The sequence below is a fragment of the Pseudomonas sp. 8Z genome (assembly GCF_902506535.1).
Taxonomy (GTDB): domain Bacteria; phylum Pseudomonadota; class Gammaproteobacteria; order Pseudomonadales; family Pseudomonadaceae; genus Aquipseudomonas.
Map to the genome: position 1 here is coordinate 733,258 of NZ_LR733827.1, position 54,875 is coordinate 788,132.

55 protein-coding genes, 5 tRNA genes and 5 pseudogenes (2 of these 65 only partly in view) are annotated in these 54,875 nt (G+C 60.0%); 36 read left to right on the forward strand and 29 right to left on the reverse strand.

Going from position 1 to position 54,875, the window contains the following annotated elements; genetic code table 11:
• Positions 1-577, reverse strand: partial view of a VacJ family lipoprotein gene (locus tag AERO9A_RS16045; protein WP_159972930.1) — the 5' portion only. 128 nt of this gene lie to the left of the window's left edge; the window shows 577 of its 705 coding nt (coding positions 1-577); it begins with the start codon at positions 575-577; its stop codon lies off the left edge, out of view.
• Positions 578-829: 252 nt separating this feature from the next.
• Here AERO9A_RS16045 and AERO9A_RS16050 point away from each other — a divergent pair, with 252 nt between their 5' ends.
• Positions 830-1,534: an HAD family phosphatase gene (locus AERO9A_RS16050; protein ID WP_159972931.1), complete on the forward strand. Its 705-nt coding sequence runs from the start codon at positions 830-832 to the stop codon at positions 1,532-1,534.
• Between the two features lie 116 nt (positions 1,535-1,650).
• Positions 1,651-1,917 carry a DUF4404 family protein gene (locus AERO9A_RS16055; protein ID WP_159972932.1) on the forward strand — a complete coding sequence of 89 codons (267 nt, stop codon included), beginning with the start codon at positions 1,651-1,653 and terminating at the stop codon, positions 1,915-1,917.
• Positions 1,918-1,974: 57 nt separating this feature from the next.
• Here the strand turns inward: AERO9A_RS16055 and queF are convergent, their stop codons facing one another.
• The 3 genes from queF to AERO9A_RS16070 form a co-directional block, all read right to left on the reverse strand.
• Entirely contained in the window at positions 1,975-2,805 is an 831-nt protein-coding gene (queF, locus tag AERO9A_RS16060) for an NADPH-dependent 7-cyano-7-deazaguanine reductase QueF (protein ID WP_159972933.1), read from the reverse strand.
• Between the two features lie 151 nt (positions 2,806-2,956).
• Positions 2,957-3,751 (reverse strand): ABC transporter permease, encoded by a 795-nt coding sequence (locus AERO9A_RS16065; protein WP_159972934.1) that lies wholly within the window; start codon positions 3,749-3,751, stop codon positions 2,957-2,959.
• The gene (locus AERO9A_RS16070; RefSeq protein WP_159972935.1) at positions 3,748-4,680 is read right to left on the reverse strand and encodes an ABC transporter ATP-binding protein; all 933 of its coding nucleotides are present in this window, start codon (positions 4,678-4,680) and stop codon (positions 3,748-3,750) included. Before AERO9A_RS16070 ends, AERO9A_RS16065 begins: the two co-directional genes overlap by 4 nt.
• A 300-nt stretch (positions 4,681-4,980) precedes the next feature.
• Here AERO9A_RS16070 and AERO9A_RS16075 point away from each other — a divergent pair, with 300 nt between their 5' ends.
• The 7 genes from AERO9A_RS16075 to AERO9A_RS16100 all read left to right on the forward strand — a co-directional run bounded on the left by AERO9A_RS16075 (position 4,981) and on the right by AERO9A_RS16100 (position 11,570).
• Positions 4,981-7,428: an acyl-CoA dehydrogenase gene (locus tag AERO9A_RS16075; protein WP_159972936.1), complete on the forward strand. Its 2,448-nt coding sequence runs from the start codon at positions 4,981-4,983 to the stop codon at positions 7,426-7,428.
• Positions 7,429-7,570: 142 nt separating this feature from the next.
• Entirely contained in the window at positions 7,571-7,978 is a 408-nt protein-coding gene (locus tag AERO9A_RS16080) for a PA2817 family protein (protein WP_159972937.1), read from the forward strand.
• 256 nt (positions 7,979-8,234) lie between these two features.
• Positions 8,235-8,450: a cytochrome oxidase putative small subunit CydP gene (gene cydP, locus AERO9A_RS22920; RefSeq protein WP_159972938.1), complete on the forward strand. Its 216-nt coding sequence runs from the start codon at positions 8,235-8,237 to the stop codon at positions 8,448-8,450.
• Positions 8,447-10,012, forward strand: coding sequence for a cytochrome ubiquinol oxidase subunit I (locus AERO9A_RS16085; protein WP_159972939.1), 1,566 nt, complete (start codon positions 8,447-8,449; stop codon positions 10,010-10,012). The genes cydP and AERO9A_RS16085 overlap by 4 nt, the downstream gene beginning before the upstream one ends.
• 10 nt (positions 10,013-10,022) lie before the next feature.
• Positions 10,023-11,162 carry a cytochrome d ubiquinol oxidase subunit II gene (cydB, locus tag AERO9A_RS16090; RefSeq protein ID WP_159972940.1) on the forward strand — a complete coding sequence of 380 codons (1,140 nt, stop codon included), beginning with the start codon at positions 10,023-10,025 and terminating at the stop codon, positions 11,160-11,162.
• An 11-nt stretch (positions 11,163-11,173) separates the two neighbouring features.
• Complete coding sequence (gene cydX / locus AERO9A_RS16095; RefSeq protein ID WP_159972941.1) at positions 11,174-11,287, forward strand: cytochrome bd-I oxidase subunit CydX; 114 nt, start codon at positions 11,174-11,176, stop codon at positions 11,285-11,287.
• Positions 11,280-11,570, forward strand: a complete 291-nt coding sequence (locus tag AERO9A_RS16100; protein WP_159972942.1) for a cyd operon YbgE family protein — start codon at positions 11,280-11,282, stop codon at positions 11,568-11,570. The genes cydX and AERO9A_RS16100 overlap by 8 nt, the downstream gene beginning before the upstream one ends.
• Before the next feature lie 65 nt (positions 11,571-11,635).
• Here AERO9A_RS16100 and AERO9A_RS16105 read toward each other — a convergent pair.
• The 4 genes from AERO9A_RS16105 to AERO9A_RS16120 all read right to left on the reverse strand — a co-directional run bounded on the left by AERO9A_RS16105 (position 11,636) and on the right by AERO9A_RS16120 (position 12,012).
• Positions 11,636-11,711 (reverse strand) — tRNA-Gly (locus AERO9A_RS16105).
• A gap of 14 nt (positions 11,712-11,725) precedes the next feature.
• Positions 11,726-11,801, reverse strand: a tRNA-Glu gene (locus AERO9A_RS16110).
• A 44-nt stretch (positions 11,802-11,845) separates the two neighbouring features.
• Positions 11,846-11,921 (reverse strand) — tRNA-Gly (locus tag AERO9A_RS16115).
• A gap of 15 nt (positions 11,922-11,936) precedes the next feature.
• Positions 11,937-12,012: transfer RNA gene (locus AERO9A_RS16120), tRNA-Glu, on the reverse strand.
• A gap of 224 nt (positions 12,013-12,236) precedes the next feature.
• Between AERO9A_RS16120 and AERO9A_RS16125 the strand changes: the two genes are divergently transcribed.
• Positions 12,237-13,004: a hypothetical protein gene (locus tag AERO9A_RS16125; RefSeq protein WP_178111148.1), complete on the forward strand. Its 768-nt coding sequence runs from the start codon at positions 12,237-12,239 to the stop codon at positions 13,002-13,004.
• 6 nt (positions 13,005-13,010) lie between these two features.
• Here the strand turns inward: AERO9A_RS16125 and AERO9A_RS16130 are convergent, their stop codons facing one another.
• Together AERO9A_RS16130 and AERO9A_RS16135 are read right to left on the reverse strand one after the other, a co-directional pair.
• Positions 13,011-13,502, reverse strand: coding sequence for a GAF domain-containing protein (locus AERO9A_RS16130; protein WP_159972943.1), 492 nt, complete (start codon positions 13,500-13,502; stop codon positions 13,011-13,013).
• Positions 13,499-14,389: an ATP-binding protein gene (locus tag AERO9A_RS16135; RefSeq protein ID WP_159972944.1), complete on the reverse strand. Its 891-nt coding sequence runs from the start codon at positions 14,387-14,389 to the stop codon at positions 13,499-13,501. Before AERO9A_RS16135 ends, AERO9A_RS16130 begins: the two co-directional genes overlap by 4 nt.
• 104 nt (positions 14,390-14,493) lie before the next feature.
• On the opposite strand from AERO9A_RS16135, the gene AERO9A_RS16140 reads away from it, so the two are divergent.
• A complete protein-coding gene (locus AERO9A_RS16140; protein ID WP_159972945.1) occupies positions 14,494-16,806 on the forward strand; it encodes a response regulator in 2,313 nt (770 codons plus the stop codon).
• Positions 16,807-16,868: 62 nt separating this feature from the next.
• Here the strand turns inward: AERO9A_RS16140 and AERO9A_RS16145 are convergent, their stop codons facing one another.
• The 3 genes from AERO9A_RS16145 to pdxB form a co-directional block, all read right to left on the reverse strand.
• Positions 16,869-17,336, reverse strand: coding sequence for a MarR family winged helix-turn-helix transcriptional regulator (locus tag AERO9A_RS16145; protein ID WP_159972946.1), 468 nt, complete (start codon positions 17,334-17,336; stop codon positions 16,869-16,871).
• On the reverse strand, positions 17,333-17,818 hold the full coding sequence (locus AERO9A_RS16150) for a glutathione peroxidase (RefSeq protein WP_159972947.1): 486 nt from the start codon (positions 17,816-17,818) through the stop codon (positions 17,333-17,335). Before AERO9A_RS16150 ends, AERO9A_RS16145 begins: the two co-directional genes overlap by 4 nt.
• A 408-nt stretch (positions 17,819-18,226) precedes the next feature.
• Positions 18,227-19,357 (reverse strand): 4-phosphoerythronate dehydrogenase PdxB, encoded by a 1,131-nt coding sequence (gene pdxB / locus AERO9A_RS16155; RefSeq protein WP_159972948.1) that lies wholly within the window; start codon positions 19,355-19,357, stop codon positions 18,227-18,229.
• A gap of 124 nt (positions 19,358-19,481) precedes the next feature.
• Between pdxB and AERO9A_RS16160 the strand changes: the two genes are divergently transcribed.
• Entirely contained in the window at positions 19,482-20,855 is a 1,374-nt protein-coding gene (locus tag AERO9A_RS16160) for an MATE family efflux transporter (protein WP_159972949.1), read from the forward strand.
• 40 nt (positions 20,856-20,895) lie between these two features.
• Positions 20,896-21,954, forward strand: a complete 1,059-nt coding sequence (locus AERO9A_RS16165; protein WP_159972950.1) for a DUF3080 domain-containing protein — start codon at positions 20,896-20,898, stop codon at positions 21,952-21,954.
• Positions 21,955-22,053: 99 nt separating this feature from the next.
• On the opposite strand, the gene tusA is transcribed toward AERO9A_RS16165, so the two are convergent.
• The gene (tusA, locus tag AERO9A_RS16170) at positions 22,054-22,305 is read right to left on the reverse strand and encodes a sulfurtransferase TusA (protein ID WP_372239687.1); all 252 of its coding nucleotides are present in this window, start codon (positions 22,303-22,305) and stop codon (positions 22,054-22,056) included.
• Between the two features lie 71 nt (positions 22,306-22,376).
• Positions 22,377-23,432, reverse strand: coding sequence for a 23S rRNA (cytidine(2498)-2'-O)-methyltransferase RlmM (rlmM, locus tag AERO9A_RS16175; RefSeq protein WP_159972951.1), 1,056 nt, complete (start codon positions 23,430-23,432; stop codon positions 22,377-22,379).
• A gap of 290 nt (positions 23,433-23,722) precedes the next feature.
• On the opposite strand from rlmM, the gene acnA reads away from it, so the two are divergent.
• Both acnA and AERO9A_RS16185 read left to right on the forward strand, forming a co-directional pair.
• Positions 23,723-26,464 carry an aconitate hydratase AcnA gene (gene acnA, locus AERO9A_RS16180; protein WP_159972952.1) on the forward strand — a complete coding sequence of 914 codons (2,742 nt, stop codon included), beginning with the start codon at positions 23,723-23,725 and terminating at the stop codon, positions 26,462-26,464.
• A 185-nt stretch (positions 26,465-26,649) separates the two neighbouring features.
• Positions 26,650-28,215 carry a PAS domain-containing methyl-accepting chemotaxis protein gene (locus AERO9A_RS16185; RefSeq protein ID WP_159972953.1) on the forward strand — a complete coding sequence of 522 codons (1,566 nt, stop codon included), beginning with the start codon at positions 26,650-26,652 and terminating at the stop codon, positions 28,213-28,215.
• A gap of 189 nt (positions 28,216-28,404) precedes the next feature.
• On the opposite strand, the pseudogene AERO9A_RS16190 reads toward AERO9A_RS16185, so the two are convergent.
• Both AERO9A_RS16190 and AERO9A_RS16195 read right to left on the reverse strand, forming a co-directional pair.
• A pseudogene (locus tag AERO9A_RS16190) lies at positions 28,405-28,802 on the reverse strand (type II TA system antitoxin MqsA family protein).
• A gap of 2 nt (positions 28,803-28,804) precedes the next feature.
• Positions 28,805-29,100: pseudogene (locus AERO9A_RS16195) on the reverse strand (type II toxin-antitoxin system MqsR family toxin).
• A gap of 335 nt (positions 29,101-29,435) precedes the next feature.
• Here AERO9A_RS16195 and AERO9A_RS16200 point away from each other — a divergent pair.
• Complete coding sequence (locus tag AERO9A_RS16200; RefSeq protein ID WP_159972955.1) at positions 29,436-29,930, forward strand: hypothetical protein; 495 nt, start codon at positions 29,436-29,438, stop codon at positions 29,928-29,930.
• Between the two features lie 156 nt (positions 29,931-30,086).
• Here AERO9A_RS16200 and AERO9A_RS16205 read toward each other — a convergent pair whose 3' ends face one another.
• From AERO9A_RS16205 to AERO9A_RS16220, 4 genes are all read right to left on the reverse strand, one after another.
• Complete coding sequence (locus tag AERO9A_RS16205; protein ID WP_159972956.1) at positions 30,087-30,797, reverse strand: hypothetical protein; 711 nt, start codon at positions 30,795-30,797, stop codon at positions 30,087-30,089.
• 61 nt (positions 30,798-30,858) lie between these two features.
• Positions 30,859-31,398 carry a hypothetical protein gene (locus AERO9A_RS16210; protein ID WP_159972957.1) on the reverse strand — a complete coding sequence of 180 codons (540 nt, stop codon included), beginning with the start codon at positions 31,396-31,398 and terminating at the stop codon, positions 30,859-30,861.
• A 12-nt stretch (positions 31,399-31,410) separates the two neighbouring features.
• A complete protein-coding gene (locus AERO9A_RS16215) occupies positions 31,411-32,085 on the reverse strand; it encodes a hypothetical protein (protein WP_159972958.1) in 675 nt (224 codons plus the stop codon).
• The gene (locus AERO9A_RS16220; RefSeq protein ID WP_159972959.1) at positions 32,082-32,309 is read right to left on the reverse strand and encodes a hypothetical protein; all 228 of its coding nucleotides are present in this window, start codon (positions 32,307-32,309) and stop codon (positions 32,082-32,084) included. Before AERO9A_RS16220 ends, AERO9A_RS16215 begins: the two co-directional genes overlap by 4 nt.
• Before the next feature lie 476 nt (positions 32,310-32,785).
• Between AERO9A_RS16220 and AERO9A_RS22515 the strand changes: the two are divergent.
• From AERO9A_RS22515 to AERO9A_RS16230, 3 genes and pseudogenes are all read left to right on the forward strand, one after another.
• Positions 32,786-32,959 (forward strand): annotated as a pseudogene (locus tag AERO9A_RS22515) (DNA-binding protein); the annotation flags it as partial.
• Between the two features lie 4 nt (positions 32,960-32,963).
• Positions 32,964-33,080 (forward strand): annotated as a pseudogene (locus tag AERO9A_RS16225) (type II toxin-antitoxin system Phd/YefM family antitoxin); the annotation flags it as partial.
• The gene (locus tag AERO9A_RS16230; protein ID WP_159972960.1) at positions 33,077-33,340 is read left to right on the forward strand and encodes a Txe/YoeB family addiction module toxin; all 264 of its coding nucleotides are present in this window, start codon (positions 33,077-33,079) and stop codon (positions 33,338-33,340) included. The pseudogene AERO9A_RS16225 and the gene AERO9A_RS16230, both read left to right, overlap by 4 nt.
• Positions 33,341-33,425: 85 nt before the next feature.
• On the opposite strand, the gene AERO9A_RS16235 is transcribed toward AERO9A_RS16230, so the two are convergent.
• A tRNA-Ser gene (locus AERO9A_RS16235) sits at positions 33,426-33,515 on the reverse strand.
• Positions 33,516-33,607: 92 nt separating this feature from the next.
• Complete coding sequence (locus tag AERO9A_RS16240) at positions 33,608-33,814, reverse strand: hypothetical protein (protein ID WP_159972961.1); 207 nt, start codon at positions 33,812-33,814, stop codon at positions 33,608-33,610.
• 184 nt (positions 33,815-33,998) lie between these two features.
• Here AERO9A_RS16240 and AERO9A_RS16245 point away from each other — a divergent pair, with 184 nt between their 5' ends.
• The 3 genes from AERO9A_RS16245 (at position 33,999) to AERO9A_RS16255 (ending at position 35,312) form a co-directional block, all read left to right on the forward strand.
• A complete protein-coding gene (locus AERO9A_RS16245) occupies positions 33,999-34,688 on the forward strand; it encodes a crotonase/enoyl-CoA hydratase family protein (RefSeq protein WP_159972962.1) in 690 nt (229 codons plus the stop codon).
• A 221-nt stretch (positions 34,689-34,909) separates the two neighbouring features.
• Complete coding sequence (locus tag AERO9A_RS16250) at positions 34,910-35,101, forward strand: hypothetical protein (RefSeq protein ID WP_159972963.1); 192 nt, start codon at positions 34,910-34,912, stop codon at positions 35,099-35,101.
• Positions 35,102-35,111: 10 nt separating this feature from the next.
• Positions 35,112-35,312 carry a hypothetical protein gene (locus AERO9A_RS16255; protein ID WP_159972964.1) on the forward strand — a complete coding sequence of 67 codons (201 nt, stop codon included), beginning with the start codon at positions 35,112-35,114 and terminating at the stop codon, positions 35,310-35,312.
• An 82-nt stretch (positions 35,313-35,394) separates the two neighbouring features.
• On the opposite strand, the gene AERO9A_RS16260 is transcribed toward AERO9A_RS16255, so the two are convergent.
• A complete protein-coding gene (locus tag AERO9A_RS16260) occupies positions 35,395-36,120 on the reverse strand; it encodes an amidotransferase (RefSeq protein ID WP_159972965.1) in 726 nt (241 codons plus the stop codon).
• Between the two features lie 314 nt (positions 36,121-36,434).
• Here AERO9A_RS16260 and ptrC point away from each other — a divergent pair, with 314 nt between their 5' ends.
• Positions 36,435-36,620 (forward strand): type III secretion system co-regulatory protein PtrC, encoded by a 186-nt coding sequence (ptrC, locus tag AERO9A_RS16265; protein ID WP_159972966.1) that lies wholly within the window; start codon positions 36,435-36,437, stop codon positions 36,618-36,620.
• Between the two features lie 460 nt (positions 36,621-37,080).
• Positions 37,081-37,397 (forward strand): annotated as a pseudogene (locus AERO9A_RS16270) (cytochrome c); the annotation flags it as partial.
• On the opposite strand, the gene AERO9A_RS16275 reads toward AERO9A_RS16270, so the two are convergent.
• Entirely contained in the window at positions 37,394-38,281 is an 888-nt protein-coding gene (locus AERO9A_RS16275; protein WP_159972967.1) for a LysR substrate-binding domain-containing protein, read from the reverse strand. The pseudogene AERO9A_RS16270 and the gene AERO9A_RS16275 sit on opposite strands and share 4 nt — an antisense overlap.
• Positions 38,282-38,406: 125 nt before the next feature.
• Between AERO9A_RS16275 and AERO9A_RS16280 the strand changes: the two genes are divergently transcribed.
• Positions 38,407-39,645, forward strand: a complete 1,239-nt coding sequence (locus tag AERO9A_RS16280) for an MFS transporter (RefSeq protein WP_159972968.1) — start codon at positions 38,407-38,409, stop codon at positions 39,643-39,645.
• A 6-nt stretch (positions 39,646-39,651) separates the two neighbouring features.
• Here AERO9A_RS16280 and AERO9A_RS16285 read toward each other — a convergent pair whose 3' ends face one another.
• The 4 genes from AERO9A_RS16285 to AERO9A_RS16300 form a co-directional block, all read right to left on the reverse strand.
• Complete coding sequence (locus tag AERO9A_RS16285; protein WP_159972969.1) at positions 39,652-40,449, reverse strand: transglutaminase family protein; 798 nt, start codon at positions 40,447-40,449, stop codon at positions 39,652-39,654.
• A complete protein-coding gene (locus AERO9A_RS16290) occupies positions 40,446-41,396 on the reverse strand; it encodes an alpha-E domain-containing protein (RefSeq protein WP_159972970.1) in 951 nt (316 codons plus the stop codon). Before AERO9A_RS16290 ends, AERO9A_RS16285 begins: the two co-directional genes overlap by 4 nt.
• A gap of 2 nt (positions 41,397-41,398) precedes the next feature.
• A complete protein-coding gene (locus tag AERO9A_RS16295) occupies positions 41,399-42,808 on the reverse strand; it encodes a circularly permuted type 2 ATP-grasp protein (RefSeq protein WP_159972971.1) in 1,410 nt (469 codons plus the stop codon).
• A 315-nt stretch (positions 42,809-43,123) separates the two neighbouring features.
• Positions 43,124-43,795 (reverse strand): alpha/beta family hydrolase, encoded by a 672-nt coding sequence (locus AERO9A_RS16300; RefSeq protein WP_178111149.1) that lies wholly within the window; start codon positions 43,793-43,795, stop codon positions 43,124-43,126.
• Between the two features lie 102 nt (positions 43,796-43,897).
• Here AERO9A_RS16300 and ccoN (AERO9A_RS16305) point away from each other — a divergent pair, with 102 nt between their 5' ends.
• The 11 genes from ccoN (AERO9A_RS16305) to AERO9A_RS16355 form a co-directional block, all read left to right on the forward strand.
• A complete protein-coding gene (ccoN, locus tag AERO9A_RS16305) occupies positions 43,898-45,337 on the forward strand; it encodes a cytochrome-c oxidase, cbb3-type subunit I (RefSeq protein WP_159972972.1) in 1,440 nt (479 codons plus the stop codon).
• Positions 45,337-45,945 carry a cytochrome-c oxidase, cbb3-type subunit II gene (gene ccoO / locus AERO9A_RS16310; protein WP_159972973.1) on the forward strand — a complete coding sequence of 203 codons (609 nt, stop codon included), beginning with the start codon at positions 45,337-45,339 and terminating at the stop codon, positions 45,943-45,945. Before ccoN (AERO9A_RS16305) ends, ccoO (AERO9A_RS16310) begins: the two co-directional genes overlap by 1 nt.
• Before the next feature lie 5 nt (positions 45,946-45,950).
• A complete protein-coding gene (locus tag AERO9A_RS16315) occupies positions 45,951-46,130 on the forward strand; it encodes a cbb3-type cytochrome c oxidase subunit 3 (protein ID WP_159972974.1) in 180 nt (59 codons plus the stop codon).
• Positions 46,127-47,053, forward strand: a complete 927-nt coding sequence (ccoP, locus tag AERO9A_RS16320) for a cytochrome-c oxidase, cbb3-type subunit III (protein ID WP_159972975.1) — start codon at positions 46,127-46,129, stop codon at positions 47,051-47,053. Before AERO9A_RS16315 ends, ccoP (AERO9A_RS16320) begins: the two co-directional genes overlap by 4 nt.
• A 344-nt stretch (positions 47,054-47,397) precedes the next feature.
• Positions 47,398-48,855: a cytochrome-c oxidase, cbb3-type subunit I gene (gene ccoN / locus AERO9A_RS16325; protein WP_159972976.1), complete on the forward strand. Its 1,458-nt coding sequence runs from the start codon at positions 47,398-47,400 to the stop codon at positions 48,853-48,855.
• Positions 48,855-49,463, forward strand: coding sequence for a cytochrome-c oxidase, cbb3-type subunit II (gene ccoO, locus AERO9A_RS16330; RefSeq protein WP_159972977.1), 609 nt, complete (start codon positions 48,855-48,857; stop codon positions 49,461-49,463). Before ccoN (AERO9A_RS16325) ends, ccoO (AERO9A_RS16330) begins: the two co-directional genes overlap by 1 nt.
• A 6-nt stretch (positions 49,464-49,469) precedes the next feature.
• Positions 49,470-49,652: a cbb3-type cytochrome c oxidase subunit 3 gene (locus AERO9A_RS16335; protein WP_159972978.1), complete on the forward strand. Its 183-nt coding sequence runs from the start codon at positions 49,470-49,472 to the stop codon at positions 49,650-49,652.
• A complete protein-coding gene (gene ccoP, locus AERO9A_RS16340) occupies positions 49,649-50,644 on the forward strand; it encodes a cytochrome-c oxidase, cbb3-type subunit III (protein ID WP_159972979.1) in 996 nt (331 codons plus the stop codon). The genes AERO9A_RS16335 and ccoP (AERO9A_RS16340) overlap by 4 nt, the downstream gene beginning before the upstream one ends.
• Before the next feature lie 161 nt (positions 50,645-50,805).
• Entirely contained in the window at positions 50,806-52,218 is a 1,413-nt protein-coding gene (ccoG, locus tag AERO9A_RS16345) for a cytochrome c oxidase accessory protein CcoG (RefSeq protein WP_159972980.1), read from the forward strand.
• A gap of 13 nt (positions 52,219-52,231) precedes the next feature.
• A complete protein-coding gene (locus AERO9A_RS16350; RefSeq protein ID WP_159972981.1) occupies positions 52,232-52,750 on the forward strand; it encodes a FixH family protein in 519 nt (172 codons plus the stop codon).
• Positions 52,751-52,758: 8 nt separating this feature from the next.
• On the forward strand, positions 52,759-54,875 hold the 5' portion of the coding sequence (locus AERO9A_RS16355) for a heavy metal translocating P-type ATPase (protein WP_159972982.1). Its footprint extends 280 nt past the window's final position; 2,117 of the gene's 2,397 nt are visible here — the first part of the coding sequence; the start codon lies at positions 52,759-52,761; its stop codon lies off the right edge, out of view.

The following is a 54,875-nucleotide window of genomic DNA, read 5'->3' on the forward strand; positions in this document are numbered from 1 at the left end:
CGATAACCTCAACCCCCATCGCCACATTGCGCGTCGGGACATGCTCCATATAGGGATACGGCATAAGGAAGGAATCCGGGATACGGCCAGCAGCATCACGCACAGAGCTCGGCCCCAAGAGCGGAATCACCAGATAAGGGCCACTATCAAGCCCCCAAGCCCCCAAAGTCTGGCCGAAATCCTCGTCACTCTTGTGTAGCCCCATGTGCTTGGCCACATCGAAGAAACCCAGCAGACCAAACGTGGTGTTGAAGATCAAACGACTGGTATCGACGCCTGCATCATGCAGCTTGCCCTGCAGCAGGTTGTTGGCCAGGTTGCCTACGTCACCGATATTGCCGAAAACATTGTGCACGCCATCTTCGAGAAACTGCGGAGTCACTGCTTGATAGCCCTGAGCAACCGGCTTCAGCGCATAAGTATCAAGGGTATCGTTGAAGCGGAAGATGGTCCGATTGAAGCCCTCCCAGGGATCTTCTTCGGTGGCGGCCTGACTCAGAGTTGGCAGCAGGCTCAGCCCCATCACAGCCATCAGGCCACTGAAGCGCGCAACCCAGCGAGCAGCGATCACATGCATTGATATCTCTCCATGAAGAAAGTGGCTTGGACAACCGCCAGCGGCCACAGAGGCCGCGAAGTATAAAGCCTGGAACCCTGATTGGGCAGCATAGCTACATTAGCGATGAGCGTCAGCACAGGCCCTGACGCCAAGAGCCGCATGGCATAGAGCGTGATTGAACACGCAGGCAACCAGGACACTGTCATCAGACAGTCATCTTTCGGTCATTCGCCGACAGTAGATTGAATCGCCCCCGCCATGGACATTGTCATGCCCCGCCCTCCAACCGCTCTGCTCTTCGAACTATCCGGCTGCCTGGTCGATTTCGGCGCGCGCACACTGCCCGTGGCACTGCAACGCCTTCACCCCGAGCTCAGCAGCGCAACCTCTTTGGATATGCCGCAGCCTGAATTAGAGGCCTTGCTTGAAAAAGTCACCAGAGCGGCCCTGCAACAAGCGCTAAGCGAAGCGGCAGACGAGCACGCCGAACTGGCGCCTGGCACTGAACACTTGCTCAATGATCTCGCAAACGCCGAAATACCATGTGCCTGGCTCGATAGACTGCCCCTTTCAGCTAGCCTACGCCTAGCACAAGCACTGCCAAAGCCGATCCCAGCGGTTGCGCCGAACCTAGCCAGAGCCTGGCCCGCGCCGGATGTCTGCTGGCAGGCTCTGAGCCAACTCGGTGTCGAAAGCCTGGACGGCTGCATACTGGTCAGTGGCAATCCATTGCTACTCCAGGCCGGGCTCAACGCCGGTTGTTGGACAATCGGCCTCGCCACCTGCGGCCCTTTATGCGGCCAAGCCCCTGCCGACTGGCAGGCGCTCAGCAACGCCGAGCAAGAGCACCTGCGCGCCGACGCCACACTGCAACTCTATCGCCTGGGCGTGCATTCGGTGGTCGATCATCTGGGGGAAATCGCCGCCAGCCTGGATGACATCGGCATACGTCGCAGCAAGGGCGAAAAACCCTGAGTCCTTGTCCCAGATCAGGCAGAACAGCCGTGCCTGGGTTACCCTTTGAAAGCAGGCTGAAACCTTCCGGCAGCGCCTGAGGTCAATGCCTATGCCGATTCGACAAGGAGAACTGTATGCCCGCAAGCGATCTGCAGCAGCAACTGGAAGCCCTCCAGCAACATCTGGCCCAGGACACGCCGCTCAGTGAGGAAGAACGCGCATCGCTTTACCTGCTGACGCAGGAAATCGAAGTGCAACTAGCACGAGAAGCCGCATCAGCGCCCGACGCTACGCTGGTCGACGGCGTCAACCTGGCCGTAGAGCGCTTCGAAGCGAGCCACCCAACCCTCGCTGGCACCCTGCGCAGCATCATGCAAAGCCTGGCCAACATGGGGATCTGAGTGCGTGCGCTGCAAGCACGGTGAATCTAGCGAGCCGCGCTTGCAGCCTGGTACTGCCTACTGCCGCACCAGGCGGGTGTTATCCGGCACGATAGGCGTCGTACTGCGATAGGGATTGATGTCCAACCCACCACGCCGCACATAGCGGGCGTAAACCGTCAGCGACTGCGGTTCAAGCAGACGCAGCAGATCGAGAAATATGCGTTCTACACACTGCTCATGGAAGTCGGCGTGCTGGCGGAAACTCACCAGATAAGCCAGCAAGCTGGCATGATCCAGCGCCGCGCCACGGTACTGCACCACAAGACTGCCCCAATCAGGCTGACCAGTCACCGGGCAATTCGACTTGAGCAAATGACTGTGCAGGCTCTCTTCAACCACATGGCTGGCGTCGCAACGCAGCAGTTCGGGCTGCGGGTGATCGTACTGGCTAACACCGATATCCAGCTCATCAATGCACTGCCCCGGCAACGCCGCCACCCCCTCACTTGCAACCTCAGCCAATGAACGCAAGCGTACCGACACCGACTTGCCAGCCACCTTGGACAAATCACGCGCCAGCGTCGCCTGCAGCTCACCCCAGGAAGAGAAGACCGTCTGGTTCAACGAATTGAGGTACAGCTTGAAGGACTTCGACTCGATGATATTCGGCGAGTCGGACGGGATCGCAAACTCGCCAATCGCCACCACCGGTTTGCCAGACGGCAGCAACCAGGACAACTCGTAGCAGTTCCAGTAATCCACGCCCTGATACGGCAAATTGGCGCCATCGAGGCCAAGCTCTGCCCATTTGGTGCTACGCGAAATGGGGAACAGCAGCTCGGGGCTGTACTCGGCGATGTACTGGCTGGACTTGCCCAGCGGGGAATGTTCGGCGGGGTGCTGCATGGCACGCAATCCAGGGTGGCGAAAAACCGTGCGAGTTTAACGGGTTGGCCGTGCCCCCGCACGCATGAAGCCAGCACCAGAATGTGGAAGAGGCTTTAGCCGCGACAAAAGCTCGCCACTAAAGCCCCTCCCGCCAGCAACAGCAAAAGCGTTACTGGCGCATACCGCGCCCACTGATCAGCAGGCGGATACACAGTACATAAAGCACGCCAGTTGCCAGCAACATGAAGCCGATGGCCACACTGATACGAATATCCGATACCCCGAGGATACCGTAGCGGAAGGCATTGACCATATGCAGGATCGGATTACCCAACGACACCGCCTGCCAGAATGGCGGCAACAGCGTGATGGAATAGAACACTCCGCCCAGGTAGGTCAAAGGCGTGAGCACGAAGGTGGGGATGATCGAAATATCATCGAAGTTGCGCGCGAATACCGCATTGATGAAGCCACCGAGAGAGAAGATGGTCGCGGTCAGCAGCACCACCAGTACGGTCACGCCCAGGTGATGCACCTGCAGATGGGTGAAGAACAGCGACAGGAAGGTCACGATCACCCCTACCGCTAGGCCTCGCAACACACCGCCAACGACATAACCGATCAGAATGGTGTGCGGCGATACCGGCGATACCAGCAGTTCTTCGACGTTGCGCTGGAACTTGCTACCGAAGAAGCTCGACACCACGTTGCCGTAACTGTTGGTAATCACCGACATCATGATCAGCCCCGGCACGATGTACTCCATGTAGGTGAAGCCACCCATGTCACCGATTTGCCGCCCGATCAGGTTACCGAAGATGACGAAATACAGGACCATGGTGATCGCCGGTGGCAGCAGTGTCTGCGGCCAGATGCGCAAAAAGCGGCGCACCTCGCGATAAACGATGGTGCGCAAAGCCACCAGATTGGCGGCAAATTCACTGTTGAGATGCTGGGTATTCATTGCGCCACCTTGGCCAGATTCTTTTCCACCAGAGAAACGAACAGCTCCTCCAGGCGATTGGTCTTATTGCGCAAGCTAAGTACCTGCACCTGCTGTTGCGCCAATTGCTGGAACAACGCATTGAGGCCTTGGCTCTTCTCCACCTGCACCTCCAGGGTGTGATGGTCGACCAGGCGCGCCGGATAGCCGTGCAGCGTCGGCGCCTCGCTGTAAGAATTCTGCAAATCAAGCAGGAAGGTTTCCAGATGCAACTTTTTCAGCAGGTTCTTCATGCTGCTCAGCTCAACGATACGACCATGATCGATGATGCCGATATTGCGGCACAGTTGCTCGGCCTCCTCCAGATAGTGAGTCGTCAGGATGATGGTGATGCCTTGCTTGTTCAGATCGCTGAGGAAGGCCCACATCGATCGGCGCAACTCGATATCCACACCGGCAGTGGGCTCGTCGAGAATCAGCAAACGCGGTTGGTGCACCAGCGCCCGGGCAATCATCAAGCGACGCTTCATCCCGCCGGACAACTCGCGCGAGGCGACATCGCGCTTCTCCCACAGCCCGAGCTGAGTCAGGTACTGCTCGGCGCGCTCCTTAGCGATCGAGCTGGGAATGCCGTAGTAGCCAGCCTGGGTAACAACGATATCGAACACCTTCTCGAACTGGTTGAAGTTGAACTCCTGCGGCACCACGCCCAGGCAGCGCTTGAGCGCGTAGGGCTCACGGTCGAGGTCATGGCCGAACACGTTGACCGTGCCGCCGCTCTTGTTCACCAGCGTGGAGAGAATGCCGATGGTGGTGGACTTGCCGGCGCCATTGGGGCCGAGCAAGGCGAAGAAGTCACCTTCGGCGACGTCCAGATCGATGCCATGCAGGGCCTGGAAGCCATTTCCGTAGGTCTTGGTCAACTGGCGAATGGTCAGGGCGGTGCTCATGAAAATGGGGTTTCCCGCGCGAAAGTTGAGGTCGTTATAAGTGTGGGCAGAAGCACTCGATTGCAACCGGGTGTTTCCCCCCTCTTGGCTGGCATGCACCCTACCGACCTGAAGACCAAGAGAAAAGGCCATCCTGACGATCTTGTTTATTAACTCCATCGATATCGCGCCGAACTCGACCACCGCTCGGCGGTCATCTTTCTTGAGCCTGGCGGGTTACGTCCTGACCAAGCACGGCTTGCGTCAACATTTGTAGCTATGCTCGAAAACGTCGACCGAGCCAATCATGGAGAAATGCACATGCTCGTCATCTGGTTACTGGTTCTGCTGCTTGGCGTCGTCTATCTGGCCCACAGCCGCACAGCCGCCCTGCCCGCCATAGGCATCACGGCGATCTACCTGCTGGCCATGACCCTGTTCAGCCCCGTGCCGGGCTGGTTGCAACTGCTGCTATGGGTCATCACCGGCGCCGTTGCCGCCTTCATCATGCTGCGCGATCTGCGCCAGCAACTGTTTACACAGCCACTGTTCGCCTGGTTCCAGCGCGTGCTACCGCCGATGTCCACCACCGAGCGCGACGCCATCGAAGCAGGCACCGTCTGGTGGGATGGCGAACTGTTCAGCGGTAAGCCGAACTGGGACAAACTACTGGCCTACCCCAAGGCCAAATTGAGCGAAGAAGAACAAGCCTTCCTTGACGGCCCCACTGAAGAACTCTGCGCCATGATCAGTGACTGGCAGATTGGCCAGCAGATGGATCTACCGGAAAAGGCATGGGCGCATATCAAACAGCACGGCTTCTTTGCCCTGATCATTCCCAAGGAATATGGCGGCAAAGGTTTTTCGGCCTACGCCCACTCGCAAGTGGCGATGAAACTGGCCACGCGCAGCGGTGACCTGGCCACCACCGTGATGGTGCCCAACTCCCTCGGCCCCGCCGAACTGCTGCTGCATTATGGCACCGACGAGCAGCGCCAGCACTACCTGCCGCGCCTGGCCAGCGGTGAAGATATTCCCTGCTTTGCCCTTACCGGCCCGCTGGCTGGCTCGGATGCTGGCGCCATGCCGGACACCGGAATCATCTGCAAGGGTCAGTGGAATGGCGAAGAAGTCATCGGCCTACGCCTGAACTGGGAGAAGCGCTATATCACCCTGAGCCCAGTCGCCACCCTGCTAGGCCTAGCCTTCAAGGCCTATGACCCGGAACACCTGCTGGGCGACAAGGAAGACCTCGGCATCAGCCTGGCGCTGATCCCCACCGACACCCCCGGCGTAGAAATCGGTCGCCGCCACATGCCGCTAGGCGCGGCATTCATGAACGGGCCGAACGCAGGCAAGGACGTATTCGTCCCACTCGACTATCTGATCGGCGGCCAGGCTTATCTCGGCAAAGGCTGGATGATGCTGATGAACTGCCTATCGGTAGGCCGCTCTATCTCGCTGCCCGCGGTCGGCACCGGCGCGGCCAAGTTCACCAGCCTCGCCACAGGCCAATACACTCAGCTACGCGAGCAGTTCAATGTTCCACTGGCCGCCTTCGAAGGGATTCAGGAAGCTCTGGCACGCATAGGCGGAAATGCCTGGCTGATGGACAGTGCACGTATCCTCACCGCAAATGCCGTCGATATGGGCGAGAAACCCTCGGTGCTCTCGGCAATTCTCAAGTACCACCTGACCGAGCGTGGCCGCGAGTGCATCGGCCACGCCATGGATGTACACGGTGGCAAGGGCATCATCATGGGGCCGAACAACTACCTCGCGCGCTCCTGGCAGGGGGCGCCCATCTTTATCACCGTCGAGGGAGCCAATATTCTCTCGCGTAACCTGATGATCTTCGGCCAAGGCGCCATTCGCTGTCACCCGTACGTGCTCAAGGAAATGGCCCTGGCTGCACGCGAAGACCAAAAACAGGCTTTGGCCGAGTTCGACACACTGCTCATGAGTCATATCGGTTTTGCTGTGAGCAACGCCGCCAGCAGCCTACTGCTCGGCCTGAGCCTGGGCCGCTTTGGCAGGGTGCCCGGCGACGATCTCAGCCAGCCTTACTACCGTGCACTGAACCGCCTAGCCGCTGCCTTCGCCCTGTGCGCCGACAGCAGCATGATGTTGCTCGGTGGCGATCTGAAGCGCCGCGAGCGCCTCTCGGCACGCCTCGGCGACGTGCTCAGCTACCTCTACCTGGGCTCGGCAGCACTCAAGCGCTACCACGACCTAGACTACCCGCAAGCCGTCAAACCACTGCTGCGCTGGTCGCTGGAAGAAAGCCTGCAACACGCAGAACAAGCACTGGCTGATCTTCTGAGCAACTTCCCCAATCGAATCTTCGGCTGCCTGCTCAAGGTACTGGTGTTCCCACTGGGTCGCCGCCATTGTGGCCCAAGTGATGAGCTGGACGCCGAAGTGGCTGCCATCATCGGCCGCCAAGCTGGTGATCCGGCACTGGAGTCAGTGCTGGAAGGTTGCTACCGCCCACAGGCCGATCAGGATTCGGTCGGTGCCCTGCAGCATGCACTGAATCTGCTACACGCCAGCCAGGACGCCCGCCAACGCCTGCACCAGGCGCTCAAGGATGGCAGCCTGCGACCCGCGCCTGGGCACAATGCTGTCGACGCAGCGGTAGCCGTTGGCATCCTCGACGCCGAACAAGGCCAACGCCTGCAAGCAGCCGAAGCAGCACGGCGGCGCGTGATCGACGTCGACGACTTCGCCAAGGAAGAACTCAAACTGAGCCGCGGCAAGGTACGCTGACGCTAGCGCTTGTGGGAGGGGTTTGAGCCGCGAGCTTCTTGCATCGCACGTATCCTCTCTCACACAAAGGCCAGCCAAACGGGACAGCGGGCGCCAGGAACTCTATACTCCTGCGCCCGTTTTACCTTCAGGAAACCCCACCATGGCCAGCCACCTCGACCACCACCTCGCCCTGCTCAACCACCTGCGCGGCATCCTCGTCGCCCTGGGCGAAGCCGAACAGGTGCTCGACGACAGCCACGCCCTGTTCATCGAGCGCTACGACGAGTTGCTCGCCGAACTGCCGCGCGATCCGGTATCCAGCCAATACCTGGGCCAGGATCTGATCAGCCAGGTCTTCCACCGCTACCCGCAGATCGCCCATCTGGTGCCGCGTGACCTGCTGTGGTTCTTTGGCGGCGACTGCCTGCATTTCATGCCTGACGAAGAAATCGCCCTGTACCAGGCCCTCGACGAGCGCCGCTTCGAGGCCGAAGAAAACGATGAACCCTTCGACTGGAACCAGGAGAAACAACTGCTGGCCCTCCCCACCGACAGCGCCCCACACTAAATCTGCCGATGTCGGCCCGCTCAAAACGCTATGCCTGCCCACGCACAGCAGCAGGCTAGCCCCTCACCTGATCGAGGCGCTGCACAAACTGGCATCGTCGCCCCGTCGCCCAGAGCATGCAGAGCCAGATCATCAGGGCCAACCAACATTCTGCTGACCTGCATCAAGCCCCCTCCAGAGCCAACTCGTAACATTAAGACATATCCATAGCCGTCGGCACCGCCCCTGAACATGCCGAGCGATCTGGAGTGTCGAGATGTCAGACCGCCCAACCTCATCCCCTTGGCGAATCCCACTGGTTCGCGAAATAGCCGTAATTCTCCTGATAAAGCTGGTGCTGTTACTCAGCATCAAGGCCATCTGGTTCAGCGCACCGACATCACCCACTGACGGCCAGCCGCGTGCTGCCGCTCATTTGCTCGGACTGCCCACTTCCCCTTCACCAATCCCCACCGAGGAGAAACCGAGATGATCTCGGAATCAGTCGTCGATCTGTCACGCCTGCAGTTCGCCATGACAGCGATGTATCACTTCATTTTCGTGCCGCTGACCCTGGGCATGACCTTCCTCCTGGCGATCATGGAGTCGGTCTACGTGATGACCGGCAAACAGGTCTACAAGGACATGGTCAAGTTCTGGGGCAAGCTGTTCGGCATCAACTTCGCCCTCGGCGTCACCACCGGGCTGACCATGGAGTTTCAGTTCGGCACCAACTGGGCCTACTACAGCCACTACGTCGGCGACATCTTCGGTGCGCCGTTGGCCATCGAGGGCCTGATGGCCTTCTTCCTCGAATCCACCTTCATCGGCCTGTTCTTCTTTGGCTGGGACCGTCTGTCGAAGCTGCAGCACCTGGCGGTAACCTGGTTGGTGGCGCTGGGCTCGAACCTGTCGGCATTGTGGATCCTGGTTGCCAACGGCTGGATGCAGAACCCGGTGGGCGCAGAGTTCAACTTCGAGACCATGCGTATGGAACTGGTCGACTTCAGCGCACTGCTGTTCAACCCGGTGGCGCAGGTCAAGTTCGTCCACACCGTCGCCGCCGGTTACGTCACTGGCTCGATCTTCGTGCTGGCCATTTCCAGTTACTACCTGCTTAAAAAGCGCGATCAGGGCTTTGCCCGCCGCTCCTTCGCCATCGCCTCGGCCTTCGGCCTGGCCTCGATCCTCTCGGTAATCATTCTCGGCGACGAGTCCGGCTACGAAATCGGTGACGTGCAGAAGACCAAGCTGGCCGCCATCGAAGCGGAATGGAACACCGAAGAAGCCCCGGCCAGCTTCACCCTGTTCGGCCTGCCCAATCAGCAAGAGCAACGCACCGACTATGCGGTGAAGATCCCCTACGCACTGGGGCTGATCGCCACCCGCTCGCTGGATAAGGAGGTCAAGGGCATCAAGGATCTGCTCATTGAGCACGAGGCGCGCATCCGCACCGGCATGACCGCCTACAAACTGCTGGAGCAGCTACGTGGCGGCGATAAATCCGCTGCAACCATCGCCGCCTTCAATGCGGTGAAAAATGACCTGGGCTACGGCCTGCTGCTGAAGAAGTACACACCGAACGTGACCGACGCCAGCGAAGAGCAGATCAAACTGGCCGCGCGGGACACCATCCCCAACGTATTCGCTCTGTTCTGGACCTTCCGCATCATGGTCGCCAGTGGTTTTCTCATGCTGGTGCTGTTCGTCTGCGCCTTCTGGGCCTCGGCGAAAAAAAACGAGGAGAGCAAACCCTGGCTACTCAAGTTCGCCCTGTTCAGCCTGCCGCTGCCATGGATTGCCGCACAGACCGGCTGGTTCGTTGCCGAGAATGGCCGCCAACCCTGGTCGATCGGTGAAGTGCTGCCGACCCATCTATCTGCCTCCAGTCTGAGCAGCGGTGACATCTGGGGCTCGCTGACCGCCCTGATCGCCTTCTACAGCCTGCTGCTGGTGGTGGAGATGTACCTGATGATCAAGTTCGCCCGCCTTGGCCCATCGAGCCTGCACAGCGGACGCTACCACTTCGAGCAACAGCAGCCGGCCCACGCCTGAGGACTTCGTCATGTTCGACTACGAAACCCTGAAACTCGTCTGGTGGGTGCTGATCGGCGTACTGCTGATCGGCTTCGCGCTCACCGATGGCTTCGACATGGGCGCCATGGCGCTGATGCCCTTCGTCGGCAGGACCGACAGCGAGCGCCGCGTCGCCATCAACACCATCGCCCCACACTGGGACGGCAACCAGGTGTGGTTCATCACTGCCGGTGGCGCGCTGTTCGCCGCCTGGCCGATGGTCTACGCAGTGGCCTTCTCCGGCCTGTATTGGGCCATGCTGTTGGTACTGTTCGCCCTGTTCTGCCGCCCGGTGGGCTTCGACTACCGCAGCAAACTGGAAAACACTCGCTGGCGCAGCGCCTGGGACTGGGCACTGTTCGTCGGTGGCGCAGTTCCAGCGCTAGTGTTCGGCGTGGCTTTCGGCAACCTGTTCCTCGGCCTGCCGTTCCAACTCGATGACATGATGCGCTCAAGCTACCACGGCTCGTTCTTTGCCCTGCTCAACCCCTTCGCCCTGGTCTGCGGCGTAGCCAGCCTGAGCATGCTCAGCGCCCATGGCGGCGCCTGGCTGATGATGCGTACCGAAGGCGACCTGGCGGATCGCTCACGTAATGCCACCCTGCTCTGCGCCGTGGCATTCCTCGCTGCCTTCCTGCTGGCCGGCGCCTGGCTGATGCATGGCATTACCGGCATGAGCCTGGCCGCAGCAGTTGACACCGGCGCGGCACTCAACCCGCTGCACAAGCAGGTAATTGCCGACAACGCTGGCTGGCTTAACAACTACAGCCGCTACCCAATCACCATCTGCGCCCCACTGCTGACCATCCTCGGAGCCATGCTGGCAATTCTCGCCAGCCTCGCCCGCCGTGGCGGGCTGAGCTTCATCGGCAGCAGCCTGATGATCACCGGCAGCATCTGCACCGCCGGCTTTGCCCTGTTCCCCTTCGTTTTCCCGTCGAGCCTCGATGCCGCCTCCAGCCTCACTGTATGGGACGCCGTATCGAGCCAGAAAACCCTAGGCATCATGTTCGTGGTCGCCTGCATCTTCGTGCCGATCATCCTCATCTACACCCTGTGGGGCTACGTGAAGATGTGGGGCAAGCTCAACGACGACAGCATCGCAGCCAACCCCCACGGCCTGTATTGAGGAGAAAAGCAATGTGGTACTTCACCTGGATTCTCGGCGTGTTGCTGGCCTGCAGCTTCGGCATCATCAACGCACTGTGGCTGGAAACCACACAGGATCTCGATACCGAGAGCAAACATGAGTGACCTCACCCTGAGCGAGCGCGCGCCCATGCGCGCGCTCTCCTGGCTGCTGGCCAGCCCACTGGCACTGCTGCTGTTGATCCACCCCGGCGCCATGCTCGACAGCCAGGGCCGCTACAGCCATTCGCTGCTGATGCTGGTCATGTGGGGCGTATCCAACGCGTTCATCCACGGCGTCGGTTTCACCCCACGCCACTGGCTGTGGCGCGCGTTGTTCTCGCCCTGGCTGGGCTGGGGACTGTGTGGGCTGGGCTATGCCCTGCTATATCTGGCGCGAACGGCCTAACAGACTGTTGAACGCAAACGACAGAAACGAAAACGCCGCTCGATTGAGCGGCGTTTTCGTTTATTTGGAGCGGGAAACGAGACTCGAACTCGCGACCCCGACCTTGGCAAGGTCGTGCTCTACCAACTGAGCTATTCCCGCAGTACAACTTGAAGTGGCGTCCCCTAGGGGACTCGAACCCCTGTTACCGCCGTGAAAGGGCGGTGTCCTAGGCCACTAGACGAAGGGGACCTGGAACTTCGTTTGAAACCCTGCCTGAGCAGCATTTCTAAATTTGGAGCGGGAAACGAGACTCGAACTCGCGACCCCGACCTTGGCAAGGTCGTGCTCTACCAACTGAGCTATTCCCGCATTACAGCTTGAAAGTGGCGTCCCCTAGGGGACTCGAACCCCTGTTACCGCCGTGAAAGGGCGGTGTCCTAGGCCACTAGACGAAGGGGACACACCCCGGAACATCAAGCAACTTTCCGGCTTCCTTCGCTCTGCCTTGCAAGCTTTGCGCTGGAAGTGGCGCGCATTCTAGGGATGCTTTTAGAGGTCGTCAACCACTCTCTAAAATTTTTTTAAAATCAAAGACTTCAGCCCATAAAGCGATATGACACTAGGAGCCTTGCAGCCAAGCCACTACACTCGGGCGAATAGCCAGTAGCTGAGAGGTTCCAAGCAGTGTCCGCACTTGTGATAACTCTGCTGATCGTCGGTGGCATCGCCTTATTGATGGTGATTGCCTACGTCAACCATGCCGTCGAGAACAGCAAGCTCGACAAAGCCCGGCAGCGCGCCGATCTGCTTGATCGCATTCGCCGCTGCCAGGATCTCTCCGAACGCATGCCAGGCCAGCTAATGAGCCCTCGCTTGAAACTGCTGCTAACCCAACTGCAGTTGCAACTCAGCGAACGCCTGAAAACACTGGACAAGCAAAACACCGAGCTGGGGAACAACATCGAAGCGCTACGGGCTCTGGCCGTTCAGGGTGAATCAATCAGCGTGAACAACCCCCCTCAGACGATCATCAACGAAGCCAAGGCCAAGGAAGTACGCTTTCTCTTGGAAAACCTGCAGGCGCTGATCACCGGCTCGGTGCAAATCAACCTGATGCCCGTAAATGAGGGCAAGGCATGGCTCAAGCAAATTCGTCAGATGCTGGTGCAGGTTTACACCGAGTGTTTTAACGCGCTCGGCCAGAGCGCCATGCAGCAGAATCGTCCAGGCCAGGCGCGCCTGGCCTTCGAACGAGCCGTGCAGTACCTGCGCAAACAGCCAGAGCCTGCGCTGCACCAGGCACAGCTCAAGCGCTTCGAAGAACAACTGGCTCGCGCCAACGCCATGGTGCTCAACGCCACGCTACCTGCCGCCGATGAATCCAGCGAGCTGACCGATGGTCTCAAGGGCCTGGACGACGAAGACTGGAAGAAAAAGAACATCTACGATTGAGCGTTCTCACCTGCCTGAGCAGTCGCTGGCGGCGAGGAAAATCGCCACCAGCGCCTCAATACCGACCTGATCAACTTCGCTGAAACGCCCAAGTCGCGGGCTGTCGAGGTCCAGCACACCGAGCAGGCGCCCATCCTTGAGCAAAGGCACCACCAACTCGCTGTTAGAGGCGCTGTCGCAAGCGATATGCCCGGCAAATGCGTGCACGTCTTCCACACGCTGCGTTTGCAGGCTGCTCGCAGCCGCGCCACAAACACCACGGCCAAACGGAATGCGTACACAGGCTACCTTGCCTTGAAATGGGCCCAGTACTAGCTCATCCGCTTTGACGAGGTAAAAACCAGCCCAATTCAGATCAGCCAACTCGTGAAAGACAAAGGCCGAGAATTGCGCGGCGTTGGCGATGAAATCACGCTCCCCATTGAGCAACGCCTGTAATTGCGCGCAAAGCAAGTCGTATCCTTGCAGCCCCTCGCCCGCATGGGACAGATCGATCATGCCCGTTGCTCCAGCAATTGCAGGCCAACCCAGTGCCGGGCGAACTGATAGGCACAGCGCCCATTGCGATTGCCACGCCCCAGCGCCCAGCGGATTGCCGCCTTCTCCAACGCCTCGTCCCACTCCCAGGCAAGCCCGACCTGCCGCGCCTGAGTCGTGACCCAGTGGCGCACCACGATCAGGTAATGCTCCTGACTGAACGGATAGAAGGACAGCCACAGACCAAAGCGATCAGACAAGGCGATCTTGTCCTCGACGGCCTCGTTGGGATGCAACTCGCCATCGACCATCTTCCAGTTGTCGTTGTCGCTCTGGCGCTCTGGCACCAGATGACGGCGATTGGAGGTGGCATACAGCAGCACATTATCTGGAGCCTGCTCCAGCGAGCCGTCGAGCACGCTCTTGAGCACGCGATAATCGCCCTCGCCGGCCTCGAACGACAGATCGTCGCAGAACAGAATAAAACGCTGCTGCAAACCAGCCAGACACTCCACCACACGCGGCAGATCTGCCAGATGATCCCGTTCAATCTCGATCAGACGTAATCCAACAGCAGCATGCTCAGCAAGCAATGCACGCACCAGTGATGACTTGCCGGTACCGCGCGCGCCCCACAGCAAGGCATGATTGGCCGGTAGCCCGGTCACGAATTGACGTGTGTTGCGAGCCAACTGTTCGCGCTGAGCATCGACGCCGAGCAAGTCGCTCAAGGCCAGATCGAGGCTGACGTCCAGCGGCTGCAGAAAGCCACTGCGCCCATCACGCACCCAGCGCGCGGCCACGCAAGTATTCCAGTCAACCATCAGTCGCGGCGCCGGTAACAATGGCTCGAGACGCTCCAGCACCTCTTCGGCGCGCGCCAAAAAATGCTCCAATCGAGAATCCACGTTCTACTCCTCGTTTACGCATAGCCCTCTGCGCAGGACTCTGCCGATATTGTGCTGCAATCAGCTATGCTTGCCGCCAAGGAACACAGAGCACGCAGGCCTCCATGGATATTTCGCTCACTCATCGCCTGTCCTTCAAACAGGCCAGCTTGACCGTTTTGGTGGCGTTCATCCTTGGCACATTGCTCAGCATCATTCAGGTGGCGATCGATTATGCCAGCGAGGACGCCTCCATCAACCGCGAGATTCGGGCGTTGCTGGAAATCAGCCACAACCCGGCAGCCCGTATCGCCTACAACATTGACGCCGAGCTGGCCCAGGAACTGGTGCTGGGTTTGCTGCGTTCGCCTGCTGTCACCCGTGCCGAGCTGATTGACAGTAACGGGCAGATGCTGGCCAGCGTCAGTCGCCCGCGCAGCGAAAGCCGCTATCGCATCTTCAGCGATAGCCTGTTCGGCGCGCAGCGCGTATTCCAAGATCCACTCTATGTCGCCCACGCCCCTGACGAAGCCCTTGGCGTGCTGAGCCTGGAAGTCGATACCTTCGCCTTTGGTAACCACTTCCTGGGCCGCTCAGTATTGACCCTGGCGACGGGTTTCGCTCGCAGCCTGCTGCTGTCGCTGATCCTCTTGGTGCTGTTCTACTTCATGCTGACCCGCCCGCTGGTGGACGTAATCCGCGCGCTCAGCCAGCGTAATCCGCAAGACGCCCAGCACAAACCCGTGCCTTGCCCCAAGGGCCACGAGCGCGACGAAATCGGCATTCTGGTACAGGTCACCAACCGCCAGTTATCAGCCATCGCCCAAGAAATCGCGCAAAGGCGTAGCGCCGAAGATCGCCTGACGCAGTACCTCAGCGAGCTGGAAAGCATCGTCTCGGCACGCACTGCCGAACTCAAGGCCACCAACGCCCGCCTCAGCGAATCCAATAAAGAGCTGGAAATTGCGCGGACCAAAGCGCTGAACATGGCCCAGGCACGTTCGGCCTTCCTGGCCAATATGAGTCACGAAATTCGTACCCCGCTCAACGGCCTGCTGGGTATGCTGGCCCTAGCCCTAGATGGCCCGCTCAGCGCTGAGCAGCGCCAGCAACTGGGCATCGCCCACGATTCAGGCAAAGTGCTGGTGGAATTGCTCAACGACATCCTCGACCTATCCAAATTCGAGGCTGGCCAGCTCGAACTGGAAAGCATCCCCTTCGACCTTGGCGCACTGGTAGAGGAAACCGCCAGCCTGCTGTCACAGAACGCGGCTGCCGCCGTCGAACTGACCTGCCTGATCGCCCCGACGCTGCCAGCGCAAGTCATTGGCGACCCGACCCGCGTGCGGCAAATCGTCAGCAACCTGTTATCCAATGCGCTCAAATTCACCCGCTTCGGCCGTGTCGACCTGCTGGTCGAGCATGACGCCACAGGTATTCAGGTTCGGGTACGCGATACCGGCATCGGCATCGCCGAGGATGCACAGGCGCGTATCTTCCATCCCTTCGCCCAAGCCGAAGTTGGCATTACCCGCGAGTTCGGCGGTACCGGCCTGGGCCTGGCCCTGACGCGCCGTCTGTGCGAGGCCATGCACGGCACTCTCACGCTGCAATCGAAAGAAGGCTTCGGCAGTGAGTTCTGTGCTCAATTGCCACTGCCCAGCCAAGGCCGGAGTGCCGCCGTGCAACTGGGCGGCGATATCGTGGCAATGACCCCCAGCAGCAGCGGCCTGCACCAGTTGCTCGAACGCTGGCTCCCAGTTTGGGGGCTGAGCTATCGGCGCCTGGACACCGATGCCAGCCTGTTCGGCGTCCAGGCCGATCTATTGATCAGTGACTGCCCGGAATGCCTGTTCGGCCTACGCCCAGCCGTCAATACGCCGATTCTCTTGGTCACCGCCTATGGCAACTTCCTGCCACAGGAACAAGCACAACGCTTGGCGCCATTGCAGCAAATCGCCCGTCCGCTGGCACGCCACGGCCTGCTGCAGGCGCTGCGCCATGGTTTACGCCACGACGCCAGCGACCAGCCTGCCCCACAGAGCACGTCCAACCTCGAAAAACGCCGCACCCGCGTCCTACTGGTGGAAGACAACCCGGTCAACCAGATGGTGGCCAAAGGTATGCTGGTCAAGCTTGGCTGTGAGGTACTGGTTGCCGGTCACGGCGGTGAAGCCCTGGAACAACTGGAACAGGAGGCCATCGACCTGGTGCTGATGGATTGCAACATGCCGGTGATGGACGGCTACGAAGCCACCCGGCGTATACGCCTCAATGGCCGCTGGCCAGAGTTGCCCATCATTGCCCTGACCGCCAACGCCCTGTCGGACGAGCGCGAGCGCTGCCGCGCGGCCGGTATGAACGATTACCTGGCCAAGCCTTTCCGCCGTGAAGAATTGGCAACGCTGCTGGAAAACTGGCTACCGGTCGACACCTGAGACAGAAACGAAAAAGCCTCTTACTCACGCAAGAGGCTTTCACCTACGGGCTTGCTTGCCGCTTACTCGGCAACAGACTCCAGGCGCTTCAATAGCCGATCGAGGCGCTGGCGCAGCCCTTCCAACTCCAGCAGCTCAGACTCATCGAACTGACACAGCAACTGCATCTTGAGCGGCATAACCCGCGCCTGCAGTGCCACGCCCTGCTCACTCAGCGTCAGGTGCACTTCACGCTCATCCTGCACGGCACGCCGCCGTGACACCAACTCAAGCGCTTCCAGGCGCTTGAGCAGTGGCGTGAGCGTACCGGAGTCCAATTGCAAACGCTGGCCCAGCGCCTTGAGCGTGGGCTGCGCCGGTGGCTGCACCTGCCACTCCCATAGCACTAACATGACCAGATACTGCGCATAGGTCAGCCCCAATGCCTCAAGCATCGGCTTGTAGGTGCGAATCACCACGCGGGAAGCGGCATACAGCTTGAAGCACAGTTGATCGTCGAGCTGCAGACCGACATCACCCAAACCGGTCATTTGAGCAGGGCTTCGATCTCGGCGCCGATGTCCTCAGGCTTGGTGTTGGGGGCGAAGCGCTTGACCAGTTGGCCATCCTGGCCGATCAGGAACTTGGTGAAATTCCACTTGATGCCCTGGCTACCCAGCAGCCCTGGCGCACGTTTCTTCAGTTGTACGAACAAAGGATGCGCGTCAGCACCATTGACATTGATCTTCTTGAACAAGGGGAAGCTCACGCCGAAGTTCAACTCGCAAAACTCGCTGATCGCCCCTTCATCACCCGGTTCCTGCTTGCCGAACTGATTGCAGGGAAACCCCAGCACCACCAAACCCTGCTCCTTATAACGCTGCCACAGCGTCTCAAGCCCCTTGTACTGAGGGGTAAAACCGCACTTGCTGGCCGTGTTGACCACCAGCACGGCCTTGCCGCCAAAATCAGCCAGGGTCTTCTGCTCGCCTTTGATGGTAGTGACCGGAATATCGAAGAGTGCATTGCTCATGGAGATCGTCCTGAATGGGTTGAAAGTGCGATAAAAGTAGCGAGCAATTAAATTGCATGCAATTTAATTGCTCAAAGATAAAGCTGATGGATAACGCACTATCCGTAGGGCGAGTTAGCGGCGCAGCACACCGTGCTTGCTGCCCCAGATGAGCTCAACGCGCCACCTAACCCGCCAGCCGATCCATCGCGCTGCATTGAAACCTGGGTTACGCCGCACCAGACATCAAACTGATCAACAAGCGCGACAGATCAGACCGTGTGCAAACGTAGCGAGCGAAGGTCAAGCAAGGCAAAAAACGGCGAAAAAGCGCAGTTTACGAGTTGTAAATGAGCATTTTGAGCCATTTTTTAACGCAGCATGGCCGAGCGCAGTAGTTTTCACACAGTCTGAGATGGCGCCCTCTGGCTAAAGAGCGATAGCGCCCAAGGCTCGTACCAGAGCCGCCAACGGCGCTGAATCCCCCTCAATACGCACCCGCAAGCCATCGATCTCACGGCGCATCGGGTAGTGCTTGCGCAGGCGGTCGAAGGCCGCACGGCGCGCATCGGCATCGCCCACCAGGCTGCGGCGAAAATCCGCATCGTCGCGGCGCGGGTCGTAGACCGCGCGGCACAGACTGGCCAGTGCCCAGGCCGGATCGGCGCCGCCATCCACTGTTATTTCGCTCAGCCAGGGCGCTGGCAGAAGATCATCCAGACGCACCTGCTCGGGCACACCAAGCGCCCGGCAGCAAGCCTGGTATATCTGCGCCGTACCACGCAGCTTGCCGTCCAGGCTGTAGCCGGCGATATGCGGCGTGGCCAGTTGGCACAGTGCGGCCAATTCGACATCGGCCTGCGGCTCGCCCTCCCACACGTCCAGCACGGCCTTCAGGTCGGGGCGCTGCGGCAACAGCGCACGCAGCGCGCCGTTGTCCACCACCGCGCCACGGCTGGCGTTGATCAGCCAGGTGCCGGGCTTGAGTGCAGCCAGGCGCGCCGCATCGAACAGATGCCGTGTCGCTGCATCCAGCGGCGTATGCAGGCTGACCACATCGCACTCATTGATGATCTGTTCCAGGCTGACGAAATCGCCCGCCTCGATCGCCTGCCGTGGCGGGTCGCACACCCGTACCTGCCAACCCAAACCACGCAGCAGTTCGACCAGACGCCCTCCGACCTGCCCGGCACCGATCACGCCATAGATACGCCCGGCCGGATCGACGCCTTCGCGCTCGGCCAGAGTCAGCACGCTACCCAACACGTAATCCACCACACCGCGCGCGTTACAGCCCGGCGCGCTGCTCCAGGCGATGCCAGCCTCGGCAAAATAATCGAGATCCAGATGATCGGTGCCGATGGTGCAGGTGCCAACGAAGCGCACGCGGCTGCCAGCCAGCAGCGCCCGATCCACGCGGGTGACCGAGCGCACCAGCAGCAAATCGGCGTCTTTCACATCCTGCGCGCTGATGGCGCGCCCCGGCAGACGGCGGATGGTGCCGAAGCAGGCAAAGAACTCATCGAGCAGGGGAATATTTTCGTCGGCGACTATCAGCATGAGGCAGCTCCACGGCAAGGCGCGCATTGTACGCGAGGCGCCAGACAACGTCGCATCCAGACTTTCCTGACCGAGGCGTCAAGGCGTAGACTGCGCGGTTTCCCGCCGCCCTCGAAGACCCGAAATGCCCAGCGAAAACCGCCTGGGGCGCGTACGCACGGAACTGCGTAACCTGCTCGTCCTGGCCACCCCAATCATCATTGCCCAACTGGCGCACACCGCCATGGGCTTCGTCGACACCCTGATGGCCGGGCGCGTCAGCCCGGAAGATCTGGCTGCTGTCGCCCTGGGTAACTCGGTCTGGGTGCCGGTGTTCCTGCTGATGACAGGCATCCTCCTGGCCACCACGCCCAAGGTGGCGCAGCGCTTCGGCGCCGGTGACGAAGCGGCCATCGGCCCACTGGTGCGCCAGGCATTGTGGCTAGCACTGGCCGTCGGTGGCAGCGCTGCCGTCTTGCTGTGGAACGCCGAGGTCGTCCTGCATGTGATGAATGTCGACCCAGCATTGGTCGACCCAGCCATGGGCTACCTGCGCGCCGTAGCCTGCGGCTTCCCAGCCGTGGCGCTGTATCACGTGCTGCGCTGCTGCAGCGATGGCCTCGGCCACACCCGCCCGAGCATGGTGCTGGGCATCCTCGGCCTGCTGCTGAACATCCCGGCCAACTACATCTTCATCTACGGCAAGTTCGGCCTGCCGGCCATGGGCGGCGTCGGTTGCGGCTGGGCCACGGCCCTGGTGATGATCTTCATGCTGCTCGGCATGCTGGTGTGGGTGAAGTGGGCGCCCTACTACCGCGCCAGCGCACTGTTCGCCCGTTTCGACTGGCCACAATGGGCGGTGATCAAGCGCCTGCTAAGCATCGGCGTGCCGATTGGCGTGGCGGTGTTCGCCGAGTCGAGCATCTTCGCCGTCATCGCCCTGCTCATCGGCGGCCTCGGCGCCACCGTGGTGGCCGGGCACCAGATCGCTCTGAACTTCAGCTCCATGGTGTTCATGATCCCCTACTCGCTGGCCATGGCCGCTACCGTGCGCGTCGGCCAGGCACTGGGCCGCGGCCAGCCACGCGAGGCGCGCTTCGCCGCCGGGGTGAGCATGGGCGCAGCGTTGGGTTATGCCTGCCTGTCGGCCAGCCTGATGTTCCTGCTGCGCGAGCAAATCGCGCAGATTTACACCCCGGACAAGGCCGTGATCGCAGTCGCCGCGACGCTGATCGTCTATTCGGCGCTGTTCCAGTTCTCCGACGCCATCCAGGTGACTGCCGCCGGCGCCCTGCGCGGCTATCAGGACACCCGCATCACCATGCTGCTGACGCTGTTCGCTTACTGGGGCATTGGTCTGCCGGTGGGTTATGCGCTGGGGCTGTCCGAGCTGTTCGGCGAACCCAGTGGCCCGAGCGGCCTGTGGCAAGGTTTGGTGGTCGGCCTGACCTGCGCCGCCGCGATGCTCACCGTGCGCCTGGCGCGCAGCGCGCGCAAACGTATTCGCCGCGCGGCGTGAGGGCTGGTTTGGAGACAATGACGGCGTCTAGACTCATGGCATGACGCGCTTACTCCTACTGATCAGCCTTTGCCTGCTGGCCGCCTGCCGCCCCGGTGACGACGGCCTGGCACTGCAGCGCGACTATCTGCAGCGGCTCGACAACGCGTTAGAAACCGATGGCTTCACCGATTTCGACATCCGCAGCCTGAGCCAATACCGCCTGCCGCCACGCCGCGAACGCCTGATCGAGGTGCCCGAGCTGCGCATCAGCCTGCTCGATCTGGTCATCGATGCCCATAGCTGCCCTCGCCTGCAGCAACTGATCAGCCAACGCAACAGCAGCCTCGGCAAGCAACTGGTGCCCAGCCAACGTCTGGGCTACGAGGGCGATCTGCTGCGCGCCATCGACGACTGCCTGCCCGCGCTGCCGCCCGACACGGCGCTCCGCAACACCTTGCAGCAACTGGCGAGCGAAAAGCGCCAGCAATTACCGGCCGTTTTCTGGAATGCGCTCAATGGCAGCCAGGAGTTCGAGCGCTACCTGCGCTTTGCCGAACAGGCCCTGGCCGTCACGCCAAGCGAAGACAGCGCCGCACTCGACGCCCTGGAGCAACTGGCGCGCATCGGCGCCGCGCTGCCCGAGCACCAGCCACCCGAGGCTGCTGAGCTGGAGCCCTGGTTCTTCGCCCTCTATGCCAGCGACCAGGGCGGCCAATTGATCACCAGCCTGGCCAGCCTGCGCCACAACCTCGACAACGGCAGCGAGCTGCTGGAGCAACGCCAATCGCGCCGACCGATCTGCCCGCAAGGGCGGCCAACCCCGCGCGGCCGTATCCTGCAGAACATCTTCGTCAAGTTCTACGCTGGCGGCCTGCAGCCCTACCTGGCGCAGGTCGATCAGCGCGGCCAGCGCTGGCAGGCGGCGCTGCAGCACCTGCAAGCCGTGGACGGTATCCCGCCGACCACCCGCGCTTATCTGGAGCGCCTGGTGGGCGATCAGGATTCGTTATGGCAGGATTTCCGCGCTGCCACCGCAAGGCACGTCAAGGCCTGGCAGACGCTGCTCAATAGCTGCGGTCTGGCGCCGGGGCAGGCAGGATGGAACAGCGAACCGTAGGGCCGGTGCAACCCGCCATCGCAACCAACGACATCCGTTATTTGGCGGGTTGCACCCGCCCTACGAAAGCCGACGAAGCGCACAGCCCACCAGGGCCGCCTAATCCGCCTTCTTGCGAATCCAGTACAGGTAGCTGCCATCTTCCTCGGCCTGGCCAATCAGCTCATGGCCGAGAAAGACGCAGAACTTGGGGATGTCGCGACGGGTCGAGGGATCGGTGGCAATCACCTTGAGTAGCCCACCTGGGGAAAGGTCACGCACCTTGTTGTGCAGCATCATCACCGGCTCAGGGCAATTCAGGCCGCTGGCGTCGAGCAGGTCATCGTGATTGAGGGTCAGGGCTTCGGACATAAAGGGCTCCACAAACAGGCGCGCATTGTCGCGCAAAGGCAGCCCAGCGACCACCTCGCGCGCCAGCCATCTCACTTACCGAGTCGGCGCAAATGGCAGGTGACTTCTTCACGGTCGTGATAGAGCTGCTTGCAGCCGATGCTGACCTTCATGCCGCGCTCTGCCAGCCCCGCCTCGACGCGGTCAAGCAGGCGCCGCACCTCAGCGTAGCGCTGCTTCATCGGCAGTTTGAGATTGACCACCGCCTCACGGCACAATCCCTCACCCAGCCAGGCCTCCATCATCGCCGCCGTACGCGCCGGCTTCTCGACGATATCGCAGACCATCCAGTGCACCGGATGGCGCGGGCGGAAGGTAAAACCATCGGCGCGCTGGTGCACCACGAAACCCGAATACATCAGGCTCTCGGCCATCGGCCCGTTGTCCACGGCGGTCACACGGATTTCCCGGTTGACCAGTTGCCAGGTCCAACCGCCAGGCGCTGCACCCAAATCTACGGCGGTCATACCCGGCGCCAGACGCTGATCCCACTGCTCACGCGGGATGAAATGATGCCAGGCCTCCTCCAGCTTGAGCGTCGAGCGGCTCGGTGCCTCGCGCGGGAACTTCAGGCGCGCAATGCCCATCGGCCACATCGCCAGGTTGTCGGCCTCAGCGATGCCGGCAAACACCTCGCGACCACTCTTGAAGGTCAGCAGCAGGCGCGGCTTCTTCGCATCCTCCACCAGCTTGCCAGCCTTGAGCAGCGCCTTGCGCAGCGGTGCCTCGAACTTCTTGCAGAAGGTCGACAGCTCCTTGCCTTCGTTGGTGTCGAGCACTTCCAGCCACAAACTGCCGCACACCGGGTAATCGGCCAGGGCCTCAAGCAACACGCTGATGCGATCGCTCTCCGGCAGGCTGACGAACGCACCGCGCGCCCACTGGCGGGGGAAGATCAAGCGGTTGAAGCGGGTCTGGCGCATCAGGCGCTCGGCACCCTCGGCCTCGCTGCAAACGAACTCGGCGCAAGCGCTGCCGGGCTTGCTCTTAGGGTAGCCAGGCACCTCAAGCTGCGCGGCGATGTCGGCCATCTCGGCGCACACCTCACCCTCGAAACCGGGGCGGCAATGTAAAAACAGGGTATTCATCGAACGGACTCCTTGGGTCGGCCATGATACCCGAGGCGGGAACCTAGAGCCCGCCAACCTGTCCAGCTACTGTGTGCCGAGTGTTTTGCGCAGCCAGGCTGCCCTGACTCGGCGCCTACGCACATTAAAGGATCAGGTTCGCAGAACTCGCCAAGCCGGACTAGCTTGAAAGTCTGCAGCCACCGACCACGGCCCGAACCGTGCGGGCCTAACAGGCCGTTGAACACCTAGACGAGGCAGGCAAAACAAAGCCGAGGTCGTTTTCAACGGCATGCTCAAGGAGACGTGCAATGCCCTCCCACAATAGCCTGAACTGCCGCCGCGAACTGAAGATCGACGACGCCACCTACCACTATTTCAGCCTGCCCGAGGCCGCCCAGCGCCTCGGCAACATCGACCGCCTGCCCAAATCGCTCAAGGTGCTGCTGGAAAACCTGCTGCGCAACGAAGACGGCGAAACCGTTACCGGCGACGACCTACAAGCCATGGTCGACTGGCTGGACAAGCGCGCCTCCGAGCGCGAGATCCAGTACCGCCCGGCGCGGGTGCTGATGCAGGACTTCACCGGCGTACCGGCGGTGGTCGACCTGGCCGCCATGCGCGATGCCATGGCCAAGGCCGGCGGCGACCCGCAGCGCATCAACCCGCTGTCGCCGGTGGATCTGGTCATCGACCACTCGGTGATGGTCGACCGCTACGCCTCCTCCAGCGCCTTCACCGATAACGTCGAGCTGGAAATGCAGCGCAACGGCGAGCGCTACGCCTTCCTGCGCTGGGGCCAGCATGCCTTCGACAACTTCAGCGTAGTGCCACCGGGCACCGGCATCTGCCACCAGGTCAACCTCGAATACCTGGCGCGCACCGTATGGACGAAAGAGGAAGACGGCGCCACCCTCGCCTACCCCGATACCCTGGTCGGCACCGACTCGCACACCACCATGATCAACGGCCTCGGCGTACTCGGCTGGGGCGTCGGCGGCATCGAGGCGGAAGCGGCCATGCTCGGCCAGCCGGTGTCGATGCTGATTCCCGAGGTGATCGGCTTCAAACTCAGCGGCAAGCTGAAAGAAGGCATCACCGCCACCGACCTGGTACTCACCGTCACCCAGATGCTGCGCAAGAAGGGCGTGGTGGGCAAATTCGTCGAGTTCTACGGCGACGGCCTGGCCGAGCTGCCACTGGCCGACCGTGCCACCATCGCCAACATGGCCCCGGAATACGGCGCCACCTGCGGCTTCTTCCCGGTCGACGACATCACCCTCGGCTACCTGCGCCTGTCCGGCCGCCCGGACGCCACCGTGCAACTGGTCGAGGCCTACAGCAAGGCTCAGGGCCTGTGGCGCGAACCCGGCGACGAGCCGGTGTTCACCGACAGCCTGAGCCTGGACATGGGCAGCGTCGAAGCCAGCCTGGCCGGGCCCAAGCGCCCGCAAGATCGCGTCGCCCTCGGCCAGGTTCATCAGGCCTTCGACGACTTCGTCGGCCTGCAACTCAAGCCTGCAGCCAAGGAAGAAGGCCGCATGCTCAGCGAAGGCGGTGGCGGCACCGCCGTAGGCGGCGACAAGCAGAGCGGCGGTATCGACTACGAAGACGACGGCCATACCCATCACCTGCAAGACGGCGCCGTGGTGATCGCCGCCATCACCTCCTGCACCAACACCTCCAACCCCAGCGTGATGATGGCCGCCGGCTTGCTGGCCAAGAAAGCCGTGGAAAAAGGCCTACAGCGCCAGCCCTGGGTGAAAAGCTCACTCGCCCCTGGCTCCAAGGTGGTCACCGAATACTTCGACGCCGCCGACCTGACGCCCTATCTGGAAAAACTCGGCTTCGATCTGGTCGGCTACGGCTGCACCACCTGCATCGGCAACTCAGGTCCGTTGCGCGAGCCCATCGAAAAGGCCATCACCAAGGCTGACCTGACCGTCGCCTCGGTACTCTCCGGCAACCGCAACTTCGAGGGCCGCGTGCATCCGCTGGTGAAAACCAACTGGCTGGCCTCACCGCCCCTGGTGGTGGCATACGCCCTGGCTGGTAGCGTGCGCCTCGACCTAACACATGACGCCCTCGGCACCGACAAGGACGGCCAGCCGGTGTACCTGAAAGACATCTGGCCGACCCAGGCCGAGATCGCCGAGGCCATCGCCAAGGTCGACACCGCCATGTTCCGCAAGGAATACGCCGAAGTCTTCGCCGGCGACGAGAAATGGCAGGCCATCGCCGTGCCCGAAGCCGATACCTATGCCTGGCAGAATGACTCCACCTACATCCAGCATCCGCCGTTCTTCGACAACATCGCCGGCGAGCCGCCACGTATCACCGATATCCGCGAAGCACGCATCCTCGCCCTGCTCGGCGACTCGGTGACCACCGACCACATCTCGCCAGCCGGCAACATCAAGGCCGACAGCCCCGCCGGGCGTTATCTGAGCGAACACGGCGTGGACAAGGCCGACTTCAACTCCTACGGCTCACGCCGCGGCAACCATGAAGTGATGATGCGCGGCACCTTCGCCAACATCCGCATCCGCAACGAAATGCTCGGCGGCGAGGAAGGCGGCAACACCCTGCACATCCCCAGCGGTGAAAAGCTGGCGATCTATGATGCAGCCATGCGCTACCAGAGCGAAGGCACGCCGCTGCTGATCATCGCAGGCAAGGAATACGGCACCGGCTCCAGCCGCGACTGGGCAGCCAAAGGCACCAACCTGCTAGGGGTCAAGGCGGTGATCGCCGAAAGCTTCGAGCGCATCCACCGCTCCAACCTGGTAGGCATGGGCGTGCTGCCGCTGCAGTTCAAACCGGGTACCGACCGCAAGAGCCTGAAACTCACCGGCAAGGAAGTGCTGGCCATTGAAGGCCTGGAAGGCGTGGAACTGCGCCCACATATGCCGCTGACGCTGATCATCACCCGTGAAGATGGCCAGCAGGAGAAAGCCGAAGTGTTGTGCCGCATCGACACCCTCAACGAAGTCGAATACTTCAAGGCCGGCGGCATCCTGCACTACGTGCTGCGGCAGATGATCGCCAACTGATGCATGCGCCCCAACCGCTATAGCGGTTGGGGCGTACAGCCCAGTGCCGCACCGATGGCAAATTTCGCGACAGAAATGTGACGCCATTCAAAAAGCGATTACACTCGGCAAATACGGATCCTGCCCTCAACTTCGCTGCTCGTCGGCCGATTAAAGAGGGGCATAACAATGACGGACACTTTGCCATGCGTAACAACCAGCCGGTCACACAACGCGAGAAGACCTTCCCCGCCCAGCAACGTCTGATCTCCACCACAGACCTCAAAGGGCAGATCACCTACTGCAACGATGCCTTCATCGACATCAGTGGCTTCACCCGCGAGGAACTGATCCGCGCCCCGCACAATCTCGTCCGTCACCCCGACGTACCACCAGCCGTGTTCGACCACATGTGGACGACCCTGAAAAAGGGCCGCCCCTGGATGGGCATTGTCAAGAACCGCTGCAAGAACGGCGACCACTACTGGGTCAACGCCTACGTCACCCCCATCACCGAAAACAACCAAGTCGTCGGCTACGAATCCGTGCGCGTCAAACCGACCGCCGAACAAGTGCGCCGCGCCGAGGCCCTGTACAAGCGGATCAACAACGGCAAATCCGCAGTACCGGCCAGCAACCAGTGGCTCCCCGTGGTACAGGCCTGGATGCCCTTCATCCTGGTCAGCCAGATCGGCTTCCTGATCGGTCACTGGATGGGCAGCAACTGGGGCTTCATCCTTGCGGCCTGCCTGTCCGTGCCACTCGGCCTGGCAGGTATCGCCTGGCAGACCCGAGGCATCAAGCGCCTACTGCGCATCGCCGACCAGGTGACCTCCGACCCACTGATCGCACAGATGTACACCGACAGCCGCGGCTCCGAAGCGCGCCTGGAAATGGCCATGCTCAGCCAGGACGCCCGCCTGAAAACCTGCCTGACCCGCCTGCAAGACACCGCCGAACAACTTACCCGCCAAGCCAGCGAAGCCGACAAACTGGCGCACAACAGCTCCGCCGGCCTCGAACGCCAACGCAGCGAAACCGAACAGGTCGCCACCGCCGTCAATGAAATGGCCGCCACCACACTGGAAGTGGCCAGCAACGTCGCCCGCACCGCCATCGCCACCCAAGAAGCCAACCGCCTGACCGGCGAAGGCCGCTCCATCGCCACAGAAACCCGCGAAGCCATCCAACGCCTGTCGCAATCGGTAGGCGACACCGGCGAAACCGTGACCCGCCTGGCTCAGGACAGCAACGAAATCGGCGGCGTGGTTGACGTCATCAAAGGCATCGCTGACCAAACCAACCTACTCGCCCTCAACGCCGCCATCGAAGCCGCTCGCGCTGGCGAAATGGGCCGTGGCTTCGCCGTAGTAGCCGACGAAGTTCGCTCGCTGGCCCAACGCACCGCCGAATCCACCGAACAAATCCACAGCCTGATCGCCAAACTGCAGCGCACCGCAGAAGAAGCCGTGATGACCATGGACATTGGCCGCAAACAGGCCGACGAAGGTGTCGAACGCGTACTGCAGGCCGACCAAGCCCTGGCAGGCATCAGCGATGCCGTGGCCAACATCACCGACATGACCAACCAGATCGCCGCCGCCGCCGAAGAACAAAGCGCCGTGGCGGATGAAATCAACCAAAACATCACCACCATCGCCCAACTAGCCGACCAAACCGCCGACGAAGCGCAGAACACAGCCAAACTCAGCCAAGCCCTCACCGGCACCGCGCAAGGGCAGTACGCGCTGGTTGAACGCTTCAACCGCTAAAAGCCAGAACGCAAAAAGCCCTGAAAACTTGTTAGCTTTCAGGGCTTTACGCATCGACAAAGCAGCGACAAAGAAGAAACTTGAAACCGTTTCAGTAGCGTGTAAATACGTGCCAAACCCGCTCAATACGGGCTTTTCGTCCTTTTCATAGGCCCAATCCGTCGCTATACGGCCCTATGATTTCGACACTCAACCTGCACGCAGCTCGTTGATCAACTCCGGGTGCCGACCCAATATCTTGAACAACTGCACCAGAGGTTGCGGTGCTTCTGTACCTCGCTCGTAGCGAGAAAACGCATTCAGCCCACCACCGAACAGCTCCGCCGCTTCACGCTGACTCAACCGCAACTGCTTACGCACGCTGCGAATCAGCTCCTGATTGCCGTCCTGCGCGTTCACCTGCTGGCGAAACTCGCTCATGGCACGCATAACGCGCTCACTCTCAGCCGGCCCAGTCAGGGACTCACCACAGGCATCGCACCAGTCAGCCGTTACTGCAGTAATTTGGGTGGCCTGCCCCTGTAGGTGAAGGGCATATCGCGGCTGTCGTGAACCAGTTCCGCCCCGCCGCATACTGGACATTTCATGGTCACTTCTCCTTAAAGGAAACGATCAGCAGATCGGCCACCAGCGTGAACTTCAGGTAGACCTGCCCGAATTCGGTATCGGGTCGGTAAACGTCCTGCCAGGTAGTATGATCCGCATAGGTTGTCATGCTCTTGAAAAGTCGCGACTGCTCAGGGCACTGATGACGGCCAGCATGTCAGCCATCTCCATACCCAGCTCAGCGCCTCCTTCCAAGGCTACGCGGGTGAAGCGATAACGCGGGTCGGCTACGGCCTGCTTCACCCGCTCAAGCTTGAAATGGGGTTTGCGCTTTTCCATGCCGCATAAAACAACCTTTTAGGTTAATTTTTTCAAGGAAGCGTCCATGCCAGACGACAGCCGTACACGATTGCGCAACGAACTGCTTGCCGGTGCCGCGTCCAAACCTGCAAAACCTGCTGATCGCCAATACTTTGCTCACCTCCGCAGTCGCATTGAAACGTACCAACTGCAGTCTAAGACTATTTCCGAACGGTGAAGCACTCCTCGCGTTTCCTCCAAGTGCCATCAAAGCCTAGATTTTCTAACGTCATCTTGACATCATTGCGTGCATCTCTCACGAGACTTAGCTAAATAACGCCTAACTTGCATCAATAGAAAAACTGGAGATTTAATTGAAAATCAAGGGAATTGTTTCCGCACTGTCTCTCTTTGCAGTAGCCGCAGGCTGCTCTAGCGAGCCATCCCAGCATTATGTTTATAATCAAAATATTCTGGGGCCGTGGGACTGTAACTACAGTTTTAAAGACGACGACTTTGCAGCAAGCATCAGCTCGACTGACACCTATATTCGTAACGGCGCGTCCAATTCATTCGGCATCATGAAAATTCGCTACACAAGCGATACGCCAGAAGTCGAATACTCTTTAGCAGGTACTGCCACTTGGAAAATTCAAGGCAAGTACTTAATTCAGACCATGACAGATATAAAGATCGTCAATATATCTCACCCTAAAGTTGACGAAATTTTCAATTTACAGGAAATGTTCCCAACAAATGTCAGTGAATCGTCTGAGATTCTTAAACTGACAGCCACTGAACTTGTAATAGATAGTGAGTCTGGCACGGGGCTCTACACCTGCTCTAAAATAAACAAGCCGAAAGCCTAACCATCCACCACAAAGCCCCTTCTCTAGCTAGGGGCTTTACTGATCACCCCATTGGATTAAAACTGCCCACCGCAGAGCAATAGCGCGTTTTCATGCAGCACCGCAACCTATTTCGGCACTGCTAGCCGATGGTCAATACCAGAAACAGACTTCTGCCTAAAGCGGATTAAATCCATTTTCAGCCCTACAGTATGCTTTCCGAGACTCAGTGCGGCAGCGATGAACAAAGTACTCCTTGGCCGCTTTACGACAGTCCCGATATATAATTGAGCCTTTGCGATGGTTATGGCATACAGTGTCGTACTCTATCCACCCATTAATTGTTTCCCACTCAATTCTTATGCGGGCCTTTTTCCGGTCTGCCCCAATCCAATTCCAGTAAGAATAATTATTTTTCCTGACTTCTTTTTCAGCTCCGGCTTTTTTGCTAGCGGCGTAGTAAATAGCAGGCGGCGCAGCCATGGTATTTACATCTAGCCTAGGGGTGTAGTTCTGATCGTTGAAACTAGTCTGTCGTAACTCACCCGCTACCGAACCACCCTGCCCAGTCCACTCGATATCCGCCTGAGCCTCTTGTTGAGGTCGAACGTCTAGTGCGTGGCGATCAATGGGAATGGATGGCAGCCTTATAGGCTCTTCCGGCTCACTGTAGGGCTGTGGCGCCGGTTGTTGGCTGAACAGGGGTTTGCCGCCTACGTGGATCGCCTGCTTGAGCTGATCCACATTGATCACGATTGGCTTGGCAAACAGCGCGATCACGCCCCAGGTAATCGCGGAACCCACGCCCAGGATTACCACCATTCGCCATGGGCCGGGCTTTTTCTTGTTGCGTAGGTAGTCTGGTGCGTCCTCCCTGTCAGGTTTCATATTGCCTCCATGCTTTTCTAGCCCACCTTCATTGCATCCCTTTTTGCGTTACAAAAAAGCTTTATTGCTCAGACCCAACAAGAGGAAATTCAACATGTTCAGCGCACTCACTAATATTAGCAAGAGCAACCTTTAAATCACGAAACAACAAGTCGTCGCCCGCATACTTAAAATCCCAATGCGTCAAGCCTTTCTTTTTCTGCTTAAGACTTTTCTCGATTTCAAACGCTTGAGCGCTAGAGCTGTCAAGCTTAAATCGAGGGTCTTTCTGCAGTTCAAGAACATCCCTCATCTTTAGCGCAGCCGCAGCAGATCCAATTAAAGTATCCTTTTTAAATGGCAAAAAACCAAAAAACTGTACGGACGAAGTAGTGATATCTACCACCACCGCATCATTCAACTCAAAGAAAGATGCACTCGGCTCTTTCACTGTGCCGTCTTCGTTGCGCCGAATATCGAACGCTTCACTTTTAGCTCGGCAATTACCTGCGCTGTCCTTGTAATGATTATTTGGAGAAAGCCATCTCCATATCACAAGATAATAATTTGCAGCCCCCTCTATAAACTGGGCATCAGCAGACTCTTTGCTTAACGCAAACATCCTTTCACCTGCTTAGTAATCCATTATATTGAATATTTTTCTGATCTTTTTTGAATTAGACAAATAATTTGTCAAAAAGGATGTTCCAGATATTCTGCTGACGCCCTCCTCTGAGTCTGCGTAAGAAAAATACATCTCCCCATCTTCTTTAAACAAAACATCAAGAGTTTTTTTCTTTTTATGTATTGTTACTCCAAACCTATTTTCACCACTAAGGTAGAACCCTAAATCTTTAGAGTTTTCCTCTAGTATTGGCATAAAGCGAATCATACAAAAGAAAGATTTTAAGCTCGGAGAAGCCTCAGCAGCATCGTCCGGAAGAGACACTTCATTTTGAATATTCTTCAAGCGCATCTTTATTTTGTAAAAATCCGGAACCTCATTTGCAACCTTGCTAATGTCCGCGAATGACTGCTTGCTACGCCCAAGGTTTTCTTCTAACCGAGAAATCAAACCAAGCAATATCCGATTCCACTCTTTCCATCTTTCTTCATCCTCGTCGCAAGGCGCAGGAATTTTTTCAGCTTCGTAATATGTAACCTTTGCTTTTATTGCTTTAGGCTTGGCTTTCAGCCTGACCATAGCGTCGTACACAAGAGTACTTCTCGCCGGACTCTGATCTTTGGAAACAATTGTTTCGCCCAAAGAATTTAGCGGCGAAATTGAGGGCTTAAAATAATCAATCATTTCTTTGTGCTTTTTGCTTGAGAGATATCAGGAAATGCAGCCTCCAAGTTTTTTATTATATCTTTAGCGACACTTTTACTAACGGCGATTGAGGAAAAAACCTCCATCACATCGTCATCTCTTTCATTCATGAAGTCCAGAATCACTACATCTGCAGATTTCGCCACACGCAAGCCAAAGGGAAACTTAGTCTCTGTTATTTTGACAATCCTTTTCTCGCTCATTACCTTCTCCTAAACCTATGTCTACTTAAATTAAGTTAGCCGAGCTTGCCGCTTTCCAGCGGCTAAGTATGTAATCTTTATCCTGACTTTTGATTGTTCGTCTCTTCGTATTGAGGGCTTACTTGGCCTTTGTCAGGCATAATTTCGCCGGTCAACATCCACCAACGATACTGAGGGAAAACCTTAGCTATCGCTTCGATCTCCTCCTCTTTGATCTCTCGGCTTTTGGCTGGATTCTTCAGATTAGCCCATGTGTACCTACTGATACCGGTCTCCTCCTCCAGCTTCGGAAGACGCACATCTGCCCATTTCAGAATGGTTATAACGCGCTCTTTTATCATTCCAAAAAATCTAAATTAACCCTATCCATTTTGACTCAATCCCAATACGACTGATCCTGATTGAGCCAAATTGGATCAAGTCTTATTGGACTTGTTCATTTTGCTAATACTGACACGAATAGTGACGGAACGAGCATGGAACTGGAAGAGCTGGAACCTTCGAAGCTGATAGGTCCGCAACAGGACGTGGAAACCGTCGAGTCCTGAGCCGACCGCAACGGTTTGCCCCAAGGCACCGCGCGTACCAGGGCAATAAAAGGCGTTCTCCCCGTAGATAGTAAGTGCCGCATGATCAAGAGCGCCCCGCTCTATGGATTGGGAAGCCATTCAGGAAACCCTGTACCTGCTCTCAATTCCTGGCATGCGCGAATCCATCAAGGAAGGCATGGCTGAACCTGTAGACGAATGCGCCAAGGAACTGGACTGGTGACTTGGCAGCTCGTTTACACGAAACAGGCACAGAAAGACGCACAAAAGCTCGCTTCGGCAGACTTGAAAGACAAGGCAAAGGCATTGCTAGAAGTCGTGCGAGAAAACCCGTTCCAGAACCCTCCGCCCTACGAAAAGCTTGTCGGGGATCTAGCCGACGCGTACTCCAGACGTATCAACATTCAGCATCGCCTGGTCTATCAGGTGCTGCTGGATGAACAGACCGTCAAAGTGCTCCGTCTCTGGTCGCATTACGAGTAAACCGGGCTTTCGACACCTGCCGAAAGCTGAAAAGCAAAAAGCCCCGAAAACTTGTTAGCTTTCAGGGCTTTAGGTATTGCGAAAGTGGCGGTGAAGAAGAGATTCGAACTCTTGATACGGTTTCCCGTATACACACTTTCCAGGCGTGCTCCTTCAACCACTCGGACACTTCACCGGATCTCGACGTTTTGCGTGTACCCCGTCGAGGCGCGCTAATTTAGTCGAAGCTTTCTGCGAAAGCAAATATTTTTTAAAGGATTCATACGCTTATCGTTTCGCGGGGGCTTCAGGGGCAGGGCTGGCGAACAGTTCATCGAAACGTAGGCGGCCAAATAGCAGGAATCCGAGTGAGATGAACAGGCTGCCCGCGAATAGCAACAGCGCACCTCCCGGCGTGTGTAGGCGTGGTTCCAGGCTGAGCGCCACCGAGGCAGATAGCACGATGAGGATTGCCAGGCTGGATAGGGCATTCATTTGGGAGCTCCGAGTCATGACGAACACCCTATGCGCCGTAGCACCGTTCGAGCCAATTGCCATTTGCCATGGCGGCAATAGGCAAATTCGCTGACTCACCGGTCAGTCACGGCGCTTTACCCGGCGGTCTCGGCTGAGTACCTTCTGCCTCACCCAGCCTGCAGGCCCTATAAGGAAAACAGCCATGAGCGACCTGATCAGCTATCAACTCGAAGACGGCATTGCCACCCTCACGCTGAGCAACGGCAAGGTCAATGCCATTTCCCCGGACGTGATAGCAGCCTTCAACGCGGCGCTGGATCGTGCCGAGCAGGATCGCGCCATCGTTGTGGTTACCGGGCAGCCGGGCATTCTCTCCGGCGGTTATGACTTGAAGGTGATGACCTCGGGCCCGCAGAACGCTATCGATCTGGTCGCAGCGGGCTCTACGCTGGCGCGCCGCATGCTCGCCCACCCTTATCCGATCATCGTCGCTTGCTCGGGCCATGCCGTGGCCAAGGGTGCGTTCATTCTGCTCTCAGCCGACTACCGGATTGGCGTGCAAGGGCCATTCAGCATCGGCCTGAACGAGGTACAGATTGGTATGACCATGCACCATGTGGGCATCGAGCTGGCGCGCGAGCGGCTGAGCAAATCAGCCTTCCACCGCTCGGTGATCAATGGTGAGATGTTCGACCCGCAAGGCGCATTGGATGCGGGCTTCCTCGATAAGGTGGTGGCGGCCGACGCTCTGCAGGCAAGCACGCTGGCCGTCGCGCAGCAGTTCAAGAAGGTCAATATGACCGCTCACCGCAATACCAAACTGAAGGCGCGCAAGGCTCTGCTGGAGACACTGGACGCCGCCATTGCTCTGGATAAGCAACACCTGGGCTGACCCCCTGCCTGAAGGCAAGAGATGCCGTGGTAGTCACGGCATTTCGCTCTAACGCACCTCAACCGCCCTCCCCCGATTCCTTTACTGCCCGCTCGGGGATTCGGCGCAGCGCGAAACATCAAATCAATCGATAGTTAGTCTGTGCAGCATCCATTATTCAATCGAACCAGCATAAGTAAAGCTGTGCCCACTTCCCTTCCGGTTCCTGTGGAGCACGCCTCATGCCCAGCCTCGCCTACGCCGCACGCAACGGAGCACTGGCTGCCGTCGGCCTTTATCTGATCGTCATTATGGTTGCCCTGGCCCTGAGCTACGGCATGAGCACAACGCCCATCGCCCAGGTCAGCGACTCGCCGTTGCAAGCGTTCGCCGGGCTGCTACCGCGCCTGCTCGGCAACCTGACGTTGCGCTAAGGAGCCAATCATGATGAGTCGGCGCAACAGCCTGTTGCCACTGATTGCGATGGCCCTGCTCACAACTGCACTGGGGTTGCTTGGGATTGGCAAGGGATCGGCTGGTGTCATGGCGCGGCACCTCGAATGCAGCCAGCAACTGCAGCAGCGTACGGATCTGGCCAGGCAGCATGAACGGGGATCGCTCGGCCCGCCACCGCATGGCCCGTGAGACACGCAGGCGCCACGCCTTGCACGGCGCAAATGAAAAAGCCCGGAGCTTGCTTCCGGGCTTTTGCTATCACGAGTCCGGCTCAGGCCTTAGCATCGCGCCCCTGAGCGACGAAGCGCATCATCCACTGCGCCACCGTACTCCCCTGTTGCTCCTGGTGCAGGCTGTCGATTCCGCTCTGATAGATCTTGTCGCCCAAGTGCTGATGGCGCAGATCGAGCAAGGCGCGTGAATAGTCGTGGACAAACTCGGGATGCCCCTGGAAGCAGAGCACCTGATCTTCAATGTGATAGGCCGCGTTCGGGCAGAAATCACTGGTGGCCAGCAACGTGGCATTTTCCGGCAGTTGGGTGACCTGATCTTGGTGGCTGATCAGCAGTTGCAACTTGTCGAGCGGCGGCTCCATCCACTGCGGCTGGCTGGCGATGCGGTAGTTGTGCACGCCTACCCCCCATCCTTGCTCAGCACGCTCGGTCTTGCCCCCCAGCAGGAGCGCCAGAAGCTGATGGCCGAAGCAGATACCAAGCAGCTTGTGGCCGCGCTGGTAGCGATCAAGCAGGTAGGCCTTGAGCGTTTGAATCCACGGGTCGCTGCCGAAGGAGTCAGCCTTGCTGCCTGTCACCAAATAAGCATCGTAGTGCTCACTATCAGGCGGGTAGTTACCCTCTACGACGTTATAGACACTGAACTCTGCCGCCAACGGCTGCTTGGCGAACAATTGCTCGAACATATGACCATAACCTTGGTACTGATCGACCAGTTCGGGACGCAGGATGTCGGTTTCCAGGATGCAGATACGCAGTGACATGGGAATTCCTGAATTGAGCACGGGACGTGGTGTGAATCGTGCGTTTTTCTTAACACAGCCGTTCAGGCATTGAAATAGCCAAGCCTGATTTAACGGCCTTTACGCAGGCCAAGAGCGCCAAGTAACCACTTGAACGCTTGTCAATAAAAATTGACAAGCGTAACTGTAATCATTAGGCGCCTCGATAGTCACCATGAACCTCCTTTACTTCTGCGCAGATGCCTACTCGGTGAAGATGCTCCCTCATTCTCAGCACCGCTGTCTCAGCACTTCGCCGCGCTCAGCACAGCCGCATTCCCAAGGGGATTCACACGATGCACAGCCAGCTCAGCCAGGACGCCTACGGCATCACCTATGCCCGGATTGTCGACGGTGGCCTACAGTTCGAAACAGAAGCCGCCTTGCAACTTGAAGATGGCAGCCTAATCACTCTACGCATGCCAACCCGCCAGAGTGAGATGCTCGCCATCCATGAAGCGCTATGCATACACCAGGCTTAATGAACGCCTAATGATTGAGCGGCACCATTGAGCCCGAGCCCGGACGAACGGTCATAAGCGCTCCTCGCTCTGGCTGCTCCGCAAACGCGTCTGGCATGAGCCTCACCGTGATCGACTAACGCTCGGCATAACGCAACGATTCAAACCAGGGCAGGCTTGCAACCAAGTCGTCTAAAAGACAAGTAAAGCCCGCCCTAGAGTTAATTGTGCGCTCAGTCATTCAAGCGCTCAGATCACTGCCGGGCTAGGCCAACGCGACATCAGCCACTTACCCGCAATGCACGGTCGCCTTGCAGCCGCGCAACCAGACCTACTGCCAGCCAATAACAACAAAGGAAAGCAGCCATGTTGAAACAGCCGAAAATCCGCCAGGCCGGCATCATCCTCTTCGCTACCGCAGTCGTGCTGATCCTGCCCAATATGACGCGACTGGTCAGTTGACGCTGCCACGCCGGCGCGCCCCGCCCTAATCCCCGCTCCAGATGCCAGCGATAAAGTGAATGCAGGCTTGAGCGTCTATCGAAAGAACTGCATGGTTTGTCACCGCCTCAATGGCGCAGGTGATGCCGAGTTAGGCCCGGATCTGAATATTCCCCACAGCCCGACCGAGTACTTCGGCGGCGACTTCCTGCGCCAATACATCCGCGCCCCGCAGAGCCTGCGTCGCTGGCCACAAGCGCGCATGCCGGGCTTCAGTGAGAAGGTCTGGCGCCAGTGGAGCAGTTGATCGCTTACCTGCAGCACATGGCAGCACGCAAACAGCCACACGGCTCCTAGCGCTGCAGATTCTCTGCAAGCGCCTCACGGATCAGCTCCTGCAACAGCTTGACGGGCTCGCTGGGCGCCTCTTGAGCACGATGCAGGGCCAGCTCCAGCGTCGGCAATGTCGGCAATCCACTGCTCCCGGCGGTGAGCACCTCGACCCCATCAGGCAGGCTCAGCGCCGTGCGTACCGTAAGCCCCAGACGCGCGCGGGCAGCAGCCCACAAGCCCGCAAGGTTGGCACTGGAGAACACCACACGCCAGGGCAAGCCTGCGCGATCCAGCGCGGCACAAGGCTCGGAGCGAAACAGGCAGGGCGCGTCGAAGCAAAGCAGCGGCAGCGGTTCATCTGGCTGCTCACGCCAACGGGCTAAAACCTCGGGATCACCGATCCAGCACATCGGCACACTCGCCAGCCGCTCACGCCCCGGCATCCCCGATTCACTGCCCCAGACCAGCGCCAGATCAAGCTGTCCTGCGGCCAGCGCTTCGAGCAGTTCGCTGTTGCGTGCTACCCGTGCCTCAATTCGCACACGTGGATGCAAGCGGGCAAAACGGCCAAGCACCTCCGGTAGCAGAATTTCGCCAAAATCTTCCTGCAGGCCCAGGCGCACCTCACCGCTCAAGCGCCCCTCACTAAGCGCCGCGTAGGCCTCATCATTGAGCGCGAGCAGGCGCCGTGCATAGGCCAGCATCAGCTCACCACTCTCGGTCAGAGCCAGACCACGTCCCGAGCGCTGCAGCAAGATCGCGTCAGCCTGACTCTCGAGCTTGCGCAGTTGCGCACTGGTCGCCGAAGTTGAACGCCCCAGGCGCTGCGCGGCACGAGCGAAGCTGCCCAGTTCGATGCCTGTAACGAAGGTACGCAGAGCATCCATATCGAAGTTGGCCAGGCGCATGACAATCCTGTTTTTTGGAATCAACGGTTAAATATTATCTGATTTTCAGCACCAACTCTCTCTCGCACACTGCCTAACCTCAAGCGCGAGGCACTCGGCCTGCGCATGTGCCGTGAGAACCAAACATGACCATGCCCCCACCCACTGCCACTTCATGCCCGCCCAAAGCTCCGCCACTTGCTCAGCGCTGGAAAGTGCTGATCGCTGGCTTCGTTGCCAACGCCGCGCTGATCGCCGCCACCACCGGGCTGCCAACCACAGCGCTGAGCCTGAGTGCCGACTATGGCTTCGGCCACGCTGAGCTGGCCTGGATCTTCGGCAGCATGGGCCTGGGGCTGGCCTTGAGCGAGCTACCCTGGGGGCTGCTGACCGACCGCTGGGGTGACCGTCCTGTGCTGCTCTGCGGCTTACTGGCAACCTGTCTGGCACTATTTGGACTGGCCATCGGCGGGCAACCAGGCGACGGCGCGCTGACTCGATTATGCGTTGGCTTACTGTTGGCCGGGCTGGCAGGCGGCAGCGTGAATGCCGCCAGCGGGCGGGCAGTGATGGCCTGGTTCGGCCCTGGCGAGCGCGGGCTGGCCATGAGCATTCGCCAGACTGCCGTGCCCCTGGGCGGCTTGCTGGGTGCATGCACACTGCCGCCGCTGGCTTGTCAGCAGGGTTTCGCCATGGTGTTCGCTGCTCTGGCCGGACTCTGCGCGCTGGCTTGCTACCTGACCTGGAACTGGCTGCATGAAGCGCCAAACCAGTTGACAACAGAGTCGATGAATCATGTGTTGCGCCCGGCGTGGCGCGAGGCTCAGCTATGGCGGCTGGCACTCGGTATCGGCGTGTTGTGCATGCCTCAGTTCGTGATTCTCAGCTTTGGCGCCGTGTTCATTCATGAGCAACTTGACGGCAATCTGCTCATGGTCAGCGCCAGCCTGGCGACCTTACAGCTAGGCGCTGCCGCCGCACGGGTACTGAGTGGCCACTGGAGCGACCGACACGGCAATCGTCACTTGTATCTATGGCGCTGCGTACAGGCCGCGGCAGTGGCCTATCTACTGCTGGCAGGGGCAACAGCCCTGCAGGCGCAACAGCTATTACCCACCGCGCCAGTGCTGGCGTTGCTGATCGGCTGCGGCATCGTGATATCAGCCTGGCACGGCGTGGCTTACACCGAGTTGGCCAGCCAGGCGGGAGTGAGCCGTGCGGGTACGACGCTGGCCATGGCCAATAGCGTGGTCTTCCTCGGCATGTTCCTGACCCCAACACTGGTGGCTGTGGGCCTGGAACATGGTGATTGGTCGTGGGTGTGGTGTGCGGCGGCACTGCTGACATTCGCAGCGTGGCCGCTATTACGCGCGCCACGCCGCTAAAGCGCTTTACTGCTGGCGCACCTGCAACAACGGCGCGACCTGCACCTGGGCGTGCATCTGTTCGCCACCACCACCACGGCGCATACCGCGCACCGGGCAAGCATCGAGGTAATCCAGGCCAACCGCCAGTTTGAGGTGGCGCTCCGGGCGCGCCAGGCAGTTGGTTACATCGAAGCTGTACCAGGCATCGCCCACCCAGGCTTCCGCCCAGGCATGGCTGGCCAAGTGCTCGGCGTCGTCGGTGTAGAGGTAGCCCGACACGTAGCGCGCTGGCACGCCCAGACTGCGCGCGCAGGCAAGGAAGGCATGTGTGTGATCCTGACAAACGCCACGCCGCCCCGCAAAAGCCTCGGCCGCACTAGTGTCCACCTCGGTGATACCGGGTTGGTAGGCAATGTGGGCATTGAGCGCATGCATCAGGTCGATCAGGCCGTTGCGGTCGCATTGCGCCTTGGCATGCTGTGCGGCGAACTCCCGAATCGCATCATCGGCCTGGGTCAGACGGGTGAAGCGCAGGAACGGCAATGCCGACTGCTGCTCATGCTCGGCCTCGCAGGTTTCGTCGATTTCCACCTGGCCGCGTGCGCCGATAACGATGGACTCATGGGGCTCGTCCAAAGTCAGCACGTGCAGGATATTGCCGTAGGGATCGAGCTGAGCATGCACCGGACGTGGCAAATCCAGCTCCCAACTGAGCACCTGTTGGCGCTCGCTGTCATGCGGGGTCAGGCGCAGATACTGGATGCTCGCGCGTACCTGATCATCGTAACGGTAGGTGGTGTCATGGCTGATCGAGAGTCTCATGCGACCTCCAGATAGGACGTATGGATGGTGTTACCAAGCTGGCGCACCAGCAGGATGAAGTCGGTAAGCCAGGCGTGCAGGCCTTCGTCGAGCACTTCGCCGATGCTGGTGTAACGCAGTCGTGCGTCCAGCTCGGCGGCCAGGCGCTGTGCAGGGCGACCGTTCTCTCCCGGTAGACCGGCGAGCATCAGGTTGAGTTCTTCCATGCAGGCACGCAGTGAGCGCGGCACGTCAGGGCGCAGCAACAGCAACTCGGCAACTTTGCGCGTACGTGGCGAGCCACGATAGATCTCGGCGAAGGCTTCGAACGAGGACAGTGCACGTAGCAGCGCACTCCACTGGTAATAACTGCGCGCGGTGCGCTCCTCCAGTTCGTCGATCTCCTCGCCGAGCATTTCGTAGCGCGCATCGAGCAGGCGCAAGGTGTTGTCGGCGCGCTCGATGAAAGTGCCCAGACGGATAAAACGGTAAGCTTCGCCGCGCATAATGGTGCCGAAGGTCGCACCACGGAACAGGTGCGAACGCTCCTTGACCCACTCGCAGAAACGGCTGATGCCGTAGCGCCCCAGCCCCTGCTCGGCGATGCCGCGCATTTCCAGCCAACTGGAGTTGATGTTTTCCCACATGTCGGCGGTGATCCGCCCGCGCACTGCATGGGCATTGCTACGTGCAGCCTGCAGGCAGCAGTAGATGCTGCCGGGATTGCTCGCATCGAGGGCGAAGAAGTGCAACATGCGCTCGGCATGCAGCGGGCCGTGGCGTTCCAGGTAGTCATCCAGGGTGCCGGTGATCAGCAGCGGCATGGCCAACTCATCCAGGCCATCACCACGGCCATCCTGCGGCATCAGCGACAACGAATAGCTGACGTCGAGCATGCGCGCCAGGTTCTCGGCGCGCTCCAGGTAGCGCGACATCCAGTACAGATCGGAGGCAGTACGACTGAGCATGATTAGTCCTCCACCACCCAGGTGTCCTTGGTACCGCCGCCTTGCGACGAGTTGACCACCAGCGAACCTTCACGCAATGCCACACGCGTCAAGCCCCCAGGCACCAGGCGGGTTTCGCGACCGGTCAGAACGAACGGGCGCAGGTCGATATGACGCGGGGCGATGCCGCGCTCAACAAAGGTCGGGCAGGTCGACAGGCTCAGCGTTGGCTGGGCGATGTAGGCCTCCGGCTTGGCGATCAGGCGAGCGCGGAAGTTCTCGATCTCAGCCTTGCTTGCCGCCGGGCCGACCAGCATGCCGTAGCCACCGGAGCCCTGAGTTTCCTTGACCACCAGCTCGGACAAGTTAGCCAGCACGTGGGACAGCTCTTCCGGTTTGCGGCACTGCCAGGTAGGTACGTTCTTGAGGATCGGTTCTTCGTCCAGATAAAAGCGAATCATGTCGCCAACGTAGGGGTAGACCGATTTGTCATCCGCTACGCCGGTGCCGATGGCGTTGGCCAACACCACGTTGCGCGAACGGTAGGCCGACAGCAGGCCAGGGACACCGAGCATCGAATCTGGGTTGAAAGCCAACGGGTCGAGGAAGGCATCATCGAGGCGACGGTAAATCACGTCCACCTGGCGCGCGCCAGCCGTGGTACGCATGTAGACCTTGTCATCACGCACCAATAGGTCGGCGCCCTCTACCAGCTCTACGCCCATCTCGCGCGCAAGGAAAGCGTGCTCGAAGTAGGCACTATTGAAGCGCCCCGGCGTCAGCACAACGACGGTTGGGTTGTCCAACGGGCTGGAACTCTTCAACGCATCGAGCAGCAGATTCGGGTAGTGATCGATCGGCGCTACGCGCTGTGCGGAGAACAGTTCAGGGAACAGGCGCATCATCATCTTGCGGTCTTCGAGCATGTAGCTGACACCGCTGGGCGTGCGCAGATTGTCTTCCAGCACGTAGTAGCTGCCATCACCGTCACGCACCAGGTCGACCCCGGCAATGTGCGCGTAGATGTCGCGATGCAGGTCGAGGCCCTGCATCGCCATCTGGTAACCCTCGTTGGCTAGCACCTGCTCGGCAGGCACAATACCGGCCTTGATAATGCGCTGGTCGTGATAGAGGTCGGCGAGGAACATATTGAGCGCCTGAACGCGCTGAATGCAGCCACGTTCGACGACTCGCCATTCGCTAGCAGGAATGGCGCGCGGGACAATATCGAAGGGAATCAACCGCTCGGTGCCCTGATCATCCCCATAAAGGGTGAACGTGATACCCGCGCGGTGGAACAGCAAATCGGCTTCTCGTCGGCGCTGGGCCAGCAGATCATCCGGCGTTTCTGCCAACCATCGGGCAAATTCGCGATAGTGCGGGCGGACAGCGCCGCTCGCGTCGTACATCTCATCATAAAAGGTGCGGGGCATGCCGTACTCCTTGTCACCCGGACTTGCAGGGTCTATTGCAAGCCGCGAGCCAGTCTTACTAATCCATTAAAATCAAGCACTTAACAAAAAAAACTAATAGCTTCGCACCAATAAGGTGCGATGACGTGACCCGCTTTTGATGCCCCGCCCCATTGCGTGGCATGTCACATCACTGAGGCTTGCGCACCCGATCACAGACGCGCATTCCTTACTGCGCTTTTCGTGAAACTGGCGACACATAGTCGTCACATTGCGTGACCAATTGGTCAAGCGCAACCGCTTTCGCATACCGGTATTCGGCAGCCGACATGATGACTAAGTCGCCAAGTACTCGACGATTCTCTGGACCGCGGCCTCAAGATGCTGAGTATGGCTGAAGCCCGAAGCCTTTAGTGGCTTGAGGTCATGATCGGCCGCCTGCAGCCAGTGTAGTTCGACGGCGCTGGACAGCTCGTAACCCGCAACCGTTTCACGATTGCCCAAGGCATCGCGTTCCCCCTGAACGATCAAGGTTGGCGTGCCCAGCTCGGCAAGATGGGCCACGCGTGGTTTTTCCGGCTTGCCTGCGGCATAGAAGGGATAACCGAGACAGACCAGCGCCAGCGCCCCCAGCTCATCCGCCAGCAGGCTGGCCATACGTCCCCCCATGGATTTGCCACCAATGGCCACAGGCCCGCCGACCTGTCGACTGACCTGGGCATGGACCTGACGCCATTGCTGCAGCAAGTGCGCCTGGGGGTTGGGCGGCCTTCTGCGGCCGTCAACGCGGCGCTGCGCCATGTAGGCGAATTCGAAGCGCACCACCCGCACCCCACGCTCGGCGAGGCTCTGCGCGATGTGCTGCATGAACGGGCTATCCATCGGCGCACCTGCACCGTGCGCCAGGATCAAGGTGGTCGTTACCGCCTGCGACGGTTCGTCCCACAGACAGGGCAGCGCCTGCTCACATTGATCCGTGTCAATAAACTCCAATGGCCCTTTGCTCATGCTTGCCTCGCGTCGATATTCGTAGTGTTCATGGCTTGCTCATGCCTAGGGGGTGCCACGGATATCGGCCGCTCTGCCATAACCGTGGATGGAAGCCCAGACATGAATACAACAACCCGTTCCGCCTACAACTACAGGGTGGTTCGCCAGTTCGCCATTATGACGGTGGTTTGGGGCATCGTCGGCATGGGGCTCGGCGTCTTCATCGCTGCCCAGCTAGCCTGGCCCGAACTGAACTTCAACCTACCGTGGACCAGCTTCGGTCGCCTACGCCCACTGCATACCAATGCGGTGATTTTTGCCTTTGGTGGCTGCGCACTGTTCGCCACCAGCTACTACGCGGTGCAACGCACCAGCCAGACCGCGCTGTTTGCTCCCAAGCTTGCAGCCTTCACCTTCTGGGGCTGGCAACTGGTAATCGTGCTGGCAGCAGTCAGCCTGCCATTGGGCTGGACCAGCTCCAAGGAGTACGCCGAGCTGGAATGGCCGATCGACATTCTTATCACCGTCGTGTGGGTGTCCTACGCCATCGTCTTCTTCGGTACGGTGATGCAGCGCAAGGTCAGCCACATTTATGTAGGTAACTGGTTCTTCGGCGGGTTCATCCTCACCGTGGCCATCCTGCATGTGGTCAACAACCTGGAGATCCCGGTCACGCTGACCAAGTCCTACTCGCTGTATGCGGGCGCGACCGATGCCATGATCCAGTGGTGGTACGGCCATAACGCCGTGGGTTTCTTCCTGACCGCAGGCTTTCTGGGGATGATGTACTACTTCGTGCCCAAGCAGGCCGGTCGCCCGGTCTACTCCTACCGCCTGTCCATCGTCCACTTCTGGGCGCTGATCGCGGTGTACATCTGGGCCGGCCCACACCACCTGCACTACACCGCACTGCCGGACTGGGCTCAGTCGCTTGGCATGGTGATGTCGCTGATTCTGCTGGCACCGAGCTGGGGCGGCATGATCAACGGCATGATGACCCTCTCCGGCGCCTGGCACAAACTGCGTACCGACCCGATTCTGCGCTTTCTCGTGGTGTCCCTGGCCTTCTACGGCATGAGCACCTTCGAGGGCCCGATGATGGCTATTAAGACCGTCAACGCCCTGTCCCACTACACCGACTGGACTATCGGCCACGTCCACGCTGGCGCCCTCGGCTGGGTCGCCATGGTGTCAATCGGCTCGCTGTATCACCTGCTGCCGAAAGTCTTTGGTCGTGAGCAGATGCACAGTGTCGGCCTGATCAACGGCCACTTCTGGCTGGCCACCATCGGCACCGTGCTCTATATCGCCTCGATGTGGGTCAACGGCATCACCCAGGGCCTGATGTGGCGTGCGGTCAACGAAGACGGCACCCTCACCTACTCCTTCGTTGAGGCGCTGGAAGCCAGCCATCCCGGCTTCGTGGTACGGGTGATCGGCGGCGCGATCTTCTTCAGCGGCATGCTGCTGATGGCCTGGAACGTCTGGCTAACCGTGCGCAGTGCTGAGTCGAGCGAGATGGAAGCCGCTGCGCAGTTCTCGGTAGAAGGAGCCCACTGATGAAACACGAGATTCTCGAAAAGAACATCGGCCTGATGGCCCTGGTGATGATGTTGGCAGTCAGCATCGGCGGTCTGACGCAGATCGTCCCACTGTTCTTCCAGGACGTCACCAACGAGCCGGTCGAGGGCCTCAAGCCCTACACGGCGCTGCAACTGGAAGGGCGCGACATCTATATCCGCGAAGGTTGCGTCGGCTGCCACTCGCAGATGATCCGCCCGTTCCGCGCCGAAACCGAGCGCTACGGGCACTACTCCGTCGCCGGTGAAAGCGTCTGGGATCACCCCTTCCTGTGGGGCTCCAAGCGTACCGGGCCGGACCTGGCCCGCGTCGGCAGTCGCTACTCGGACGAGTGGCACCGCGCCCACCTGTACAACCCACGCAACGTCGTGCCCGAGTCGAAGATGCCAGCCTACCCCTGGCTGGTGGAAGGCACCCTCGATGGCAAGGACACCGCCAAGAAGATGAGCGCCCTGCGCACCCTCGGCGTGCCATACAGCGATGCCGATGTCGCCGACGCTAGCGACGCGGTCAAGGGCAAGAGCGAGATGGACGCCCTGGTCGCCTACCTGCAGGTGCTCGGCACCGCCGTGAAGAACAAGAGGTAAGTGCCATGTTCGAGTTTATCGATGTCGGCACGCTGCGCGGACTGGGAACCGCGCTGGTGCTGATCGCCTTCACTGCAGTCACCCTCTGGGCTTACAGCGGCAAACGCCGCGAAGACTTCGAGGCAGCGGCCAACCTGCCCTTTGCCGATGACCACAAGCCCGACGTTACGAGGATCCAAGCATGACCACCTTTTGGAGTGTGTACGTCACCCTGCTCACCGTCGGCACGCTGGTCGCGCTGCTCTGGCTGATCTTCGCCACGCGCAAGAGCGAAGTGCACAAGAATCCGACCGAGCAAACCATGGGCCACGCTTTCGATGGCATCGAGGAATACGACAACCCACTGCCCAAGTGGTGGTTCATGCTATTTCTCGGCACCCTGGTGTTCGGCGCGGCCTACCTGCTGCTCTATCCAGGCCTGGGCAACTTCAAAGGTCTGTTGCCCGGCTACAAGGATGGCTGGACGCAGGTTAATCAGTGGCAACGTGAGATGAAACGCGCTGATGAGCTGTACGGCCCAATCTTCGCCAAGTTCGCCGCCATGTCCATCGCCGAGGTGGCCAAAGACGAGCAAGCGCTGAAAATGGGCGGCCGCCTGTTCGCCTCCAACTGCTCGGTATGCCACGGTTCCGACGCCAAGGGCAGCTACGGTTTCCCCAACCTGGCCGACAGTGAATGGCGCTGGGGTGGCGACCCGGAAACCATCAAGACCACCATCCTCAAGGGTCGCCACGGCGTGATGCCGCCGCAAGGCGCAGCCATCGGCGAGGACGGCGTGCGCAACGTCGCTGCCTACGTGCTGACCCAACTGGGTGGCCGCGAACTGCCGGAAGGCGAAGTGGCAGATGTCGACGCGGGCCAGAAGATCTTCTCCAGCACCTGCTTCGCCTGCCACGGCGCTGACGGTAAGGGCACGCCAGTAATGGGCGCGCCGAACCTGACCAACCCAGCCGCGTTCATCTACGGCAGCAGCTTCGCGCAACTGCAACAGACCATCCGTTATGGCCGCAACGGCAACATGCCCGCCCAGGAAGACTTCCTCGGCAACGACAAGGCCCACCTGCTGGCCGCCTACGTCTACAAGCTGAGCCACAGCCAAGAGCAATAACCCCCGCCCCTACCGGTGGCCGCCCCTGCGGCCACCGGCCATCACCAATGCGACTGAGTGTCGCATCATCCGACCAAATAGCTCTGCGCATTCATTTTTCTGAGCTAAGCTCGCTTTCAGTCGTCATTGCCCGATAACTCCAAGGCAATCCCTCCTTAACGCGGCATAAACAGCTTGCGTACAGTGCTGAAAACGGTCTTTCCCAAGGCCTCAAAAGGCCCTCCAGAACAGCCCTGACAGCCGGTTAGCACGGGCTTGGCGCGTTGCAATGGCCACTTGCTTTCTCCATACTGCCGCCGTTTTTTTAATCAATAAAAAAATCCATTAACCGTGGAACCCCCAGCATGAGCACAGCAATCAGTCCGACTGCTTATAACTATAAGGTGGTCCGCCAGTTCGCCGTTATGACGGTAATCTGGGGGGTCATTGGGATGGGTCTAGGCGTGTTCATCGCCGCACAACTCATATGGCCGGAGCTCAATCTAGGCCTGCCGTGGACCAGCTTCGGCCGTCTGCGACCCCTGCACACCAACGCAGTAATCTTCGCCTTCGGCGGCTGTGCGTTGTTCGCCACCTCGTACTACGTGGTGCAACGTACCTGCCAGACACGCCTGGTTTCTGACACGCTAGCTGCATTTACCTTCTGGGGCTGGCAAGCCGTAATCGTGCTCGCAGTAGTTACCCTGCCGCTGGGCTACACCAGCTCCAAGGAATACGCCGAGCTGGAATGGCCGATCGATATTCTCCTCGCGGTCGTCTGGATCACCTACGCACTGGTGTTCTTCGGCACCATCATGAAGCGCAAGAGCAAGCACATTTATGTGGGCAACTGGTTCTTCGGCGCCTTCATTCTGGTCACCGCGATGCTGCACATCGTCAACAGCATGGAAATGCCGGTCAGCCTGACCAAGTCCTACTCCATGTACGCCGGTGCCACCGACGCCATGATCCAGTGGTGGTACGGCCACAACGCCGTAGGCTTCTTCCTGACCACAGGCTTCCTGGGGATGATGTACTACTTCGTACCCAAGCAGGCCGAGCGTCCCATCTACTCCTACCGCCTGTCCATCGTCCACTTCTGGGCGCTGATCACCCTGTACATCTGGGCCGGCCCGCACCACCTGCACTACACCGCGCTGCCGGATTGGGCGCAGTCACTGGGCATGGCCATGTCGGTCATTCTGCTGGCGCCGAGCTGGGGCGGCATGATCAACGGCATGATGAGCCTGTCCGGCGCTTGGCATAAGCTGCGCACCGACCCGATTCTGCGCTTTCTCGTGGTGTCGCTAGCTTTCTACGGCATGAGCACCTTCGAAGGCCCGATGATGGCTATTAAGACCGTCAACGCCCTGTCTCACTACACCGACTGGACCATCGGCCACGTGCACGCAGGCGCCCTCGGCTGGGTAGCGATGATCTCCATTGGCTCGCTGTACCACCTCATTCCGAAGGTCTTTGGCCGCGAGCAGATGCACAGTGTCGGCCTGATCAACGCGCACTTCTGGCTGGCGACCGTCGGCACCGTGCTGTACATCGCCTCGATGTGGGTCAACGGCATCACTCAGGGCCTGATGTGGCGTGCAGTCAACGAAGACGGCACCCTCACCTACTCCTTCGTTGAAGCCCTGCAGGCCAGCCACCCCGGCTACATCGTGCGGATGATCGGCGGCGCCTTCTTCGTCACCGGTATGCTGCTGATGGCCTACAACACCTACCGTACCGTGCGCGCCGCAAAACCAGCCGAGTACGACGCGGCAGCACAGATTCCCGCTGCCCACGCCACTGCCGGGAGCGCTCACTGATGAAACACGAAGTCATCGAGAAAAATATCGGCCTGATGGCGCTGCTGATGGTGATTGCCGTCAGCATCGGCGGCCTGACCCAAATCGTCCCGCTGTTCTTCCAAGACGTCACCAACGAGCCGGTCGAAGGCCTCAAGCCCTACACCGCGCTGCAACTGGAAGGGCGCGACATCTATATCCGCGAAGGCTGCGTCGGCTGCCACTCGCAGATGATCCGTCCGTTCCGCGCCGAAACTGAGCGCTACGGGCACTACTCCGTCGCTGGCGAAAGCGTCTGGGATCACCCCTTCCTGTGGGGTTCCAAGCGTACCGGCCCGGATCTGGCACGGGTCGGTGGTCGTTACTCGGACGAGTGGCATCGCGCTCACCTGTACAACCCGCGCAACGTCGTGCCCGAGTCGAAGATGCCAGCCTACCCATGGCTGGTCGAGAACAAGCTCGACGGCAAAGACACCGCGAAGAAAATGGAAGTCATGCGTGGCTTCGGCATCCCCTACACCGACGAAGACATCGTCGGCGCCCGTGATGCAGTGAAAGGCAAAACCGAAATGGACGCGCTGGTCGCGTACCTGCAGGTTCTCGGCACTTCCATCAAGAACAAACGGTAAGACGCCATGGATATCGGGACCATTCGCGGAATCGGCACGGCGGTGGTGTTCATCGCCTTCATCAGCGTGGTGCTCTGGGCCTACAGCAGCAAGCGCAAGTCGAGCTTCGACGAGGCCGCCAACCTGCCCTTCGCCGATGATCCCGAAACCAAGCGCGACCAAGACTCTTCCAGGAGCAATAACCAATGACCACGTTCTGGAGTTGGTACGTAACCATCCTCTCTCTGGGCACCATCTTCGCCCTGACCTGGCTGATCTTCGGCACCCGCAAGGGCCAGCGTGAAGAAGTCACCGAGGAAACCGTCGGGCACAGCTTCGACGGCATCGAGGAGTATGACAACCCGCTGCCCAAGTGGTGGTTCATGCTGTTCGTCGCCACCATCATCTTCGCCCTCGGCTACCTGGTTCTGTACCCAGGCCTGGGTAACTGGAAAGGCCTGCTGCCGGGCTACGACTACGTCGATAGCGAGAGCAAGACCCCCTTCGCCGCTGGCGTGCAGATCGCTGATGGCTCCATGCGTCACTCCGGCTGGACCGGCGTGCACCAGTGGGAAAAAGAGATGGCGCGCGCCGATGAGCAATACGGCCCGCTGTTCGCCAAATATGCGGCCATGCCCATCGAGGAAGTGGCCAAGGACGAGCAGGCGCTGAAGATGGGTGGCCGCCTGTTCGCCTCCAACTGCTCGGTGTGCCACGGCTCCGACGCCAAAGGCAGCTATGGCTTCCCCAACCTGACCGACAGCGAATGGCGCTGGGGTGGCGACCCGGAAACCATCAAGACCACCATCCTCAAGGGCCGTGAAGGCGCGATGCCGGCCCAAGGCCCAGCCATCGGCGAAGATGGCGTACGCAACGTCGCCGCCTACGTCTTGACCCAACTGGGCGGGCGCAAACTGCCAGAGGACGTCAAAGCCGATATCGAAGCTGGCCAGAAGGTGTTCGCAAGTACCTGCTTCGCCTGCCATGGCGCAGACGGCAAGGGCACTCCGCTCATGGGCGCGCCTAACCTGACCAACCCGGCGGCATTCATCTACGGCAGCAGCTACGCGCAACTGCAGCAGACCATCCGCTACGGTCGTCACGGCAAGATGCCGGCCCAGGAAGAATTCCTCGGCAACGACAAGGTGCATCTGCTGGCCGCTTACGTGTACAGCCTGTCACACCAGAGCCAGGAGCAGTAAGCGCAGCACGACTCCTTTGACGAGGATCAATGAACGCTCGGGTCGCGACTGCCAGTCGCACCCGAGCGTTGTCTTTCCGGCGTACCATATAGCCACCGTGAACTGACCCAGATCGGCACGTATCGTTCTGGGCTGCCAACCAACTGCTGTGGTACGCATTGATGAGCGATCAGATACCCGTTCGAGACGTCACGCCCTCTCCTGCCAAGACCGCCAGCGTCGATCTCTACGCCAGCCGCCAGAAAATCTACACCCGCGCCTTTACCGGCCTGTTCCGCAATTTGCGCCTCGTTGGCGGTGCCGCACTCTTCTTGCTGTTCTTCGGCACCGTCTGGCTGAACTGGGGCGGCCACCAAGCCGTGTGGTGGAACCTGCCGGAACGCAAGTTCCATATCTTCGGCGCCACTTACTGGCCGCAGGATTTCATGCTGCTGTCCTGGTTGCTGATCATCTGCGCCTTCGGCCTGTTTTTCATCACCGTGTTCGCCGGGCGCGTCTGGTGCGGCTACACCTGCCCACAGAGCGTATTCACCTGGGTGTTCATGTGGGCCGAAAAGGTCACTGAAGGTGACCGCAACCAGCGCATGAAGCTCGACAAGCAGCCCATGAGCCGCCACAAACTGGCGCGCAAAGTCGCCAAGCACGCGATCTGGTTGGGCGTCTCGCTGGTAACCGCCCTCACCTTCGTCGGCTACTTCGCACCGATTCGCGAACTGATCCCTGAGCTGTTGACCTTCGAAGCCAGCGGCTGGGCGGTATTCTGGGTGGGCTTCTTCACACTCGCCACCTATGGCAATGCCGGCTGGCTGCGTGAGCAGGTGTGCATCTACATGTGCCCCTACGCGCGCTTCCAGAGCGTAATGTTCGACCAGGACACCCTGATCGTTTCCTACGATCCACGCCGAGGCGAGTCCCGAGGCCCGCGCAAGAAGGACGCCGACTACAAGGCTCAGGGCCTGGGCGATTGCATCGACTGCAAACTCTGTGTGCAGGTCTGCCCCACCGGCATCGACATCCGCGACGGTCTGCAGATCGAATGCATCGGCTGCGCTGCCTGCATCGACGCCTGCGACAGCATCATGGAGAAGATGAGCTACCCCAAAGGGCTGATCAGCTACACCACCGAACACAACCTGTCCGGCCGCCAGACCCACCTGCTGCGCCCACGCCTGATCGGCTATGCCGTCGCACTCGTGGCCATGATTGGCCTGTTCGCCTGGGCCGTGGCCAACCGCCCTCTAGTGGAGCTGGACGTGCTCAAGGATCGCGTATTGTTCCGCGAGAACGAGCGTGGCGACATCCAGAACGTCTACACCCTGAAGATCATGAACAAAGCGCAACGCGACATGACCTACGTGATCAGCGCCGACGGTCTCGACGGCCTGGTCTACGAAGGCAAGCGCGAGATTCGCGCCCTGGCAGGCGAGGTCTATTCCTTCCCGGTCGAGCTGTCCGTCGCCCCCGAGAAACTACCGTCAAGCGCCAACAACATCGTCTTCCACGTACAATCGGCGGACGATCCCAGTATCAAGAACGACGCCGACAGCCGCTTCATCGGCCCCAGCGTCCGCTGACAACGGAAAGCACATGTCCGAGCAAGCACAATCGCCAGTCAAACCCTGGTACAAGCAGTTCTGGCCCTGGTTCATCATCGCCCTGCTGGGCTATTCCGTGGTGCAGGGCCTGACCCTGCTGACCCTGGCTACACGCAACCCGCCAGGCCTGATTTCCGACGACTACTACGACGTCGGCAAGGGCATCAACCAGTCGCTGGAACGCGAAAAATTCGCCGAGCGTCTGCAACTGCACGGCGAGTTGGTACTGGACAACACCACGGGTATGGCCACGCTATCGCTGCAGGGCAACAGCAAACCGCAGCAGATCGTCCTCAACCTGATTTCACCGACCCAGCCGGAGCGTGATCGTCGCGTCATCCTGCAACCGGCAGCCGACGGCCAATACCGTGGGCAGATGCTCGACGAGGTCAGTGGCCGCCGCTTCGTCGAGCTGCTGGGCGAGGAAGGCAGCAAGCAATGGCGCCTGTTCGAGGAAGAAAATATCGCCAGCGCACAATCCATTGCCATCGGCGACACCCCGTCCTACTGAACCTACCGATGCCCTCACCTACCCCCTGCTATCACTGCGGCTTGCCGGTACCCACCGGTAGCCGCTTCCATGCCATGGTGCTCGGTGAAGAACGTGAACTGTGCTGCCCAGGCTGCCAGGCGGTGAGCGAGGCCATCGTCGCCGGGGGGCTGGAGCACTACTACAGTCATCGCAGCGAAAATTCCGCCAATCCCCAGGCGCTGCCGCAAGCGCTACCTGACGAACTGGCGCTGTACGACCGCAGCGATGTGCAGCAACCCTTCGTCCAGCATGAAGGCGAGCTGAGCGAGGCCCAGTTGCTGATCGAGGGTATCAGTTGCGCTGCATGCGGCTGGCTGATCGAAAAGCATCTGCGCGGCGTGCCGGGCGTGGCCGAAGCGCACCTGAACCTGTCCAACCACCGCCTGCAGGTACGCTGGCAGGACAGCCAACTGCCGCTGAGCAAGCTGCTCGCCGAACTGCGCCGCATCGGCTACGCGGCGCATCCCTGGCAGTCCGACCAGGCCGCCGAGCGCCTGGCTGCGGAAAACCGTCGCCGCATGCGCGAGCTGGGCGTAGCCGGCCTGCTGTGGATGCAGGTGATGATGGCGGCCATGGCCACCTGGCCGGAATTCAACGTCGACCTGACGCCCGAGCTGGACAAGATTCTGCGTTGGACCAGCCTGTTCCTCACCACCCCCATCGTCTTCTACTGCTGCGGGCAATTCTTCCGCGGCGCCCTGCGCGACCTGCGCACCCGTCACCTGACCATGGACATCTCCGTCTCGCTGGCCATTGGCGGCGCCTACGTGGCCGGCATCTGGTCGACCGTCACCGGCGTTGGCGAGCTGTATTTCGATGCCGTCGGCATGTTCGCCCTGTTCCTGCTCGCCGGCCGCTATCTGGAGCGTCGCGCTCGTGAACGCACAGCGGCGGCCACCGCACAACTGGTCAAGCTGCTGCCGGCCTCCTGCCTGCGTCTGGACGCCGACGGCCAGAGCCAGCGCATCCTGCTCAGCGAGTTGCGCGAGGGCGAGCGCGTGCTGGTACAGCCAGGCTCGCTGATCCCGGCAGACGGTCGCATTCTCGATGGACAATCCAGCGTCGATGAATCCCTGCTCACCGGCGAATACCTGCCGCAACCGCGCGGCATCGGCGACAGCGTCACAGCCGGCACGCTCAACGTCGAAGGCCCGCTGACGCTGGAAGTGCAGGCCCTGGGCGATGCCACACGTCTGTCTGCTATCGTCCGCCTGCTGGAGCGTGCGCAGAGCGAGAAACCGCGCCTGGCGGAAATCGCCGACCGGGTTTCGCAGTGGTTTTTGCTGTTCATCCTGCTGGCTGCCGCGCTGGTTGGCTGCATCTGGTGGCAGATCGACTCCAGCCGCGCCTTCTGGGTCGTGCTCGCGCTGCTGGTGGCCACCTGCCCCTGCGCCCTGGCACTGGCCACGCCGACCGCGCTGACCACAGCCACCGGCAGCCTGCACAAGCTGGGGTTGCTGCTGACCCGTGGTCATGTGCTCGAAGGGCTCAACCATATCGACACGCTGGTGCTGGACAAGACCGGCACGCTTACCGAAGGCCGCCTGACCCTCAGCGCCATCCATCCGCTGCGCGAACTCGATCAGGACAGTTGCCTGGCCCTGGCCGCCGCCCTGGAAAACCGCTCAGAACACCCCATCGCCCGCGCCTTCGGCCAGGCGCCACGTGCCGCCGAAGCGGTCGACAGTCATCCGGGCCAGGGCCTGCAGGGCCGCATCGACGGTCGCCTGCTGCGTATCGGCGAGGCGGGATTCGTCAGCGCCCTGAGCGGCCAGTCCGTGCCGAGCCTCACCAGCGAGCACGGCCAGTGGCTGCTACTGGGTGACGAGAATGGCCCGCTGGCCTGGTTCGTCCTTGATGACCGCCTGCGCGAAGACGCGCCCGAATTGATCGCCGCCGCACGCGCCCGTAGCTGGCATATCCATCTATTGTCCGGCGACAGCTCACCGATGGTTGGCGAGGTCGCCCGCCAGCTCGGTATCGAGGATGCCCGTGGCGGCATGACGCCCGACGCAAAGCTGGCCGTGCTCAAACAGTTACATCGCCAAGGGCGCCGCGTGCTAATGCTCGGTGATGGCGTGAATGATGTGCCAGTGCTGGCCGC

Coding starts and splice junctions, on each gene's coding strand:
- ccoP (WP_159972975.1), top strand. CDS start 46,127: ATGACCACCTTTTGGAGTGTGTACGTCACCCTGCTCACCGTCGGCACG.
- AERO9A_RS16130 (WP_159972943.1), bottom strand. CDS start 13,502: ATGATCGATCTGTCCCATGCGGGCGAGGGGCTGCAAGGATACGACTTG.
- AERO9A_RS16285 (WP_159972969.1), bottom strand. CDS start 40,449: ATGAGACTCTCGATCAGCCATGACACCACCTACCGTTACGATGATCAG.
- AERO9A_RS16215 (WP_159972958.1), bottom strand. CDS start 32,085: ATGATTGATTATTTTAAGCCCTCAATTTCGCCGCTAAATTCTTTGGGC.
- AERO9A_RS16250 (WP_159972963.1), top strand. CDS start 34,910: ATGCCCAGCCTCGCCTACGCCGCACGCAACGGAGCACTGGCTGCCGTC.
- AERO9A_RS16100 (WP_159972942.1), top strand. CDS start 11,280: ATGAGTGACCTCACCCTGAGCGAGCGCGCGCCCATGCGCGCGCTCTCC.
- AERO9A_RS16080 (WP_159972937.1), top strand. CDS start 7,571: ATGGCCAGCCACCTCGACCACCACCTCGCCCTGCTCAACCACCTGCGC.
- AERO9A_RS16255 (WP_159972964.1), top strand. CDS start 35,112: ATGATGAGTCGGCGCAACAGCCTGTTGCCACTGATTGCGATGGCCCTG.
- AERO9A_RS16165 (WP_159972950.1), top strand. CDS start 20,896: ATGACGCGCTTACTCCTACTGATCAGCCTTTGCCTGCTGGCCGCCTGC.
- AERO9A_RS16315 (WP_159972974.1), top strand. CDS start 45,951: ATGTTCGAGTTTATCGATGTCGGCACGCTGCGCGGACTGGGAACCGCG.
- AERO9A_RS16150 (WP_159972947.1), bottom strand. CDS start 17,818: ATGAGCAATGCACTCTTCGATATTCCGGTCACTACCATCAAAGGCGAG.
- acnA (WP_159972952.1), top strand. CDS start 23,723: ATGCCCTCCCACAATAGCCTGAACTGCCGCCGCGAACTGAAGATCGAC.
- AERO9A_RS16280 (WP_159972968.1), top strand. CDS start 38,407: ATGACCATGCCCCCACCCACTGCCACTTCATGCCCGCCCAAAGCTCCG.
- AERO9A_RS16335 (WP_159972978.1), top strand. CDS start 49,470: ATGGATATCGGGACCATTCGCGGAATCGGCACGGCGGTGGTGTTCATC.
- AERO9A_RS16205 (WP_159972956.1), bottom strand. CDS start 30,797: ATGAAACCTGACAGGGAGGACGCACCAGACTACCTACGCAACAAGAAA.
- ccoP (WP_159972979.1), top strand. CDS start 49,649: ATGACCACGTTCTGGAGTTGGTACGTAACCATCCTCTCTCTGGGCACC.
- AERO9A_RS16245 (WP_159972962.1), top strand. CDS start 33,999: ATGAGCGACCTGATCAGCTATCAACTCGAAGACGGCATTGCCACCCTC.
- AERO9A_RS16145 (WP_159972946.1), bottom strand. CDS start 17,336: ATGACCGGTTTGGGTGATGTCGGTCTGCAGCTCGACGATCAACTGTGC.
- cydP (WP_159972938.1), top strand. CDS start 8,235: ATGTCAGACCGCCCAACCTCATCCCCTTGGCGAATCCCACTGGTTCGC.
- AERO9A_RS16160 (WP_159972949.1), top strand. CDS start 19,482: ATGCCCAGCGAAAACCGCCTGGGGCGCGTACGCACGGAACTGCGTAAC.
- queF (WP_159972933.1), bottom strand. CDS start 2,805: ATGCAGCACCCCGCCGAACATTCCCCGCTGGGCAAGTCCAGCCAGTAC.
- ccoG (WP_159972980.1), top strand. CDS start 50,806: ATGAGCGATCAGATACCCGTTCGAGACGTCACGCCCTCTCCTGCCAAG.
- cydX (WP_159972941.1), top strand. CDS start 11,174: ATGTGGTACTTCACCTGGATTCTCGGCGTGTTGCTGGCCTGCAGCTTC.
- AERO9A_RS16070 (WP_159972935.1), bottom strand. CDS start 4,680: ATGAGCACCGCCCTGACCATTCGCCAGTTGACCAAGACCTACGGAAAT.
- ccoO (WP_159972973.1), top strand. CDS start 45,337: ATGAAACACGAGATTCTCGAAAAGAACATCGGCCTGATGGCCCTGGTG.
- AERO9A_RS16220 (WP_159972959.1), bottom strand. CDS start 32,309: ATGAGCGAGAAAAGGATTGTCAAAATAACAGAGACTAAGTTTCCCTTT.
- pdxB (WP_159972948.1), bottom strand. CDS start 19,357: ATGCTGATAGTCGCCGACGAAAATATTCCCCTGCTCGATGAGTTCTTT.
- rlmM (WP_159972951.1), bottom strand. CDS start 23,432: ATGAATACCCTGTTTTTACATTGCCGCCCCGGTTTCGAGGGTGAGGTG.
- AERO9A_RS16075 (WP_159972936.1), top strand. CDS start 4,981: ATGCTCGTCATCTGGTTACTGGTTCTGCTGCTTGGCGTCGTCTATCTG.
- AERO9A_RS16260 (WP_159972965.1), bottom strand. CDS start 36,120: ATGTCACTGCGTATCTGCATCCTGGAAACCGACATCCTGCGTCCCGAA.
- AERO9A_RS16350 (WP_159972981.1), top strand. CDS start 52,232: ATGTCCGAGCAAGCACAATCGCCAGTCAAACCCTGGTACAAGCAGTTC.
- AERO9A_RS16185 (WP_159972953.1), top strand. CDS start 26,650: ATGCGTAACAACCAGCCGGTCACACAACGCGAGAAGACCTTCCCCGCC.
- ccoN (WP_159972972.1), top strand. CDS start 43,898: ATGAATACAACAACCCGTTCCGCCTACAACTACAGGGTGGTTCGCCAG.
- ptrC (WP_159972966.1), top strand. CDS start 36,435: ATGCACAGCCAGCTCAGCCAGGACGCCTACGGCATCACCTATGCCCGG.
- cydB (WP_159972940.1), top strand. CDS start 10,023: ATGTTCGACTACGAAACCCTGAAACTCGTCTGGTGGGTGCTGATCGGC.
- AERO9A_RS16055 (WP_159972932.1), top strand. CDS start 1,651: ATGCCCGCAAGCGATCTGCAGCAGCAACTGGAAGCCCTCCAGCAACAT.
- AERO9A_RS16085 (WP_159972939.1), top strand. CDS start 8,447: ATGATCTCGGAATCAGTCGTCGATCTGTCACGCCTGCAGTTCGCCATG.
- AERO9A_RS16065 (WP_159972934.1), bottom strand. CDS start 3,751: ATGAATACCCAGCATCTCAACAGTGAATTTGCCGCCAATCTGGTGGCT.
- AERO9A_RS16295 (WP_159972971.1), bottom strand. CDS start 42,808: ATGCCCCGCACCTTTTATGATGAGATGTACGACGCGAGCGGCGCTGTC.
- AERO9A_RS16050 (WP_159972931.1), top strand. CDS start 830: ATGCCCCGCCCTCCAACCGCTCTGCTCTTCGAACTATCCGGCTGCCTG.
- ccoO (WP_159972977.1), top strand. CDS start 48,855: ATGAAACACGAAGTCATCGAGAAAAATATCGGCCTGATGGCGCTGCTG.
- AERO9A_RS16240 (WP_159972961.1), bottom strand. CDS start 33,814: ATGAATGCCCTATCCAGCCTGGCAATCCTCATCGTGCTATCTGCCTCG.
- AERO9A_RS16290 (WP_159972970.1), bottom strand. CDS start 41,396: ATGCTCAGTCGTACTGCCTCCGATCTGTACTGGATGTCGCGCTACCTG.
- AERO9A_RS16140 (WP_159972945.1), top strand. CDS start 14,494: ATGGATATTTCGCTCACTCATCGCCTGTCCTTCAAACAGGCCAGCTTG.
- tusA (WP_372239687.1), bottom strand. CDS start 22,305: ATGTCCGAAGCCCTGACCCTCAATCACGATGACCTGCTCGACGCCAGC.
- AERO9A_RS16210 (WP_159972957.1), bottom strand. CDS start 31,398: ATGTTTGCGTTAAGCAAAGAGTCTGCTGATGCCCAGTTTATAGAGGGG.
- ccoN (WP_159972976.1), top strand. CDS start 47,398: ATGAGCACAGCAATCAGTCCGACTGCTTATAACTATAAGGTGGTCCGC.
- AERO9A_RS16300 (WP_178111149.1), bottom strand. CDS start 43,795: ATGAGCAAAGGGCCATTGGAGTTTATTGACACGGATCAATGTGAGCAG.
- AERO9A_RS16275 (WP_159972967.1), bottom strand. CDS start 38,281: ATGCGCCTGGCCAACTTCGATATGGATGCTCTGCGTACCTTCGTTACA.